Origin of the sequence: Rathayibacter sp. AY1A5 (genome assembly GCF_002930875.1) — a bacterium.
Classification (GTDB): domain Bacteria; phylum Actinomycetota; class Actinomycetes; order Actinomycetales; family Microbacteriaceae; genus Rathayibacter.
Map to the genome: position 1 here is coordinate 112,200 of NZ_PSTM01000008.1, position 56,853 is coordinate 169,052.

The following is a 56,853-nucleotide window of genomic DNA, read 5'->3' on the forward strand; positions in this document are numbered from 1 at the left end:
GGATCCACGGCCGATTCAGGACCGCCAAGCAGATGCGTTCTTGTCGGGTCCGGTGGAAATCGAATTTTCTCTCGCAATGAAGGAGGAGCTGGTTTCCGACAAAGAAGTGTTCAACTTACATGTGGCGTTAGATGCGCTCGCAATTGACATCGACTGGTAGTCTCAGCACAGGTCTTCATCTTACCCCTCGTTGTCCCCCTATAAAGTCAGCCGAGTCGGGTCGCGAGGCTCAGTCGACCTCGACAGGTGTTGGAGCTGGTTGCTACGCCAGGGATTGAGGGCTTCAACTGGATGACGCGCAACGTGTCGAAGACATAAAACTGACATAATCACGGTTATCGGATATTCACGAGAGCGCTTGGATGCGATGGTTACCTCCGCACGTTCGCACAGCAAAGCCCCCATCGGGCTGCCGATGGACATCCCTATGGCGCCAACTCGCGACGACGAGAGTTGTGAGTGAAGGCTTGTTCGGGCATGCTAAGCGACACCGAAGTAGACCGCAGTTTCAAACTCGCGCTCATCGCGCACTCCCCCGGACACCTCACGTAGTGACAGGAGAATATGTCATCCGCCAGCGAGACTCCTGCTTCGGTGAGAAACCCTTCGCATATTGCGATAATTATGGACGGGAATCGTCGTTGGGCTAAACAACGCCAGATACCGCCAGAAGATGCGCATTTTTATACAGCCCCGGCGATGATTGCTGCGATTCGCTCGGCTGTAGCGCTCGAGATACCCCACATCACATTCTTTTGCTTATCGGACTCGAATCTTCTTCGACCGGATATCGAGGCAGAGGCATTACGCAAACTGCGCTCCTGGCTGTGGACTAAGGAGGTTGTAGACACGCTCGCCGACGTCCGAGCACGAGCGGTCGTGTTCGGCGACGGCATGAGCCCATTTGATGCTCAACATCACTTAAACGTAACTGATCATCAGCCATCATCGCCCGCTATTACAGTAGGCTTTGCCGTCAACTACAACGCGCGCCATGAACTCGAACGTGCAGCCAACCTTGTAGTTCGGGATCGATATCGATCACTAGAAGAGTACTACCACTCGTCTGAAATACCGGAGGTTGATCTCCTGATTCGAACGTCCGGTGAACACCGGACCTCCGGTTTTCTTCTCTGGCAAGCTGCATTCGCAGAAATATATTTCACGAAGACTCTGTGGCCAGACTTCAACGAGCGCGACTTTCGTCAAGCGGTCGGAGACTACGCGATGAGGGAGCGACGTTTTGGCCGCTGAACTGCTACTACAACTTTGTTGTGCTGTGAGATGCGTAGATTCTGAAGGCCGCATCCTGCTGATTCAAAGAAGCAAGGAGCCGCGTAAAGGTGCGTGGTCGCTTCCTGGTGGTCGTGTTGAGCCAGGGGAGCTAGCACATACTGCCGCGGCGAGGGAGCTGCTTGAAGAAACGGGTATTGCCTCGTCTGGTCTCGAATTTGTTGGTATCAGCGAATACATTGACGAGAGATACCATCTTGTTATCTTGATCTATCACGTAGTCTCATGGTCAGGAGTGGCGGCCCCAGGCGACGACGCACTTCTGACGAAGTGGGTTCAACTCGAAGAGTTAAGCCGTTTAGATCATACGGAAGTCCTGTTGCGAGACGCTCTTATGCGTTGATGTGAAAACCACGCCGGCGAAGAGACATTTCGGCCACAACTCGTGTAGTCGGAGCGCCATTCTCACGAAGTTGTTCTAATGTGTTCTTATCGGCCGCCTGGTCGCTCATACCTAAAGCCCAAGCCGCTGCTAACCGCACACCTTCGTCCTTCGGAGGTCGGCGGCGTGTAATGTTTGCAACTTCACGGAGCCCGTCGGACGAACCTGCTTTCGCCATGAGTCGAATGATCGACCGCTGAACACCTGCATCAGGATCCTGCCAGAGTGCCGTTGCAGTCACCTTGAGGGCGGGGTGGAAGGTCGCGGAAATTCCAAGGAGAGCTCCTACACTGAGTCGTTCAACTCGATCCGTGACGTAGATTGCGTCTTCGACAATTGCCCTTAGTCCGGATGTTCGCGATAGTGCATCATCTGCACTTGAATCAATGTGATTCAGTAGCTCGCGTCGAGTGTGTGACACTTCTCTCATTGTAAGTTGCTCTATATCGGACCGCATCTCCTTTTCCTTATATATCTGCTTATCAGATTTTGATACCTTCAACAATTGCAGCAGATGGAGGTTTTCTTCTCGCGATGTGTAGGCATCGTGCATGTCGATCACGCTAGCCATCGCGTCCGTTTTTAGCTTCTCCAACGACTTGTAATCGAGGTGCATCAACTCGGGTCGACGAATGAGCCATTTCCTGATCGGCTGCACGATTGTCTGCGTGCGAATTGAGTCGTAATCGGAGTTCGCGAAACCGAGCAAAGCCTGCCACGACGCGGGGGTGTCGATATGCGCTAGCGATTCAATAGCATTGAAGTACTGAATTGGGGATGCCGTTACACGCTCTTGAATGAGAGGAACGACGCGGTCGCCGAGCTGAATGAGCGCTTCACCCAAGATGCGTTCATCTCGCTCAAAGCTGATGCCGTAAGAATCGAGGACCGCTTCTGTAATTAGGATTCCAGCGCGGCTTCTCAATGCGCCGGGGTGGTCCCGCTTCGCCATTACTGCAAGTGCGAGCAACTCGGAGGGTGGCAGGGTTTGGCCTTCCGCAAGCGCGATGACTCCGTCATGAAATCTTGCTTCGAGGTCAGTGTTCGCTTCACGCTGCCAGTCGACTTTGCCGCCCGCTACACGGCTCGAAAATATGAAAAGATCTACGAGCGATAAATAGTCAAGATCTAGAACGCGCTCATACGCGCGAACTTTATCGACACTGAACTGCATCTCAGTACCGCGCTCCAACTTATTGATGGATGTTGAAGTCAGAGGGCGGGTTAAGTGACTGTTGAGTTGAAGGGCAAACTTTTCGGGAGAGTTAATGTCCGGATCTTCGGCATTAGCGCGTAGCACTCGAACGAGCCACGCAAAGCGCTCTAGGGGTAGTCGCGGTTGTTCTATCGGGTTTCGGGGACGTCCCGCCGGAGCCATGGAGAAATCCTAGCGAGCAAACTCTTGTTCAGGAACCGGAAAAATAGAGCACGATTGCGCCGAGCGTCCCGCTCCCGACGAGCGACGTGGCGACCGTCCAGCTCACCGGTACCCACGTCGGGTACGTCTTACGTGTCGGCTGTCGATGCCTGGCCTTCGCGTTACGGATCGTTCGACGGGACTGGAAGTTGCTGTTGTTCATGGAACCCCCTCGGTAGGTCCCTCCATCGTCTAGGCGAAGTTGCCGATCCACTGCCTTCCGTCAATTTGCTCCCACGCGAATGACGAATCTCCTTCGGGCTGAACGTGCCGCAGCACGGCGCCTCGAGCGGGCTGGGCAATGCCGGAAGCTTCGGGGCGGGTGGGGGGCAGCGTGTGTCTGTCAGGCGTCTTCGGGCGGCTGGTTGTCGAGCGGGAAGAACGAGGCGGGGGGTGGGGTGTAGGGCAGCGGTTCACCGGCCTTGTTCTCATCGAGGGAGAGCGCGTAGGGGCTGGCGGCGGAGAGCAGCATCGCCATCTGCCGATCGCAGTGCCTGATCCGCCAGTCAGTCATCCCGGACCCGCCGTCCAGGCGAGCTTTCTCCCAGGAACGCCACAGCGCCTCGATCCGCGAGGCCGCCTCCTCGCTCTTCCACCACGCGACCTGCCACCGGAAGTTGGCCCGGTTGGGCCGACCGACCTGGCGCCGGTAGTGGTAGCGCAGATGCTTCCGAACGAACTCATCCTCCGACGCATAGAACAGCGTCGATTATTCCTCCTCGGCGGCTCCTACTTCGCCGGTCTCGACGTTGACGGTGCCGGCCTCGTCGTCATCGAAGTCATAGCTGGCGGAGGTCACGATCGCCCTACCGGCTCGTGGGCCTTGATCGACGCCTTGATGGCCGCGACGGTCTCTTTCGCGCCCTGATACCACGGCACCGTGCGTAGCAGCACGGCGCGGTTACCGGAGGAGAACATCACCGCCCGCCCGCGGGGCATATCCGCCAGCTCCTGCACTTCAAGGATCTTCTCTCGCGTCAATGACGAGGACGTGGAGCGCACGCCCTTGTTCATGCTGACGGAGGTCGTCTCGCGGTCGTAGGTGCCGATCAGATCGGACATCTCACCCAGGAACGCCGGCTCGGAGACGCCGCCCGCGTAGACCTTCACGTTGGAGGCGGACCAAAGCTTGCGCATCCCGTCCTGCCCGAACACGGCAATGCCTTGGCTGTAGGACTGGAAGACTCTCATGATCGGGATCCCCCTCGAACCAAAGTGGCTTTAGAGGTCGGGGAGGTCGGTCCACCGGCTTAGGTTCGCCGCTTCATCCAGCAGGCCCAGCAGCGGAGTTTGCAACCGGCCGCCGGACGAGTTCGCGGCCAGGTCCTCCGCCGCCTCGATCGTAGCCGCGGCGCCGCCCGCCTCGCCGATAAGGCTCTCTTCGGCCGGTAGATGCGGAGAGGAAGGAGTCACCATCTCGCCGGGAGGCCGTTGCTGGTCGACCTCGCGACGGAGGCCGTTGCCGTGATCGAACGAGGGCGAGAGCGTCCGATGACCGCCCAGTTCTCGTTGTGCCGATCCCGTCCCGCGACCCAGGCATCGAACAGCAGGTAGCCCGCCCACACGTCGAAACCGCTCAGTCCGGCGACGGCGTCGAAGCCTGCAGGAGCGTCGACGCCGTCGAGAGCACGTCTCACCGCATCGACGGTGTAGCGGTCGTCGGGCCGCCTCCGAGCGTGGTCGTAGTCGCGATCGGAGTGGCGCAGCAGGCTGTTCCCGATCTCGAGGCTCTGGATCTGCTCGCGCTCGATGACGTTCCTCGACATGATTCCGCGCCGACCGCCCACGGTCGCAGGTCGGATCTCCGCGCAGGGGACGTCGAGCATCCCCGCGAGATGGAACGACACCCACTCCGCCCAGTCCTCACCCCGGGTCTCGTCTCCTCGCTGGCGGGCGAACTTGAAGAGCCACAGATCGCCGTCGGCGACGAGCCAGAACTTCTCCTTCGTCCCCATCGGCTCGTCCGACCACCCCTCGTCGAAGGCGCGCTCGATGGTCGTCGACTCCCACTTCGGCTGCATCCGGCCACGGTAGCCCGCGTATTGCCGGCGGCGGCGGACCTGTCGCGTCTCGCGGCCACCCCCCTTCGCCCGCGCACTGTTACGCCCGGCGACGAAGGGTTACGCCGGGCGACGCGGGCCGGGACGGGCGGGCCCGCGGTGCTCCATCATCGTGTCCGGGACGACGCGGAGAGGCCGCGGCCGCCCGACCCGTCCGAAGGAACGCGATGATCCGGCTCGAGCAGCTCAGCAAGTCGTACGGTCCGGCGACCGTGCTCGACCGCCTCGACTTCTCGGTCGCGACCGGCGAGATCTTCGCCGTCGTCGGCCCGAGCGGTGCGGGCAAGAGCACGCTCGCCGCCTGCGTGAACCTCCTCGAGCGGCCCACCTCGGGCACGGTCGTCGTCAACGGAGAGGCGCTCTCGCAGCTCTCGGAGGAGCGGCTGCGCGTCGCCCGCCGTCGCATCGGCACCGTCTTCCAGTCCGACGGACTCTTCAGCCGCCGCACGGCCGAGCAGAACGTGGCCCTTCCGCTGGAGTACCTCGGCGTCACCGCCGCCGAGACGAAGCGCCGCGTCGCGGAGCTGCTCGAGCGCGTCGGCCTCTCGGACCGCGCGCGCTACTACCCGCACCAGCTCTCCGGTGGTCAGCGCCAGCGTGTCGGCATCGCCCGCGCGCTCGCCCTCCGCCCCTCGGTGCTGCTCTCCGACGAGGCGACCTCGGGCCTCGACCCCGCCTCGACCACCGCGATCACCACGCTCCTGAAGGAGCTGCGCGACGACCTGGGCCTCTCGATCCTCTTCATCACCCACGAGATGGAGACGGTGCGCCAGGTGGCCGACTCCGTCGCCCGCCTCGACCACGGCCGCATCGTGGAGTCGGGGCGCCTCGTCGACCTGCTGCGCGACCCCGCGTCCCCGCTCGGCCTCGCCCTCAACCCGGTGCGCCCCTCCGTCGCGCCCGGCCCGGGTCTGGGCGAATGGGTGGTGGGCTACTCCCGCTCCGGAGTGCCGACCGACTGGGTCACCCGGCTCGCGGAGGCGGTCGGCCCGGTCGCGCTGCTCGGCGCGGCGATCGAGACGGTGGACGGGCAGGCGGTCGGCCACGCGACGATCGGGCTCGGCCCGGTCGACGAGGCGCGGCTCACCCGTGCGGCGGCCGAGCTCGGCCTGTCGGTCCGGCCCGCCGGCGTGCGCGTCCTCGCCGAGGAGGTGGCGGCATGATCCTCCACCTCGACAACAAGGTCCCGCTCGAGCAGATCCCCGCGCTGGTGCTGCCGGCGCTCGGCGAGACGCTGATCATGGTCGGCATCGTCATGGCGATCGTGGTGCTGGTCGGCGTGCCGCTGGGCGCTCTCGTGCACAACCTCGCTCCGGGCGGGCTGGCCGAGAACCGGGCCGCCCACCAGGTGCTCAGCGCCGTCATCAGCGTCGGCCGCTCGCTGCCGTTCCTCATCCTGATGGCGTCGATCATGCCGTTCACGCGCCTGATCACCGGCACCAACATCGGGATCGCGGCCGCCGTCGTGCCGATGTCGATCGCGGGGATCGCCTTCTTCACCCGGATCGTCGAGAACGCGCTGCGCAGCGTGCCGCTCTCGCTCACCCGCGTCGCCCGCGCCTCCGGAGCGTCGCGGCTGCAGGTGGTGCGGACCGCCCAGCTGAGCGAGGCGGTGCCGCAGATCATCGGCGGCCTGACGATCAACACGATCGCGATGATCGAGTACTCGGCGATCGCCGGCACGATCGGCGCCGGCGGCATCGGCTACGTCGCGGTGACCTACGGCTACCAGCGCTTCGACACCACCGTCATGCTCGCCACCATCGTGATCCTGGTCGCCACCGTCGCGACCGTGCAGCTCACCGGCGACGCCCTCGTCCGCGCGACCACGCCCGGCGCCTCCCGCTCGCGGCGAGCGCCCCGGGTCGCGGCCGCCGTCTAGAACCACTCCTCCTCCTCCTGCGCCCTCGGGCGTCCCTCCCGCGCGCCCCCTCTTCGAAAGGCACCGCCATGTCCACTCCCGACGACCTCGGATTCGATCTCAAGAAGAAGCGCCGCTGGCCCTGGATCGCCGGAGCGGCCGTCGTCGTGGTCGGCGTCGCCTCCGCGATCGCCGTCCCGCTCCTCTCCCCCGCCGTCTCGGCCAACGAGCAGGAGGGCGCGACGCTCTACGTCGCGACCGCCGAGGGCAACGCCTCCGAGCAGGCCCTGGTCGACTTCGTCGCGGAGGAGGTGGCGCCGCGCTACGGCATCACCGTCGCCTTCAAGGGGCTCTCGGACAGCAACACCATCAACCGCGCGGTGAGCGAGGGCGAGGTCGCGGCCACGGTGTACCAGCACAAGCTCTGGCTGGGACAGGTGCTCGAGGCCAACCCCGACTTCGAGGAGGAGGCGGCCACCCCCGTCTTCCGCTGGGGCTTCGGGCTCTGGAGCGACAAGTACTCCGACGTCTCCCAGATCCCCGACGGCGGCACGGTCTCGCTCTACTCCGACCCCGCCAACGAGGCGCAGGGCCTCTGGCTGCTGCAGAACGCCGGCCTGATCACGCTGAAGCCGGGCACGGAGCCGGGCACCGCGACCCAGGACGACATCGCCGAGAACCCGAAGAACCTGCAGTTCACCCTGCTCGACTTCGCCGCCCAGTCGCGCGCGCTGCCGGACCTCGACGCAGCCGTCGGCTACACCGAGTACTACCTCGCCGCCGGCATCCCGATCGAGCAGCAGATCTTCGCCCCGCAGGCCCCCGACGACTTCGCCGGGCAGCTCACCATCGGCTCGAAGTACCGCGACACCGAGAACGTGAAGAAGCTCGTCCAGGCCTTCCAGGACCCGGCCGTGCAGGAGTTCCTCGCCACGGACGAGACGGTGAAGGGGATCCTGCTGCCGATCGACGGCTGAGCAGGGCCGGAGCGACGGGGTCGCCTGAGGAGTCGCGCACGGCTTCTCGGGCGACTCGGCGTCTGCGGACGTAGCGTGGGCCCATGAACACGTTCACTCTCCACAACGGTGTCGAGATCCCCGCCCTCGGACTCGGCGTCTTCCAGACTCCGCCCGACGAGACCCGCGCCGCCGTCGCCGCCGCGCTCGACGCGGGGTACCGGCACATCGACACGGCGGCGGCCTACGGCAACGAGCGCGAGGTGGGCGAGGCGATCGCCGGCCGCGACGACGTCTTCCTCGAGACGAAGGTGTGGATCAGCGACTACGGCTACGACGAGACGCTGCACGCCTTCGACAAGAGCGCGGGCAAGCTCGGCGTCGAGCGGATCGACCTGCTGATCCTGCACCAGGCCCTGCCCGAGGCCTTCGACCGCACCCTCGACGCCTACCGGGCGCTCGAGCGGCTGCTCGCCGACGGGAGGGTGCGGGCGATCGGCGTGAGCAACTTCATGGTCGAGCACCTCACCCGCCTGCTGGCCGAGACCGACGTCGTCCCCGCGGTGAACCAGCTCGAGGTGCACCCGTACTTCCAGCAGCGGCGGGTCGAGCGCTTCGGCTGCGAGAACGACATCCTCACCCAGGCCTGGTCGCCGATCGGCGGCATCACCGCCTACCGCGACTCCCCGCGCCGCAGCTTCGACGACCCGGTGCTCCTCGAGCTCGGCGCCAAGTACGGGAAGACGGCCGCGCAGGTGATGCTGCGCTGGCACCTGCAGGAGGGCCGCCAGGTCATCCCGAAGTCGACCCGCCCCGAGCGCATCGCCGAGAACATCGACGTGTTCGACTTCGCGCTCTCCGGCTCGGAGCTCGCCCGGATCGACGCCCTCGAGGCCGGCGTGCGCGGCGGACCGGAGCCCGAGGCCGTGACGCTGGAGGCGTACGGCCGCGACATCCCCGAGGCCTGAGGAAGGCGCCCGCGACGGGAACACCGGAGCCGTCGCGGGCGTTGCCCTCACCATGAGCGTTCCCCTCTCCATCCTCGACCTCGCCCCCATCGCCCCCGGTGAGACCGCTCGCGACAGCTTCGCCGCCTCCGTCGCCCTGGCCCAGGAGGCCGAGCGCAACGGCTACCGCCGCGTCTGGTACGCCGAGCACCACAACATGGCGAGCATCGCCTCCAGCGCGACCTCTGTGCTCATCGCGCACGTCGCCTCGCAGACCTCCACGATCCGCCTCGGCTCCGGCGGCGTCATGCTGCCGAACCACTCCCCGCTCACCATCGCCGAGCAGTTCGGCACCCTCGAGACGCTGCACCCGGGCCGGATCGACCTCGGACTCGGCCGCGCCCCCGGCAGCGATCAGGCGACCTTCCGCGCGCTCCGCCGCGACCCCGACTCCTCCGAGCGCTTCCCGCAGGACGTGCTGGAGCTGCAGGCGTTCCTCGCCGGCGAGTCCCGCATCCCCGGAGTGAGCGCGACGCCGGGCGCCGGCACCCGCGTCCCCCTCTACATCCTCGGCTCCTCGCTCTTCGGCGCGCAGCTCGCGGCCGCTCTGGGCCTGCCGTACGCGTTCGCCTCGCACTTCGCTCCGGACGCGCTGCACCAGGCCGTCGCGGAGTACCGCCGCGGCTTCCGCCCCTCCGAGCAGCTCGACGCGCCCTACGTGATCGCCGGGATGAACGCCATCGCCTCCGACACCGAGGAGGACGCGCAGGAGCAGTTCGCGCAGATGAAGCGCGCCCGCCTGATGATGCTGCTGCGCCAGAGCGGGCAGATCCCCGTCGGCCAGACCTTCGACGACGAGGAGCTCGACGCCCTGCTCAGCGCCCCGATCGGCGCCCACGTCGCGAGCATGACCACCTACACCGGTGTCGGCACCGGCGACCAGGTGGCCGACTACGCCGCCGACTTCGCCCGCTCCGCCGACGCCGACGAGGTCATCGTCGCCCACGCGTCGCTGCAGACGGAGGCGCGCCTGCGCTCGGTCGCTCTCCTCGCGCAGTCGAACGCGCGCGTCGCCGCCTGACCTGCGGCCCAGTCCGTCGACGCCGCCGCACGGGCCCCGCGCGCGACCGGGGCCGCGCATCGGCGGGCGTGCGGCGCGCATCGGCGGACTCCTGTGAAAGTGAGCCTCTAACGGGGGCCACCTCACAGGGGGCGACCTCGGGAGGAGCGCGTCCGCGGTGCCAGGCTGAGCCCTGTGTCGACGATGACGGGCAAGCGGCGTGAGCCCGGGGACGGCCCTGCGCGGTCGGCGGCCCTGCTGCTGCGGGTCTGCGCGGGCGACCGGACCGCCTTCCGGCAGCTCTACTCGCTCACCGCGGGCCGGGTCGTCTCCGTCGCGGACGCCGTGCTCGACGACCGCGCCGCCGCCGAGGAGGTCGCGCAGGAGGTCTACCTCGAGCTCTGGCGCACTGCGCGCTCGCTCGACCCGGGACGTCCCGTCCTCGCCTTCCTGGCCCAGGTCGCGCACCGCCGGGCCGTGGACCGCGCCCGGGCGGACCGGTCGGCGCGGCGCCGGGAGCTGCAGTACACGGTCGTCGACCGGCCGCGCGATCACGAGTGGGAGCGCTCGGACGTCCGGCTCGCCCTGGCGCCCGCGGCCGGCGCGATCCGGCAGCTCGCCGCCATCCACCACGACGTCCTCTACCTCGCCTACGTCCGCGGGTACAGCCACTCCGAGATCGCGGAGGAGCTGTCGATCCCGCTCGGCACCGTCAAGACCCGGCTGCGCGACACCCTCATCCGCCTGCACACCCACCTGCAGTCCGCCGGCCCGGCGGACCCGGACGGCGGACCGGGACGGCGCATCCGGCGCTGACCGATGGCGCGGACGCCTCTGCGCCATCGGGGTCGCACGCTTCAGGACCGTGTCCGGCCCGCTCAGCCCGCCTGCGTCGCGCCCGAGACCGCGAGCCCGACGATCACCGTCAGCACCGTCGTCCACAGCGCGATCGCGACGCCCTGCCAGAGCAGGATCCGCCCGCGGCCGACTCCGGCGCCCGCCAGCATCACCGCGGTGAAGTGCGTCGGGAGCAGCAGCGGCCCCAGCAGGCTCACGCCCGGGACGCCGTAGCGGGTGAAGGCCCGCTGGAACTTCTCGCGCCGCGGAGACGTCCGCTTCGCCTCCGAGCGGCCCGTGATCGCCGAGCGGACGCCGGTGCCCAGCAGCACGAGCAGCGCCACGCAGACGAAGTTGCCGATCGCCCCGGCGAGCCCGGCGACGACCGGGTGGATGCCGCCGATGATCCCGATGCTCGCCGCTCCCTCGCCCTCGATGAAGGGGACGGCCCCGGCCGCGGCGACGACGAGGGGCTGCACGAGCTCGGGAACGCGGCCGATCAGGTCCTGGAATCCGAGGATCGCGTCGCTGATGATCGTCATGGTCGTGCCTTCCGGTACGTGGCCCCGGCTCTCGGGACTCCTCCATCCGACCGTGTCCGCGCCCGCTGCGGCAGTGCCGCCGGGTCACCGCGTCCCGGGAGGATCGACGGCCCGAGGGGTGACAAGTGTCATGGTCGTAGCCTGGGCCGCATGGTGAACTCGACCGAGGCGGATCCGCCCGTGCGCGCGGGCCGCGGCGTCGCCGTGACCTGGTGGTACACGCTCGCGTCGGCCGCCTCCTTCGTGGTGATCGTCCTGGCCGTCTGGTCCGTGGCGGTGCTGAGCGCCGAGGCCGAGGAGTGGCGGAAGGGGGCCTACTTCCTGGGCGCGGCCGCCTGGGTCGCGGTGTTCTCGCCGACCGCGCTCGCGTACCGGCGCGCCGACCGCGAGGGCCCGGTGCGCCTCCGGGCCGCGCCGACCCTGGTCTTCTGCCTCGGAGTGGCGGCCGCCGCGCTCACCGGCACGGCCGCCGGGAGCCTCGCGCTCGGGCTCTCGCTCGCCGCGACCCTGGTCGCCGTGCTGCCCTGGCAGAGCGGGGTGCGGCTCCGGGTGATGGTGCTCTGCACGATCGTCCTCGCGGTCGCGGCGGTGCTCGAGCAGACGCGCGCGGCGCCGGACGCGTCGGCCGCGCTCTCGACCCTCCTGCTGTTCGCGACGCTGCTGCCCCTGACGGTCGTCAGCGCGCTGTGGTGGTGGGACATCGTCCGCGAGCTCGACCGGGCGCGCGCCGCCGAGGGCCGGCTCGCCGCCGCCCAGGAGCGCCTGCTGCTCGCCGGCGACGTGCACGACCTCCAGGGGCACCACCTCCAGGTGATCGCGCTGCAGCTCGAGCTCGCCGAGCGCCTTCTCGGCAGCGACCCGGAGGCCGCTCTCGAGCAGCTGCGCGCCGCCCAGCGCTCGGTCGACGGCGCCCGCACCGGCACCCGTGAGCTCGCCACGCGCTTCCGCAGCGTCCCGCTCGCCGACGAGCTGGCCAACGCCGCCGACCTGCTCCGCTCGGCCGGGCTCCGCGTCGAGCTCGAGGTCGACCCGGCGGCGGCTCACGCGCCTGCCGAGACGCTCGGGCCGGTGGTCCGCGAGACGACGACGAACATCCTCAAGCACGGCGGCGGCTCCAGCGCGCGGCTGCGGCTCGCGCGGGAGCAGGACGAGTGGCGGTTCGAGGCGGTGAACGACCTGGCACCGGACGCGGAGGAGGCGGACGGGACCGGCTCGGGCGTCCTCGGCATGGCGGAGCGGGTCGAGCGGGCAGGGGGGACGCTGCGCGCCGGGGCGGTCCGCCGCTCCTTCGAGCTGGACGCGCGCCTGCCGGTGGGGAGCGACTCGTGATCCGGGTGCTGATCGCCGACGACGAGGACATGATCCGCACGGCGCTGGCCGCGCTCCTCCGCCTCGAGGAGGACCTCGAGATCGTGGGCGAGTGCCGCGACGGCGAGCAGGCGGTCGCGGAGGCGCTGCGCCTGCAGCCCGACGTGTGCCTGTTCGACGTCGAGATGCCCGGGCTCGACGGGATCGAGGCGGCGGAGCGGCTGCGCCGGGTCTCGGCGACGCGGGTCGTGGTCGTCACCCGGCACGCGCGGCCGGGGGTCCTGCGGCGAGCGCTCGGAGCGGGCGTCAGCGGCTTCCTGCCGAAGTCGCGCCGGGTCGAGGACGTCGCCGAGGTGATCCGTCAGGTCGCAAGCGGACGCCGCTACGTCGATCCGGAGATCGCCGCCGACGCCCTGGCGAACACGCGCAGCCCGCTGACCGACCGGGAGCTCGACGTGCTCAGCGCCGGCTCCCGCGGCGAGACGATCGGCGAGATCGGCGCGGCGCTGCACCTCTCCTCCGGCACCGTCCGCAACCACGTCTCGTCGATCCTCCGCAAGCTCGACGTCGACACCCGCCAGCGCGCGGTCATCGAGGCCCGCGAGCGCGGCTGGATCTGAGCGCAGGCGCCGCGACGGCAGCCACTCCGCAGAAGTCGTCGCACTCGCGCTCGAGTGCGACGACTTCTGCGTTCTCGCGAGCGCCGCTGGGTCAGGCCGTCGGCGTCCAGATCCGCATCGTCGACGGTCCGCGGTTCGCCCAGCGGTGGTACGGCCGGAACTCCGCCTCGAAGCGGCGCCCCTCCTCCACCGGCACGGAACCGTAGGGCCAGCCGGGAGCCGCCTCCCGCGCCACCAGGGACACGCGCGCTCCCTCCGCCGTCACGACGGGCGGCACCGAGGCGTCGACCGCGATGTGCTCGGTGTCCAGGCCCTCGGGCAGGTCGAGCGACTCGATCGCCAGCACGAACGGCCCGCGCTCGAGGGCGACCTGGCCGCGCACCGCGTCGATCCGGGGGTGCGGGGCGACGAAGCGGGCCGTCATCGGCAGCGAGAGCCGCACGGTGTCGCCGGCGGAGAACGCCCGGCGGACGGTGACGGTCGGCGTCGAGACCGGCTCGCCGTCGAGCAGCGCCGAGCCCCGCGCGAACGGCGGCACCCGCAGCGTCAGCGCGAACTCCGCGTCCTCGAGGATCCGCACGACGATCTCGCCGTCGGCCGGGTACTCCGTCTCGACGCGCAGCGCGACGCCTCCCGTGCGCACCTCGTACGCGCCGTACTGGTGGAGTTGCACCCCGTCGTCGGTGGCGGTCGCGAAGCCGAGCTCGACGCTCGCGAGGGTGCGGGCGGTGTTGGTCGGGCAGCACGAGACCCAGAACCAGGGCGCGCGGAGGCTGGACTGCGCGCGGTCGGTCTCGCGCGACTCGTCCGGCGCCACTCCGTCGACGCGCTGCTGCAGCGTGTTCGTGTAGAAGAAGGCGCGGCCGTCGTCGCGGGTGGCGGGGAGCACCGCGTTCAGCAGCGTCCGCTCCATCAGGTCCGCGTAGCGGTGCTCGTTCGAGCCGAGCAGGAGCCGCCAGCTGAGCATCGTGGAGCCGATCGCCGCGCAGGTCTCGGCATAGGCGCGATCCGGCGGCAGCTCGTAGTCGGCGCCGAACGCCTCGTCCTGGTGGTGCGAGCCCATCCCGCCCGTGACGTAGGTGCGCCGCTCGACGGTCGCCTCCCACTGGCGGCGGACCGCCTCCTCCAGCTCGGCGTCGCCGGTCTCGACCGCGACATCGAGAGCCCCGGAGGCGAGGTAGAGGGCCCGCACCGCGTGGCCGCGCAGCACCTCCGCGTCGCGCACGGGCACGTCGTCCTGGAAGTACTCGGCGCCGAACGCGATCGGCTTCAGCGTCCCCGTCCCGCGCCGCTCCACGAAGAGGCGGGCCAGCTCGAGGTAGCGCTCCTCCCCCGTCGCCCGCGCCAGCTCGGCGAGCGCCGGCTCGATCTCGGGGTGGCCGCACACGGCGACCCTCCCCTCGGGCCCGAACTCGCGATGCACGTGGTCGGCGAGGCGCCGGGCGACCTGCGGCAGGAGGTCGTCTTGACCGGTGCGCAGCCGCGCCACGGCGGCCTGGATCAGGTGCCCGAAGCTGTACAGCTCGTGGCCCCACTCCAGGTCGGAGTAGCGCGCACGCTGGCCGGGCCGGCCGAAGCTCGTGTGCAGGTAGCCGTCCGGGTCCTGGGCGGAGGCGACCCGCGAGACGAGGTCGTCGTACCGCTCCTGCAGCCCGGCGTCGTCGCTCCGGCCGAGCTCCCAGGCCATGGCCTCGAGGAGCTTGTAGACCTCGGAGTCCACGAACTCGATGCCCGCGTGCGCGTCGCCGCCCTCGGCGGACGAGATCGAGCCGTCGGCCGCGCGGTCGAAGTTGCCGGCCCAGCCGACGCGCTCGATCCACGAGCGGCAGTGCTCGATGACGGCGGAGGAGTTGAGGTCCTGGTAGTGCTTCCAGAAGCCGCCGGTGAGGCGGATCTCGTCCTGGCGCAGCGGCCGGAGCACGCTCCGCGAGGGGGCGACCGGGCCGCCGAGGGCGGTGGCGGTGGGGGCGGTGAGGGTCACGGTGTCTCCTTGGAGGGACGGGTCAGTCCTTGACGGCGCCGGCGGTGACTCCCGCCGAGACGTACCGCTGGGCGACGACGAGGAGGACGGCGGCCGGGAGCGAGGCGACCACGGCGGTCGCCATGATCGAGTTCCACTCCTGGTTGTTGTTGCCGATGTACTTGTAGATGCCGAGGGTGATCGGCTGGAGCTTCCCGCCGCTGTCGAGCGTCGAGGCGAAGATGAAGTCCGACCAGGCCCAGAGGAACGCGAACAGCGAGACGGTGACCACGGAGTTGCGGCTGATCGGCATGATCACCGAGGTGAAGGTGCGCCAGGCGCTCGCTCCGTCCATCCGGGCGGCCTGGGTGAGCTCGTCGGGGATCCCCGACATGAAGGCCGTGAAGATCAGCACGCCGAACGGCACCGCGATGGTGGAGTCGGCCACGATCAGGCCCGGGATCGAGTTGAGCAGCCCCAGGTTGAGGTAGATGGCGTAGAAGCCCATCGCCATGATGATCGCCGGGATCATCTGCGCGATCAGCAGCACGAACGAGAGGGCCTGCCCGCCGCGGGGCCGCAGCTTCGCCAGCGAGTAGGCGGCGGGAGCGGCGATCACCACGGTCAGCAGCACCGTGCCGAGGCCGACGACGAGGCTGGTGCCCAGGTAGGGCAGCTGCTCGCTCAGCACCGCCTGGTAGCCGGTGAACGTGGGCGCGAACGGGAACCAGTCCGGCGGATCCTTCCGCATCGAGCCGGTCGGAGTGAGGGAGACGTTGATCATCCAGTAGACGGGGAACAGCATGACCGCCGTGAGGGCGATCCCGACCACCGTCAGGTACCAGGGGCGTCGGGCGGTCACGAGTCGGCCTGCTTCCGCTGGACCCGGATGTACACGAGACCGAAGACGAGGGCCAGGATGATCAGCAGGTTGCCGACGGCCGCGGCCGGTCCGAAGTCGGGCAGCATCGAGCCGAAGCCGAGCTGGTACGTCCAGGTGGCGAGCGTGGTCGAGGAGTCGGCGGGGCCGCCCTTCGTCATGATCCAGATGATGTCGAACACCTTCAGCGTGTAGACGAGGCCGAGCAGGATCGTGATCGCCGACACCGGCCGCAGCAGCGGCAGCGTGATCCGCCAGAACTGCTGGGCGCCGGTCGCGCCGTCGAGCGAGGCCGCCTCGTAGAGGTCCTGCGAGATGTTCTGCAGGCCGGAGTAGAGGATCACCAGGTTGAACGGGATGCCGATCCAGATGTTCGCGATCAGGACCGCGATCAGCGAGGTGGTCGGCGAAGTGAGCCAGTTGATCTGGCCGATCCCGAACGACTCCAGGAACGCGTTCACGATGCCGGAGTCGCTGTTGAGCATCCACGACCAGGTCGACGCCGAGACGATCAGCGGCAGGAGCCACGGCACCAGGAACAGCGCCCGGAGCGTGCTCGCCAGCGGGAAGCGGCGGTAGAAGAACACGGCGAGCGCCAGCCCCAGCGTGAACTGGAAGAGGAGCGAGACGCCGGTGAAGACCGCCGTGTGCAGCAGCGCCGGGCCGAAGGTCGCGTCCTGGAACACCTGGACGTAGTTGTCGAACCAGACGAAGGGCGCGTTCCCCTGCACGAACGAGCGGACCGTGTAGTCCTTCAGGCTCAGCTCGAGGTTGCGGTAGAGCGGGAACGCGTAGAAGACGAGCAGGTAGGCGACGAGCGGGGCGAGGAACGCCCACGCGACCAGACGGCCGCCCTCGGGGCGCCGGCGGCGCCGACGGCTCTCGGCGGCCGGGGCGGGCGGGGCCGGCGGCTCGGTGCCGCGCCGCAGGAGGCGGGCGGTCTCGGTGGCAGTGGTCATGGTCTCTCCCGTCCCCCCGGCCGGTGCGCGGAGCACCGGCCGGGGGGACCTCGTTCGGGGAGCGGGAGCCCCCGGTCGTCCTACTTCGTGGCGGATTCGGCGGCCGACTGGGCGGCCTTCAGGGCGTCCTCGGGAGACTGCGAGCCGCTGAGCACGGTCTGCACCGCGCCCCACAGCTGCTCCGAGATCTTCGGGTACTTCGTGCCGAGGTCGTCCGAGGTGCGGCCCTTCGCGGCCTGCACGGCGGTGACCCACGGCTCGAGGTCGGCGTTGCCGGCGACCTGCTCCTGCTGCGCCTCGGCCGTCGGCGCGATGTACGAGAGCGTGTTGTCGGTCGTGACCAGGCTGCTCGTCGAGGTCAGGCACTCGGCGATCTTCTTCGAGGTCTCGTAGCGCGCCGTGTCCGACTGCACCGGGAGGGTGAGGAACTCGCCTCCCGTCGGTGCGGGGGCCGCTCCGCCGTCCTTCGACGGGATGGTCAGGACGCCGTAGTCGATGCCCGAGGCCTTCGCGTTGGCCAGCTGCCAGGTGCCGTTCTCGCCGAACGCGTACTCGCCGGTCTCGAACTCCTGCCAGCTCGTGGTCTGCGTGTTGCCGATCACGGAGTTGGGCGCGTAGCCCTTCTCCAGCCAGTCGCTCCAGAGCGAGACGGCGTCGACCGCGGCGGGCGAGTCGAGGTCGGTCAGCTCGGCGCCGGAGCCCCAGAACCACGGCAGGAACTGGAAGGTCCCCTCCTCCGTGCCGATGCCGGAGAACGTGATGCCCTTGCCGCCGGAGGCGGTGACCTTCTCGAGCGCGTCGGTCAGTCCGGCCCAGTCGGTGATGGAGGCGGCGTCCACGCCGGCCTTCTCGAGCACGGCCTTGTTGTAGTACAGCGCGAGCGTGTTGGCACCGATCGGCACGCCGAAGGTGTCGCTGCCGGTCTGGCCGGCCGCGAGGATGTTCGCGTCGATACCCTCGGTGGAGAGCCCGGACTCGGCGGTCGTGGTCAGGATGCCCGACTCCGCGAGCGTCGAGACCACGGGGTTGTCGACGAGCAGGAGGTCGGGCGAGTTGCCCTGCTGGCCGGCGAGCAGCGCCTTGTTGGTCAGGTCGGTGGTGTCGTAGCCGGTGCGCTCGACGGTGACGCCGGCCTCGGTCCCGCAGGAGTCGATGAGCTTCGCCCAGTCGGACGACTCGTCGAACTGGGGGTACGGGTCCCAGAACGTGTAGCTGCCTCCCGCGGCGGAGCCGGAGTCTCCCCCGGAGCCGCTCGCGCAGCCGGTCAGTGCGGCGGCGGCCGTCCCCAGCAGGACGGCGGCGGCGAGGCCCCGAGCGTGCTTCCTCGTCTTCACGGATGATCCCTTCGTCGTTGATGGATTCCTCGGCAGTCGTCCCGATCGTCTGCGCCGGGCCGAAACTACTTTCTGTCGGGTAAACCTAGGCAGGGGCGGTCAGCGCGTCAAGAGATGCGACCTTTTCGGTCTTTTCGGTTTTTCGCCGCAGTCGTGCGAGGATCGACGCGGCGGCCCGCCGGGCCCGGAACGGAGGCGCGGTGCCACCACGCAAGCCCACCGGCACCATCACGCTCACCGACGTGGCGGCCGCCGCCGGCGTCTCGATCGCCACAGCCTCCAAGGCGCTCAACGGCCGCGACCAGGTGCGCGCCGAGACCCGCCAGCGCGTGCTGGACGCCGCCGAGGCCCTCTCCTTCACCCCGAACCCGTTCGCGCAGGCCCTCAACTCCCGGCGCACGGGCACCATCGGGATGCTCACGAACGACCTCGACAACCGCTTCGTGCTCCCCGTGCTGCTCGGCGCCGAGGACGCGTTCGGCGCAGGATCGACGTCGGTGCTCCTCTGCGACGCCCGCGGCGACTCGATCCGCGAGCAGCACCACATCAAGAACCTGCTCGCCAAGCGCGTCGACGGGATCGTGGTGCTCGGCCGGACGACGAACCCGCGCCCCTCGATCACCCGCACCATCCCGGTGCCGGTCGTCTACGCCTACGCGCCCTCGGAGGATCCGCGCGACTCCTCCTTCACGCCCGACAACGTGCAGGCCGGCGTCCTCGCCGCCCGCCACCTGATCGAGCGCGGACGGACGAGGATCGCCCTCGTCAACGGCGAGCCGAGCTACACCGCCGCACACGACCGTGCCCGGGGCGTCGAACAGGCGCTGACGGAGGCGGGGCTGCCGCTGGTCGGCGGCGGCATCCTCTTCGGGCAGTGGTCCGAGAGCTGGGGTCGCCAGTGCGCCGAGACGCTGCTGCGCGCGCATCCGGACCTCGACGCGATCATCTGCGCGAGCGACCAGATCGCCCGCGGCACGCTCGACCACCTGCGCGAGACCGGCCGGCGGGTGCCGCAGGACGTGGCCGTCGTCGGCTTCGACAACTGGGACCTCCTCGTCGAGGCCGCCCGCCCGCCGCTCTCGAGCATCGACATGATGCTCGACACGCTCGGCCGCGCCGCCGCGGAGGAGCTCTCGAACGCGATCCACGGACGTCCGACCGCGGGCGTGCAGGCCATGCCCGTCCGCTTCGTACCGCGGGAGTCCTCCGGCTGACGCCCCCGCCCTCCGCGAGAACGCGGAGGACACCGCCTGCTCAGCGGTGTCCCGACGCTCGGAGCGGCGTCTCGACGCACGAGCGGGCCAGCGCGCATCAGCGAGGACACCCGAGAGACGGGCGGAGCGCGATCGTGGGCGCAGACGTGCGCCGGACCCCTCGGGAGTCCGGCGCACGGCCTGGCGGTGATCAGCTTCCGGTGATCAGCCGGGATCAGCTCCCGGTGCGCTCACCGCGGCGTCGGAGGGTGAGGAGCATCAGACCGCCGCCGAGCAGGGCGAGCAGGCCCAGCACTCCGGCGGTCGCCGTCGCTGCGGCGTCCACTCCGGTCGAGGCCAGAGCCGGACCGCGGGGACCGTTCGACCCGGACACGGGAACGACCGCGGCGTGGGAGGGCGCCGGTCGCGGCGCTGTGGTCGCGGTCGGAGTGGGCGAGGCCGTGGGCGTCGCGGTCGGCGTGGGGGTGGGGGTCGCCGTCGGAGCCACGGTCGGGGTCGCCGTCGGCGTGGTCGTCGGCGTGACCGTCGGAGCCACGGTGGGCGCGATCGTCGGAGTCACCGTCGGCACGACGGTGGGAGTCACCGTCGGGGTGACGGTGGGAGTCACGGTCGGCGTGACAGTGGGTGTGACCGTCGGCGTCACGGTCGGCGTGACGGTGGGGGTCACGGTCGGCGTGACGGTGGGGGTCACGGTCGGCGTGACGGTGGGGGTCACCGTCGGGGTCACGGTCGGAGTGATGGTCGGGGTCACCGTCGGCGTGACCGTGGGCGTCACGGTCGGCGTGACCGTGGGGGTCACGGTCGGCGTGACTGTCGGCGTGACCGTCGGCGTCACGGTGGGCGTGACCGTCGGGGTCACGGTCGGGGTCACGGTCGGCGTGACCGTCGGGGTCACGGTCGGCGTCACGGTGGGCGTGACCGTCGGGGTCACGGTCGGCGTGACCGTCGGGGTCACGGTCGGCGTCACGGTGGGCGTGACCGTCGGGGTCACGGTCGGCGTGACCGTCGGCGTCACGGTCGGCGTCACGGTCGGCGTCACGGTCGGCGTCACGGTCGGAGTGACCGTCGGCGTCACGGTTGGCGTCACGGTCGGCGTCACGGTCGGCGTGATCGTCGGCGTCACGGTCGGCGTGATGGTCGGAGTCGCCGTCGGCGACGATCCGCCGTCGGAGGGCTCGCAGCCCGGCTCGGTGAAGTCGTTGGAATCGAGCGTGACCGCTCCCGTGCGGGCCAGTGCGCGGCCCTCGACGGAGACGCCCGTCGTCACCGTGATCGAGACCGAGGCGAGCACGGAGCCCACGAAGTCCGAGTCGGTGCCGAGAGTCGCGGAGCTGCCGATCTGCCAGTAGACGTTGCAGGCCTGCGCTCCGTTGATCAGGGCCACCGTGCTCGACGACGCCGTCGTCAGCGTCGACGCGGCGCGGATCACGAAGACCGCCTCGTTGACGCCCTCGGCGTCGAGCGTGAGCGTCCCCGTCACTCCGACCGGTCCGGCCGCGGTGTAGACCCCGGGCTTCAGCGTGCTGCCGCCGATCTCGGCGTCGATCTGCGCGGTCGTCGCCTGCGAGGCGAGCTGTCCGTAGGCGGTGCCCACGTCGGCCTGGGCCTGAGCCGCCTCCGCGTCTCCGCGGTGGATCACTCCGTCCGTCCGTCCGGGCGGGAACCCGGTGACGGCGGTCAGCGGGCTGACCCCGACGCTCTGGTCCAGGACGCTCGACCCCGTGTTCGTCACGGTCGACGCGGCCAGGACCGAGTAGTCCTCCGCCGTGCCGAGGTCGGGAGCAGTGGCCGCCTGCGCCGAGACGCCGGCGAAGAGCGCGGCGCCGACGACGGCGAGGACGACACCCGTCCCGATCGCCCCTCTTCTGCGGTTCTGCCGATGACGGCGGAGCGAGGTACGAGAGGACACGTGCGGCATGAGGCCAGCGATCTGCCCACGTCAGCGTGAGCTCAATACCCCGAGGTGGGAGGCTCGAACCGTGGGTCGCGCTCCTCGCCCGCGTCTACGCCGCGACCCTGACGGGGGGCAGGATCCGCCGACGGCGTCCCCCGACCCGGGACATGGCCGCCACAGGAGTCCTCGCGCCGGTGACGGCGGACCCGGCCGGCGGAGCGGATCAGCGGTGACGCCCGCGGCACCCGAACCGGTCGGAGTGCCGCGCGGCTGCCCGGGAGCCCTCAGCCGAGAGCCGCCACCCGCTCGATCACGCCCTCGCCCAGCCGGGCGACGTACCCCTCCGGATCCGCCCCGGCCGGGGCCAGCTGCACGTGGTCGATCCCCAGCGCCGCGTACTCCTCCATCGCGCGGACGAAGCCGTCGGGGTCGCCGATCGGATCGCCGCCCCCGGTGATGGTCTTCGTGATCGTCGCGTAGTCGCGCCCGAGGTCGTCGCAGTGCCGCTTCAGCACGTCGAGCTTGTGCGCCACGTCGTCCGCGCCGGTGCCGAACAGGTTGCAGGCGTCGCCGTACTGCGCGACCAGCCGCAGCGTCTTCCTCTCGCCGCCGCCGCCGATGAGGATGGGCGGGCCGGGCTGCTGGATCGGCGCCGGGTGGTTCAGCGTCTCGGCGAGCCGGTAGTGCGTCCCCTCGAACGGCCCGTCGTCGTCGCTCCACATCTGACGGCAGATCCGCAGCGTCTCCTCCAGCCGCTCGAACCGCTCCTTCAGCGGCGGGTACGGCACGCCGAGCCCGAGGTGCTCGCGCTCGTACCAGGCGGCCCCGATGCCGAGCATCGCGCGTCCGGCGGAGAGCACGTCGAGGGTGGTGACGATCTTCGCGAGCAGTCCCGGATGGCGGTACGTCACGCCGGTGACGAGGAGACCCAGCCGCATCCGCTCCGTCCGGCCGGCGACGAAGCCGAGCGAGGTGTAGCCCTCGAGCATCGGATCCTCGCTCGTCGCGAAGTGCTCCATCTGGAAGTAGTGGTCCATCAGCGTGAACCAGGCGCAGCCGACGTCCTCGGCCGTCTGCGCGGTCGCTCCGAGGATCGGCGCGATCTGCGCGCTCCCCCCAGGCAGAGTGAAGTTCATGAAGTGAATGCCGAGCTGCACGCGCGTCTCCTGTCGTCCCGGGATGTCCAGGAGCCAGTGTGCGCCGAGCCACCACTCAACACGCCGACGCGCCCGCCTCTGAGCGGCGTCTCATCCGTTCCGCGGCGTCTCGGCCGATCGCACCCGCCGAGGCGCGGCCGCGCTCACTCGCAGACGCGGAAGCGGTTCCGGTCGAACCCGACGACGTCGCCGACGACGAGCTGGCGCCCGCGGCGCAGATCCACTTCGCCATTGACGGTCACCATCCCCTCGGCGACCGCCTCCTTGGCCTCGCCGCCCGAGAGAATCCCAGCGAACTTGAGGAACTGGCCCAGGCGGATCGACCCACCGCCCAGCGGGACGTCGACGGGCTCGGGGACGGCAGCGGCGCCCTTCACGTCTGTGAACGCGCCCGCGAAATATCGCCGCAGGCCCCCTGGATCAGCGGGTTTCCCACGTAAGTGTCGCCGCAGTTTCCAGCACAACGTGTCGCTCCGAACATGCCCGCGTGATTCCGCGGATCTGAGGCCTCGATGGGGTCATTCGGTGGCCCCTCGCCGCGCAGGAAGTGCCCGGCGGCCATACGAGGTCGGGTTGGCACAGACTTCGGGTTCAGTCTCCACGAAGCCTTCCTCGGCGTCGCGGTCGGCGTCGGAGCTGCCGCCCTGCGCGGCCTGCTCGAACGGGCTGGCTGCCGGAAAAGCCGCAACAAGCGAGGCGTCAGGGCGATGTCGGTGCGGCTGTTTCGCATGCATGCCTGCGGGCGAAGCACTAGAGGGCGTTCTTCGTGGTCGCCAGGTACTCCGGCGTGGCGAGCGCTTGCATGGAGAACCAATGTGTCGCCTCGAGGCTCGCCTCCAGGTGTCGCCAACCGTTCGAGACGAACGAGCTCGTCTGCGCGCCGGTGAACATATAGACGACGGCTCGAGCGGCAGTCGGGATATCGACCTCGGCGCGAAGATTGCCTTCAGCTCGTGCCTGTTCGAGAAACAACGCTATCGCGTCGAGCCAGACTTGATCCGGCAACTTCGCAACGCCGGGGAATTCAGATGAGGCTTGTGCGACGAGACGCAGGCCTGCTTGCGCCGTTGGATCGTGCTGCAGTGCTCTCGCGAGGGACCGGGACAGCGTGAGCAGTGAAGCGAGGCCGTCGTCGCCCGACTCCAGAATCGAATCCCGGAGGAGGATGAAGCCCTGGTCCTGGCGGCGGATGATCTCCTCCGCCACCTCGATCTTGCCCCTGCGGAAATGAAAGTAGAAACCACCCTGCGTGACGGATGCTGCTTCTAGGATATCGGCGACGCGAGCGGTCGAGTAGTGCAGGCGCGCAAACACCTTCGCCCCACCGAGAACAATCGCCTCTCGTGTGGCGATCCCGCGTTCCTGTTGTGCCACGCGCACCTCCGACTGATCCCAAAGCCACTCTATCGGCCCATGGTTCAGCGTCTCTGCCGTCTGGTCCCCGTTCGGGAGGGTTCACGCTGAGTAGCCGAACGCCGCGCTGGCGTTCGCACCGTGCTCGGATGTCGAGACCAACCTCACGTCGCGGAGGGTTCGGCCGCCGATGACGACCTCGGCGTTCCTGCGCACGGACGTGCGAGCGGAGAATCGAGCCTGGCCGCCGGACGGAGCGGGCGTCCGAGAGACGGAGGCGCGCCTGAGCCAGAGGTTCGGTACAGCGGAGCGGCTGGTGTCATTGACGGCGTCGATGAGGACTTGCGCCAACTGACCGAACATGACGAGTTCATCGACGGCGTCAAGGCGGGGCGGGGCGGCTGAGTACCCTGCCTGGGATGATGTGACGGAATGGGACGTCTCGAGGTGTCCGTCGACGAGGTCCACGCGATCGACGTGGGACGACATCTGGATCGAGTCGCCTGCTGCCGCATGGGTGAGGCCGGGTGCCGCCTCGGCTGCGCCCGGTCGGGCTCGGCTCGGGGCGCACTCCAAGTCGACGTTCAGTCCGCCGATACGAGCCCGCAATGACTTGGTGCTGACGAGCGGTCCGCCGTGATCGGTCGTGATGCCGATGGGGACAGAGCCCACATCAGTCGTCGCCACACGTCCGGCGACGACTGAGAACCCTGTGACATCGAACGGCCCTTCCCACCAAGCGCCGCGATTCGTGTTCTCACACAGGCTGATGGTCTTCAGCGCCAGGCTGATCGCATCGATAGAACTGAGATGCACCTCGCGGGGATCTCCTGCCGCGTCCAGCGACCAGCGGGGCGGATAGATCGCCTGCTTAACCGCCGAAAGTCGGATCCTGTCACCGTCGACGTGTTCGGCCACCTGGCTGACGGTATGCCTGATGTGTCGATGACCCGAACCGAAGTATCGGCCGGACTCCTTGCCGAGTATCTCCTTTAAAGGCCGCCCATCAAAGTGGTGCATCTCGTCCCTTCGGATCTTCTGATCGGTCTGGTGATGTGTGCACGCCTGGAAGGTGTCTCGCCGGATTCGATCCCAGGATCTCGAGCGGCGTCATGCACCCGGACCGTGCCTCGGCTGCGAGGGCTGCCGGTACTTCCAGGCAGATCGCAGCCGCAAAGGCTGTTCCAGACCCAGCAGTCAGAACGAACGATGCACAATCGCCGGCGCTGCCTTCCACGGTGACTCGGAGACGAGGCTTGATGATGGTGCTCGCGGTCGACGTGAGCATCCGAGGCCGCGTTCGCCGATGTGATGGAAGCCTGAGAGGGCGAACTCGGTGCAGCGAAGACAGCACTCGCAGGAGCGGGAGTAGCAGGAGGAGCTGGCCGCGAGGCAACCCGAGCTCGGCGAACACCTGGATGTCGGTCGCCGCCGTCGTCCTCCGCAGAGCGAACAGGTCGCCGGTGTGCAGTGTCAGGTGAGAGCTCGTCTCAGAGGTCTCAACTGCTCTTCCACCTCTCAGCCTGACCAGCGTCCCGGACCGGAAGCGCCAGCTTCCTGAAGCGAGAACTGCCTGCGACGAAGCTGTGACGCCTGGTGACTTCGAAGTCCTGCCACTCGCGAGGCTCGTCAGGCTGACCTTCTGCGGCTGGTCTATCGTTCGGAGCGCATGCTCGGCGAGCACTTCGGCCAGATACGTGCCGAACCCCGCGCCGGGTACCACGGCGATGCCGCATTCTCGCCAGTGGGCATCCCGTTTCCACGCGTACTCGTGTGTGCGGCCCTCATTCGACAGGTCAGCGTAGGAGACGCAACCTTCCGCGCTGGCCTCCATGAGCGGCTGCGCGGTGGAGGACTATGGTCCGACTGCGTTGATCACCCCGCTGACGCCGTCGAGGTGTTGCGTCAGGGAGCTCGCACGCTGCCGGAGGTCGAGCTGCATCCTCGCGACGCCGTACCGGTCAGCCAGCATGTCGAGACTCGCGCCGTCGCGCCCGGCGAGGAGGAACGGCATGCCCCGGCGCCTTGCCTGCATCGCGAGTTCCGCTGCAACCGAGCCCGTGCCGTAGATCAGCCAAGGTGTCACCGGATCGACAGGGATGGTGCTCTCCCGGAGTGCATCGTGCTGGACGCTAGGGGAGGGGCGCTGCTCGCCGGTCGTCGTCGACGCCCGGCGGGGGGACCTGGCGTGCCGCGCGCACGGCGATCGCGCTTCCGAGCAGCACGAAGATCAGAAACGCCGACAGGCCTGCGAGCACGAACGCGTTCGAGTGCGTGGGGTCGACCACGAGGCTGAGCGAGCCCCCCGTGACTGCCAAGAATGTGCCGATCCACACGCAGGGTCGGGCTGCCTGATGGCCCCGCTGCCAGGCTTCATCGGAAGCCATGACCGAGGCTGCTCTGATCCCGACCAGGTTGTTCGGGCCGAGTCGCCCTCGGGCGGCGCATTCGACGGCTGCGACGACGGCAGCAGCAGCGAACACGAGGACGAGCACTCCGAAGACCATGAACCAAACATACATGCACGGTTGTATGTCGTCGTTCGCGCCGCGGTCGTCGCGCCAATTTTCGCGCCAAGAAACAAAGCACCGTACATGTTTGGTTTGATTCGACGAGTCTGCGAAGTGCAGCTCGCGATGTGGCGCTGGCAACTCGCCTCCGCTCCACTGGTCCACGAGCCCGTCCCTGGCGCTCGAGGCCATCACTCTTGGGGGAACATTGGCTATCAGGATGAAGTCGGCTGTCTCGGTGCTGTGTGCGGCAGCGTTGGTACTCGCGGGGAACCTGCCTGCGGTTGCGGCGCCCTCCGGCGCGAGCCTTGTTGCACAGCACGAGGCGGCGACGACGACGTCGTACACGGACCACGACATCATCAGCTTCCTGGTGCTCGGCTCGGGTCCGGTCTACGAGGACCACAAGGCACTCTCGCCGTATGCGCCGGAAGTGGATAGCGTCACCGTCGAAGCACGAGACGAGATGTACGCCCTGTTCATGGGTGTCGAACCGAACTTCAACGAGCTCGTTACCGTGCCGCTGCAGTCCGGTGATCCTCGTCTCGTCGACGTTGCTCTCGAGAACTTCTCCGAGATCTCCTACGGCGTAGCGGAGGTCATGGGGCTCAACGTGCCCGACAAGGAGGAGTTCGTCTCGGCGCGATCGATCGCCTTCGTCGTCGTCGTGGCTGCTGTCGCCGGAGCGGCTGTGGCGACGGTCGCCGCGGCGGGGAACGTGCGATGGGTCTGGAACACCATCGATTTCTGGGGGACGAGCACTGAGCAGAGCCCGATCTCGCATGAGAAGCGCGCGGCCCAGTTCGCTGCGGCTCTCGGCAAGTAGGTGAGGCTGCCTCCGCGCTCGAGGGAGAGGGGAGTGATCGCGGACAAGGCTGTCTGGTTCTTCGGGGCAGCCTTGGCCGTGCTCGCTGTTTGGATCGGGGCAAGCGTGTACTTCGTGCTCCCGCCCAATGTCCTGTCAAGTGAGTCGGACGTGCACAAGAACCTGCAGCTGGCATTCACAACGGTCTCCCCACAGGGGTGGGGGTTCTTCACGAACGCACCACAGGCTACTGAGATCGCCGCATATGACGCGGAGACGATGGCGTCGTTGATGCTTGCACCTCAAGGGCGGGTGGAGAATCTCTTCGGCCTCAGCAGGGCGCAGCGGGCGCAGGGGCCCGAGCTCGCACAGCTCTCCGAAGCCGTCGGGCAGTGGCACGAGTGTGAAACTGGCCAGACCCGCGAACACTGCCTCGCCGAGGCCAGTTCATTGCAGCCACAGAAGATCACCGTGAACCTCGCTCACCGTACGCTTTGCGGCCCGATCATTCTGACCACAGAGACGTTCACGCCCTTCGAATACCGAGAATTCGATCTCCCCATGCACTCCATCGAGACCTTCACGACCGTGGACGCGGTGTGCTGATGCACGAGCGACCCGGGCCAGCGCTACGGCTCCAGATCGCCTTGCAATCGTTGGAGGTTCGGCAGCGTGCCTTCACGCTCGGCCGCGGCGCTCTGGCGGCCGCCCAGATCTCCATCCTCGTTTTCACGCCGTTCAGCGCACTGATGCAAACGGTCGGAGGAGCCGAACCGGCGCCTTACTGTGCTGGGGCGCGGATCATCTCCGCCTTCTGCATCGGTGGTCCAGAGGTGCCCTCGAGCGTGCGGGTCATCGTCATGATTGTTTTGCTGGGCCTCGTGCTCGTCGGGTTCCTGCCGAGGGTGATGGCGTTCGTTCATGCCTGGATCGCCATCTCCATCTCCACCGGAATCTCATTGCCCGATGGCGGCGATTCTGTGGCCGCGATCGTCTCGGTGATCATCATCTTCATCATGGCTGCGGATGATCGGAGATGGGCATGGTCCAACGAGCGCCGGCCCGTCGGACCAGTCGGTCGAGGTGTTGCACTCGCTGGGATCTATGCCCTGCGACTCCAGGTGACCTTGATCTATCTCAATAGTGCATTTGAGAAGTTCAACGTCGATGACTGGTCCAACGGATCGGCCGAGTACTACATCTCTCGCGGGTACATGTTCGGCGCAAGCGGCCTCATCGCAGATGTGCTGCACTGGGCGACGTCAGTCCCACTCCTCTTAGCCGTCATCACCTGGGGTGTCATCGTCGCAGAGATCTGCATCGGAATTCTCGTTGTGACCATTGACTTCGGTCGACGGATCGCGTTCATTCTGGCGGTCGCATTGCACGTCGGGATCATCCTCAGCATCGGGCTGTGGAGTTTCGGGATCATCATGATCGCAACAGTCGGGATCGCGACGATGAAGCTCGTCCCGTCCTCGGCTTCGCCCGGTTCTGCGAGTGACGAGGACGACTCTCCATCGATCCTCGGAGACGACGATGCCGCTCGGCGATCGGAGGTGTTGTGATGCTGCGATTCCTCCGGTCGGCCAGGCCGCGGCAAAGGCGTGAGGCGCCGAGCACGGGTGGTTGCGTCCGGCGCGCAGTCCGCACGGATCACGCCTACTGGCGCAAGCTCGCCGTTCCGCTCCTCCTGTGCTCGGTGCTGGTCGGATGCAGCCTGAATCTGGCAGAAACTGTTCCGACAGCGGGCACAGACCTGACCGCTGAGGAACTCCGGACCCAAGATCTGATGCTGTGGGCGGTCGAACGGCTGAACGCAGAGGAGGACTTGACCACTGAGGCTGTCGAGTCGAAATCGGACGCGGGTGCGTTCGACTCGGAGTCCACCGCGCATCTGGTCACCATGGTGAATTCGAGCCTTCGGCCCCTGGGCCCATACACGGTGAAGTCCTTCGAACTTCGACCCGAGGGAGCTCTTGCTGTCGTCCGCAATCGGCTTGGCATTCTCCTCGATCTGCAGATCACCGCGAACGCGAACGGAGAGCTCAGAGCGCTCGTCGTGAACGCGGCGGTTGCCACTGCATCACCATCGATTGCATCCTTTGCCGAAGCAGCGGCTCGTCTCGAAGCGCTCGTTCCTGCGACATCACTGCTCATGCAGGTGACACGCGGGTCGCACACGGAGTCGGTTCACGAGCGGGCGCACGACGTTCTCCGTCCGGTTGGATCGGTGATGAAGCTGTACGTTCTGGCAGCTGTAGTGGAAGCGATCAAAGAAGGGGATCTCTCCTGGGAGGACGTGCTCATGATCGACGATGGGAAGAAGAGTCTCCCAACCGGTCGGCTGCACCTCGAGCCGGACGGAACAGAAATTAGCGTGTTCGAGCTCTCACGTTTGATGATGCAGATCAGCGACAACACAGCAGCCGACGTTCTCATGGACGCTGTCGGAGCCCAGCGGTTGTCGGCCGCGGTGCGCGATCTCGGGCATCACCAACCTGACCTCCTCGAACCGTTCCCGACGACGAGGAAAATGTTCCAGTTGACGCTCGGCGGCGACACGTCGCTCGCGAACGACTGGAACGAGGCATCCAGCGCGGCTCGCCATGGCATTCTTGAGAAGTTGAGCAGTCAGCCGCTGACAGTGGACCCGGCATGGATCGAGCGCGCGCCGTTCTGGCCACGCGACATCGATTGGTTCGCGAACGCTGAAGACGTGGCGAGTGCGCACCGGGCGGTCGTGGAGCTGGGACGCGACGATCCGCGCATGTCGCAGATCCTCCGGTCACCCGAGATCGCGTCTTCTTCGCCGCTTGTAGAACGCGGGTTGGTGACACTCTCGGAGAAGATCGGAAGCTCGCCGGGCGTCGTGGCGGTCACGCTGGTTGCCGTGGGGAGCGACGGTGCCGTCTATTCCGTGGTTGCCCTGGGCGTATCCGAACAACCCGGTGACCCACTGGAGCTCTATCGATCGAAGTTCATCGATGTTGCCAGGAGCGCCCTTGACCTATTGATCGAGTGACGCGACATCTCGGATTCTCGACAACCGGTTCGGATCCGTTCAGAGCACGGCGCGGCTGGCGTTCACCTGCTGTTCCGGTGAGGCGGCGTGTCCGATGATGGCATTCCCGCTGAGGAGCGCCGACAATTTCGATGCAAGGAGAGCGCTTCGGCAATTGGCTCACCGGCAAGTGTGGGGATTGGCCGAGATCGATCCGACGCCGATTGTATTCGGACGCGATCGGAAGCAGTCTGCCGTCATCGATGCTATTGCACGGAACGCTGAACAGTACGGTTCCAGCCGCAGTTCGGTCTTGCCTCGGTGCCCTTACATGCACCTCGCACTGAGTAGGTCAAATTGGGAAGATCATGACCGGGATTCGCCCCTGTCGGTAGCACACGTCAGACCGCCGGGATGTCGGCGAAGCGCGAGAAGTGGCCGTGGAAGCCCACGGTCACCGTGCGGGTCGGGCCGTTGCGGTGCTTGGCGACGATGAGGTCGGCCTCGCCCGCGCGCGGGTTGTCCTTCTCGTAGGCGCTCTCGCGGTGCAGGAGGATCACCATGTCGGCGTCCTGCTCGATCGAGCCGGACTCGCGGAGGTCCGAGATGGCGGGGAGCTTGTCGGCGCGCTGCTCGGGGCCTCGGTTCAGCTGCGAGAGCGCGATGACCGGCACCTGCAGCTCCTTCGCGAGGAGCTTGAGGGCACGCGAGAACTCCGAGACCTCCTGCTGGCGGCTCTCGACCTTCTTGCCGGAGGTCATCAGCTGCAGGTAGTCGATGACGACCATCTTGAGCCCGACCCGCTGCTTGAGTCGGCGGCACTTCGCCCGGATCTCGACGAGGGTCATGTTGGGCGAGTCGTCGATGTAGAGCGGCGCGTCGTTGATCCGGCCACGGGTGGAGGCGATGGTCGTCCAGTCGCGCTGGTCGACCGTGCCCTTGCGCATGTGCTGCAGCGGCACGGACGCCTCGGCCGAGAGGAGGCGCATCGCGATCTCGCTGCGCCCCATCTCGAGGGAGAAGAAGATCGTGGCCATGTTGTGCTTGATCGCGGCGGCGCGGGCGAAGTCGAGCGCCAGCGTCGACTTTCCGAGCGCGGGGCGCGCGGCGACGATGATCATCTGCCCGGCGTGGAAGCCGTTGGTCAGGTCGTCGAGGTCGGCGAAGCCGGTGGGGACGCCGGTGAAGCTGCCGTCCTTGTGAGCGGCCGCCTCGATCTCGTCGATCGCGACGGTCACTGCGTCGGTCAGCGGGACGTAGTCCTCCGCCGTCTCGGAGCCGGTGACGTTGTAGATCTCGGCCTGCGCCGTGTTGACCAGGTCGAGCACCTCGCCCTCGCCCTGGTAGCCCATCTGCGCGATGCGGGTGCCCGCCTCGACGAGGCGGCGCAGCAGAGCGCGCTCGGCGACGATGGAGGCGTAGTACCCGGCGTTGGCCGCGGTGGGGACCATCGAGGTGAGCGTGTGCAGGTAGTCGGCGCCGCCGGCCCGCTGCAGCTCGCCCTGCTTCGTGAGCTCGTCGGTGACCGCGATGACGTCGGTCGGCTCGCCGTGCGAGTAGAGGGCGAGGATTGCGTCGAAGACGATCTCGTGCTTGGGGATGTAGAAGTCGGTGCCCTTGACGCTCTCGACGACGTCGGCGACCGCGTCCTTCGAGAGCAGCATGCCGCCCAGCGCCGACTGCTCGGCGAGGAGGTCGTGCGGAGGGGTCCGCTCGTTCCCGCGTGACTCGCCGCGGTCTCCGCGACCGTCCCGTCCGTCCGAGCCGGGTACCGCCAGGTGCGCGATCGTCATGCCTTCGCCTCCTCCTGTCGGGTGCTGCGCGTCCGGTCGAGCCGGTGCCGGGATCCGGTCTACCAGCGACCTCCGACAGCGGCGCACGGGCGCCTGCCCGCACCCCTCGCGGGGCGCTGCGCCACCCTACGGACCGCCGCCCGCGGCACGCAAACCGCCCTGTGGAGAGAGCTGTGCAGAACCGAGGGGAAACGCCGGGCCCACTGTGGGCAACATGTGCACAACCCTGTGGGAACAGCGGCCGTCGGCAAGTTTTTTCTGGGCCCTGACCAGGCATTCACCGCTTTCCACAGGTGTGTGGGGAAAAGAGTCTCAAGACCACAGTGAAGGTTGGTCCCGCCGGAGGGTGTATGTGGATGGAGCTGTGGAGAACGGGAACGACGAAGGGCGGTGCGAGGGGACTCGGAAGCCCCGTCGCACCGCCCTCCGCGGCGTTCTCGCGGCCTTACTTGGCCGCGACCACCTGCAGCTTCACAGTGGCCTGGATGTCGTCGCGCAGACGCACCACGGCCTCGTGCTCGCCGACGTGCTTGATCGCGTTCGAGATGACGATCTTGCGCTTGTCGAGCTCGCCGAATCCGGCCGCCGCCACCGCGTTCGCGATGTCGGAGGTCTTCACCGAGCCGAACAGGCGGCCGTCCTTGCCGGCCTTGACCGTCAGCTTCACGCGGTTGGCCTCGAGGACCTGCTTGGTGTGCTGGGCCTCTTCGATGGTCTTGTGCTCACGAGCGGCTCGCGCCGACTTGATCTGCTCGACCTGCTTCTCGCCACCGCGGGTCCACGCGACGCCGAAGCCCTGCGGGATGAGGTAGTTGCGGGCGAACCCGTTCTTCACGTCGACGACGTCGCCGGCCGAGCCGAGTCCGTCGACCTCGTGGGTCAGGATGACCTTGGACATACCGTTACCTACCTTCCGCTGCCGGCGTAGGGCAGGAGCGCCATCTCGCGGGCGTTCTTGACGGCACGGGCGATGAGGCGCTGCTCCTGAACGGAGACGCCGGTGATACGACGGGCGCGGATCTTCCCGCGCTCCGAGATGAACTTGCGGAGGGTCGCGACGTCCTTGTAGTCGATGACACCCACGCGGACCGACTTCGCGGGGGCCGCGTTCTTCGCGCCCTTGCCGCGGATCGGCTTGCGGCGGTCGCCGCTGCTCTTTCCAGCCATAGTGGTTTCCTTAGATTCTGGTTCGCCCCTGCCCCGCCGCGAGTGATCGCGGTGCGGGGGAGGCGTGATTCAGGTGAGGAGAGCGTCCGAGCCGAGGCTCAGAACGGCGTCTCGTCGTTGTAGCTGCCCGGCGTGCTCCACACGTCGCCACCGGCGGGAGCGCTCGGCGCCCACGGCTCCTCGGCCTGACCGCCACGGTTGCCGCCGGCGTTGCCGGAGCCCCCCTGACCGCCGCCGCCGAAGCCGCCCTGGCCGCCGCCGATCTGACCGCCGTTGCCCTGGCCGCCACCGGCCTGGCCGCGTCCGCCTCCACCGGAGGCGCGCGTGACCTGCGCGGTCGCGTAGCGCAGCGAGGGCCCGATCTCGTCGATCTCGAGCTCGATGCTGGTGCGCTTCTCGCCTTCCTTCGTCTCGTAGGAGCGCTGCTTCAGGCGGCCGGTCGCGATGACGCGGCTGCCCTTGGTCAGCGTTCCTGCGACGTTCTCGGCGAACTCGCGCCAGACGGAGGCGCGGAGGAACAGCGCTTCGCCGTCCTTCCAGTCGTTCGCCTGACGGTCGAAGGTGCGCGGCGTGGAGGCGATGGTGAAGTTCGCGACCGCGAGCCCGCCCTGCGTGTAGCGCAGCTCGGGGTCGGCGGTGAGGTTCCCCACCACGGTGATGATCGTCTCGCCGGCCATGAGCGCTACGCCTTGGGAGCGGCCGAGGCCTTGGCAGCCTTGCGGGCGGCCTTCTCGTCGGCGAGCTTCGCGGCGGCCGCGACCTGGGCGATGCCCTCTTCGGCCCGCAGCACCTTGGTGCGCATGACGGCCTCGGACAGCTTCAGCTGACGGTCGAGCTCGTTCGCTGCGGCGGAGGTCGACGTGAAGTCGACGACGGCGTAGATGCCCTCGGACTTCTTGTTGATCTCGTACGCCAGACGACGGCGGCCCCAGACGTCGACCTTGTCGATGGATCCACCATCGGTGCGGATGACGTTGAGGAACTTGTCGAGACTCGGAGCGACGGTGCGCTCATCGATCTCGGGGTCCAGGATGACCATGATCTCGTACTGATGCGTCACTAACCCACCTCCTTCGGACTGAACGGCCACGGTATTTCCGTGACAGGAGGGTATGTAGCATCTGCCCACTCCCGCGGACGCGAGTGCGTCTGGTCGTGGACAACCTGTACAGACTACAACAGGACCGCCGCGACGCGCCGGACGGATCCGCTCGAGGCGCACCACCCCGGGTGCAGGGCGAGGCGAGCACGGGGCCCGGCTCAGCGCCTCAGCGCGACGCCCACCACTCGCGGAGCCGCTGCGTCGCGACCTCCTCGCCGAGCGGACCCTCCTCGAGCCGCAGCTCCAGCAGGAACCGGTACGCCTGCCCGACCTCGGGGCCCGGGGCGAGGCCGAGGATCTCCATGATCCGCGTGCCGTCGAGGTCGGGGCGCTTGGAGGCGAGCTCCTCCTTCTCGGCGAGCTCCGCGATGCGCGCCTCGAGGTCGTCGTAGGCGTGCGCGAGCCGGTCGGCCTTGCGGCGGTTGCGCGTGGTCACGTCGGCGCGGGTGAGGATGTGCAGCCGCTCGAGCAGCGGCCCCGCGTCGGTCACGTAGCGGCGCACCGCGGAGTCGGTCCACGCGCCGTCCGTGTACCCGAAGAAGCGCAGGTGCAGCTCGATGAGGCGGGCCACGTCCTTCGTCGTCTGGTTGTCGAACTTCAGCGCGCGCATCCGCTTGATCGCGAGCTTGGAGCCGACCAGGTCGTGGTGGTGGAAGCTCACCGCTCCGGCCGGCTCGAGACGCCGCGTGGCCGGCTTGCCGATGTCGTGCAGGAGGGCGGCGAGCCGCAGCACGACGTCGGGGGCGGCTCCGGGGCGCCGCGACTCCTCCAGCGCGATCGCCTGCTCCAGCACGGTGAGGCTGTGGGTGTAGACGTCCTTGTGGTGGTGGTGCTCGTCCTGCTCCAGGCGCAGCGCGGGCAGCTCCGGGAGGAAGCGACCGGCCAGACCGGTGTCGACCAGCAGCTCCAGGCCGGCTCGGGGCGAGGCGGTCGCGAGGAGCTTCCGCAGCTCCTCCTGCACGCGCTCCGCCGAGACGTCGTCGATCCGGCCGGCGAGCTCGGCCATCGCCCACTCGACCTCGTCGGTGGTGCGGAAGCCGAGCTGCGAGGTGAAGCGCGCGCCGCGGAGCATCCGGAGCGGATCGTCGCCGAAGGAGAGGTCGGCGGGGGAGGGGGTGCGCAGCCGGCCGGCGAGCAGGTCCTCCACTCCTCCCGAGGGATCGACGAGGACGACCTCCGGGAGCCGCAGCGCCATCGCGTTGACCGTGAAGTCGCGCCGCACCAGGTCGCCCTCGAGCGAGTCGCCGAACTCGACCTCGGGCTTGCGGCTCACCCCGTCGTAGCTGTCGCTGCGGTAGGTCGTGATCTCGACCGTCTCGCCGGCCACGCGAGCGCCGATCGTGCCGAAGGCCCGGCCGATGTCCCAGTGCGCCTCGGCGATCGGAGCGACGATCCGCACGATGTCGTCGGGGCGTGCGGAGGTGGTGAAGTCGAGGTCGTGCACGCCGTGGCCGAGGAAGGCGTCGCGGACCGGGCCGCCGACCAGCGCGAGCTCGTGGCCCTGGGCTGCGAACGCCTCCGCCAGCCGCGCCACCGTGGGCGTCCCCGCGAGCGCGCGGAGGGTCTCGAGAGCGGTCTGGACGCTGTGCATTCGCACGATCCTAGTGGCGGGGGGTGTCCCGGCAGCGGGTGACCGTGCCAGGGGGTTACGCGGGGGAACCGCGTGCACAGCGGACGCACCGCCTGCCCCGAGGAGGGCTGCCCGTAGAATCACCCGCATGGAGGCCGAGTGAGTCCGATGCATCGGCGCGACCCCTCCCTCCGCTCCCGCCGCTCGCGGGCGGCCCTCCTCCTGCTCCGCTCGGCAGGTGCTGCCGCCCTCGCGCTCGGCCTGACCGGCGTGGCCTCCCCCGCCCTCGCGGCCCCGGTCACCGCCGCGACGGCGACCTCGACGCCCGCTCCCGGCACCGTCACCACGACCGCCGGGGCCGGCAGTGACGGCGTCCTGCGGCCCGGCCAGGACCTCGAGCTCTCGATCGCCGTGCGCAACGGCACCACCGAGGCGATCGACAGCGCCGACGTGACGGTCGCCCTCTCCTACGCCACCCTCGACACCCGCGCGGAGCTGCACGACTGGCTCGACGCCGAGGCCGACAACGACACCGACCCGGTCCGTGCGACCGCCCAGCTGCGCCTGCTGCCCTCCAGCACCGCCGAGGCCGGCCTCACCGTGCCGGTCGACCAGATCCCCTTCTCCAACGACCGGACCGCACTCGGCACCCACGCCGTCCTCGTCACGGTCACCGGTCCGGGTGGTGTCGTCTCGACCGCCCGCACGGCCGTCGAGCTGACCGACGACGCGGCGGTCCCGGAGAGAGAGACCGGGGTCAGCGTCCTCGTCCCGCTCACCGTCCCGGACACGGCCGACGGCCTGCTCTCGGCCGAGGCCCTCGCCGACTACACCGACGGCACGGGGACCCTCACCCAACAGCTCGACGCGGTCGCGGGGAAGGGCGTCACGATCGGGGTCGACCCGCGCATCCTCGCCTCGATCCGCATTCTCGGCAGCGCCGCTCCGGAGTCCGCCCTCGACTGGCTCGACCGGCTGCAGTCCGTGCCGAACGAGCGCTTCGCCCTGCCGTACGCCGACGCCGACGTCTCGGCCCAGGCGCAGGCCGGGCTCTCCGCACTCCTCTCTCCCACCTCCTTCGAGTACGCGATCGACGACACCCGCTTCGCCGCGGTCCCCGGCACCGCCAGCCCGGCGCCCACGGTCGCCGTCGACTCCGATCAGCCGGCCGAGGACCTGCCGGCGCGTCCGAGCACCGAGTCGCTGCTCGCCTCCGACTGGAGCACCTCCCTCGGCAGCGTCGCGTGGCCCGACGAGGGCACCCTCCGGGGGTCGGACCTCGACGTCTACGCGGCCAGCGGAGTGAACCGCACGGTCGTCCCCTCCTCGGGTCTCCTGCTGCCGGAGGAGGTGACCACGACCTCGCGCGCCACCGTCGGCGACTCGGACCTGGTCGTGGCCGACTCGCGCCTCACCGAGGCGTTCGACGCGGCCGCCACCGCCACCGACGACACCGAGTGGCGCGCCCGCATGTCCGAGATCGCCACCGATCTCGCCGAGGTGCAGGAGGAGGGGACCGCGCCGGACGTCGTCCTCACCCTCGGCCGCGGCTCGGCGATCGGCGCCGCGCGCCTCTCCGAGACCCTCGACGCGATCGAGTCGCTGCCCTGGGCCCGCGGAGTCGCCCTCTCCACCGCCCTCGCCGTCCCCGCGACCGAGGGCGCGAGCGTCGTCGACTCGCCGGAGTCGGAGTCGCGGCTCGACCGGGTGCGCGACCTGCTCGACGCCGGCTCCGAGGTCGAGGCGTTCTCCTCCGTGCTGCAGGAGCCGGAGCTGCTCTCGGGCAAGAGCCGCAACGACGTGCTGGCGCTGCTCTCGGTGACCTGGCGCGGAGACGGCAGCGGCTGGGGCGACGCCGTCGGCGCGGCCATGACCGAGGCCGACCGGACGCTCTCGCTGGTGTCGATCGACGCGACCGGCAGCATCCTGCAGGTCTCCCGCGACTCGAGCATCCCCGTGTACGTCCGCAACGAGCTCCCCTGGCCGATCGCCGTCCGCATCCAGGCCTCGCCCTCGAACGCCGTCCTCGACATCGACGAGGAGGCGATCGAGACCACCGAGATCGACGCCCGCTCGCAGGGCCGCGTCCTCATCCCCGTGAAGGCCCGGGTCGGCAACGGCGAGACGAGCCTCGGCCTGCAGCTGACCTCGGCGCAGGGCGTCCCCATCGGCACCCCCACGGGCATGACGACCAGCGTCCGCGCCGACTGGGAGACCGTCGGCACCCTGGTCATCGGGATCGCGCTCGTCGTCGTCTTCGGAGCCGGCATCCTCCGCAACATCCGCCGTCGCCGTCGAGGCGACACCCCAGAGGACGAGGAGGACCCGAACGCCGTGCTCGAGGTCCAGCCCGACCTCGACGACCAGCGATCGGACCCGCGTGGCTAGCTTCTCCCTCGGACGCGCGAGCGCCGTCCTCGCCTCCGGCACGATGGTCTCGCGGATCCTCGGCTTCATCATGTCGATCGTCATGGCGAACACGATCGGAGCCGCGGTCGCGCCGGGCGCGGACGCCTTCACGACGGCGAACCTGCTCCCCAACACGATCTACTCGATCATCGCGGGCGGCGCTCTGAACGCCGTCCTCGTCCCGCAGATCGTGCGGGCGGGCCTCGACGCCGACGGCGGCCGCGGCTACATCAACCGCCTGCTGACCCTGGCGCTCGGCCTGCTCCTGGTGACCACGATCGCCGCCACGGTCCTCGCTCCCCTGCTCGTGCGCCTCTACGCGCCCGGCTACGGACCGGAGCAGTACCAGCTGGCCGTCGCCTTCGCGTTCTGGTGCCTGCCGCAGGTCTTCTTCTACGGCCTGTTCACGATCCTCGGCGAGGTGCTCAACGCCCGCGGCTCGTTCGGCCCCTTCACCTGGGCGCCCGTGCTGAACAACGTCGTGGTGATCGCCGGGCTCGTCGCCTTCATGGTGCTGTTCGGCGCCGATCCGGAGGGGAACCGTCCGGTCGACTCGTGGTCCCCGGCGATGGTCACCCTCCTCGGCGGGAGCGCGACACTGGGCATCGTCGTCCAGTCGCTGTTCCTGATGCTCTTCTGGCGGAGGGTCGGCCTCAGCTACCGCCCCGACTTCCGCTTCCGGGGCGTCGGCCTCGGCACGGCCGGGCGGATGTCGCTGTGGTCGTTCGCCACGGTGCTGCTGACCATCGTCGCCGGCATCGTCGAGAGCCAGGTCTCCTCCACCGCGTCCGGCGAGGGGCCCTCGGCCGCGGCGCTGCAGAAGGCGTGGCTGATCTTCATGCTGCCCCACTCGGTCATCGCGATCTCGATCGCCATGGCGTACTTCACCAAGATGAGCGGCCACACCGCGCGGGGGGAGATGAAGGAGTTCCGCTCGGACGTCTCCACCTCGCTCCGCCTGGTGCTGATGATGCTCGTCTTCGCCGCCGCCGCGATCGTCGTGGTCGCGGTGCCGTTCGGCTCCGTCTTCACCGACTCGTTCGCGGACGCGCAGGCCATCGGAGCGATCGCCATGGCCTACGTGATCGCCCTGCCGCTGTTCTCCTCGATCGCCATCATGCAGCGCGCGTTCTACGCCCTGAGCGACGGAGCGCGGCCGTTCCTGTTCACCCTGGTGCAGGTCGTCGTGGCGGTCGCCGGGTACCTGATCGTGCTCCGGCTCCCCGCCGACCGCACCGCCGTCGGCATCGCCGCTGCGACCTCGCTCGGCATCTGCGTGCAGGCCCTCGTGGCGGCCCTCCTCCTGCGCCGCCGGCTCGGCGGCCGCGGAGGCAGGCGGATCCTCGTCAGGCTCGCGCAGTTCGTCCTCGCCGCGGTGCCCTCCGCCGCCGCCGGCTACGGCGTCCTGGTCGCCCTCGGCGGCACGCGCGCGGGCGGTTTCGCCGTCTCGAACTACGTGGAGCCGCTGCTCTCGATCGCCGCGATCGGCACCGTGATGGCGCTCGTCTACTTCGCGGTCCTCTGGTTCCTCCGGGTGCCGGAGCTGCGCGCCGTCCTCGCTCCGGTGGTCCGCCGACTCGGCCGCTGATGCTGCTCCGGTAAAAGCCCGGTCAGAGGATCTTTCTGGTTCTGCTGAGTCGACCGGACCGTAGCGCTGCCCACGCTCCCCGGCCCGCGGAATAGTGCCCGCCTAGGATGTGTTGTAGCCCACGGAGCCGCGGAACGATTCGAGCGACCGGCTCCGGGTGCTCGGCTCCCGCCCCACCCGTCACCGCTCGTACAGACCCCGAGGAGTTGCCGTGCGCGACATCGTCATCATCGGATCCGGCCCCGCCGGCTGGACCGCCGCCATCTACGCGGCGCGCGCCGAGCTGCACCCGGTGGTCGTGGCCTCGTCGGTCGAGATCGGCGGCGACCTGATGAACACGACGGAAGTCGAGAACTTCCCCGGCTTCCCCGACGGCGTCCTCGGCCCCGAGCTGATGACCTCGATGCAGGCGCAGGCCGAGAAGTTCGGCGCCGAGACCTTCTACGACGACGTCACCTCCCTCGATCTCGAGGGTGAGATCAAGACCGTCCACCTCGGCTCCGGCGAGAGCATCGAGGCGAAGACCGTCGTCGTCGCGACCGGATCCGCTTACCGCAAGCTGGGCCTCCACGATGAGGACCGCCTGTCGGGACATGGTGTCTCGTGGTGCGCCACCTGCGACGGATTCTTCTTCAAGGGCAAGACCATCGCCGTCGTCGGCGGGGGCGACTCCGCCATGGAGGAGGCGACCTTCCTCACCAAGCACGCCGCGAAGGTCTATGTGATCCACCGCAAGGACTCGCTCCGCGCCTCGAAGGTCATGCAGAAGCGCGCCTTCGACAACGACAGGATCGAGTTCATCTGGAACGCCGAGGTCACCGGCATCACCGGCGAGAACCACGTCGACGGCGTGAAGCTGCGCGACACGGTCGACGGCACCGAGTCCCACCTCGACCTCGACGGCCTGTTCATCGCGATCGGCAACGACCCGCGCACGCACGTCGTGCACGGCAAGCTCGACCTCACCACCGAGGGCACCATCTCGGTGGTCGGCCGCTCCTCCCAGACCTCCGTTCCCGGCGTGTTCGCCGCCGGCGACGTGATCGACCCGACCTACCGTCAGGCCGTCACCGCCGCGGCATCCGGAACGGTCGCCGCCCTCGACGCGGAGCACTACCTCGCTTCGCTCGCCGATGGCACCGCCCACACCGAAGGCTCACCCCGGGCCGAGCTCATCACCCGCTGACCGTCCGGTCATCGCACATCGGAGCCGGCAGCCCGCCGACTCGTGAAGGAGAGAACACCATGTCCACCGCGAAGAGCGTCACCGACGCATCGTTCCAGTCCGACGTCCTCGACTCCGAGAAGACCGTCCTGGTCGACTTCTGGGCCGAGTGGTGCGGCCCCTGCCGCATGGTCGCGCCGATCCTCGACCAGATCTCGGCCGAGCACGGCGACAAGATCGAGATCGTCAAGCTGAACGTCGACGAGAACCCGCAGACCGCCGCGAAGTACCAGATCACGTCGATCCCGGCGATGAAGGTGTACCAGAAGGGTGAGGTCGTGAAGACCGTCATCGGCGCCAAGCCGAAGCCGGCCCTCGAGGCCGACCTGGCCGCGTTCCTCTGAGTTCGCACTCCTGACCGCCCTGCGGTCTCCGAGAGCCCCTGTCACGTCGTGACGGGGGCTCTCCTCGTGCAGGGCTGTTTCACGTGAAACAGCCCTGCTGCGGCGCAGGCCACGATCCCTGCAGTGGCGCCCGACCGCCCCGCCGCAGCACAGGACCGGCCGGTACTGTGGATCCACCCGGCTCCGGCCGGAGAGACCCCGTCCACCGAGCGAAGCGGAACCATCGTGACCAACCGCGGCACCAACCTCGACCCCTGGTACAACTCCTACGCGGAGCGCACGGCCGGCCTGGCCGCCAGCGAGGTCCGAGCCCTGTTCGCCGTCGCGTCACGCCCCGAAGTGGTCTCGCTCGCCGGCGGCATGCCGTTCGTGTCCGCGCTCCCCCAGGACCTGGTGACCGGCGCCATCGACACCGTGATGCGGGAGCAGGGGCCCGTCGCGCTGCAGTACGGGTCGGGCCAGGGCGTCCCCGTCCTGCGCGAGCAGATCCTCGACGTCATGGCCCTCGAGGGCATCTCCGCCAGCGCGGACGACATCGTGGTCACCACGGGCTCCCAGCACGCCCTGGAGCTCGTTTCGAAGCTGTTCCTGGACCCGGGGGACGTCGTCCTCTCCGAGGGCCCCAGCTACGTCACGGCGATGGTCATCTTCCGGTCGTACCAGGCCGAGGTCGAGCACGTCCCGATGGACGAGCACGGGCTCATCCCCGCCGCCCTCCGCGAGCACATCGCCCGCGTGCGCGCCGCCGGCAAGACGATCAAGTTCCTGTACACGATCCCCACCTTCCACAATCCCGCGGGCGTGACCCTCAGCTGGGAGCGCCGCGTCGAGATCCTCGAGATCTGCAAGTCCGAGGGAATCCTCGTGCTCGAGGACAACCCGTACGGCCTCCTCTACTTCGAGGACGTCCCGCCGAAGGCGATGCGCTCGCTGGAGGAGGACGGAGTGATCTACCTCGGCACGTTCTCGAAGACGCTCGCTCCCGGCTTCCGGGTGGGCTGGGCTCTCGCTCCGCACGCGATCCGCGAGCGGCTGATCCTCGCCAACGAGGCGGCCGTCCTCAGTCCGTCGTCCTTCAGCCAGCTGGTCATCTCGAAGTACCTCGAGACGGCCGACTGGCGCGGACAGATCGACACCTTCCGCGGCGTCTACCGTGAGCGGAAGGAAGCGATGCTGAAGGGCCTGCAGACCCATCTGCCCGGCCTCAGCTGGACGAACCCGAACGGCGGCTTCTACGTCTGGGTCACGCTGCCCGAGGAGCTCGACTCCAAGGCGATGCTGCCGCGCGCGGTGAAGGAGCTCGTCGCGTACACGCCGGGCACCGCGTTCTACGGCAACGGAGACGGACGTCAGAACATCCGCCTCTCGTTCTGCTACCCGACGCCGGAGCGCATCGGTGACGGCATCCGCCGCCTCGCCACGGTCATCAACGGAGAGCTCGATCTGCTGTCGACCTTCGCGGGCACGGGCCGGCTGAGCAACGCCGACGCGAGCAAGCGTGACGCCGTCCTGCCGCCGAACGTCTCCTGACACCGCTCCTTCGATAAGAAAGCCCTGGTCATGACCGATTTCTCTGTGCTCGACCGTACACTCGACATCGTCGTCATCAGCGGTGGCATCAGCCACGAGCGCGACGTCTCCCTGCGGTCGGGCCGTCGCGTGGCGGACCGTCTGTCCGCCATGGGCCACCGCGTCTCCCTGCACGAACCGGACGCCGCCCTCCTCTCGACGCTCCTGCAGAAGCGTCCCGACGTCGTCTGGCCCGCGGTGCACGGAGCGAGCGGCGAGGACGGTGCACTCCTCGGGCTCCTCGAGGCGGCGGGGTTCGCCTACGTCGGCTCGCAGACGGACGCGGCGCGCCTGGCCTGGTTCAAGCCGACCGCGAAGACGCTCGTCGCTCGCGCCGGCTTCTCGACCCCGCGCTCCGTCACCCTCCCCCGCGAGACCTTCCGCGAGCTCGGAGCCGCCGGGATCCTGGAGCAGGTCGAGGCGCACCTGCCGGGCTCCCTCGTGGTGAAGCCCGCTCAGGGCGGTTCGGCCCAGGGCGTCAGCATCGTGACGGAGTCGTCGCAGCTCCCGCGAGCGATGGTCGAGGCGTACACCTACGGCGACGTCGTGCTCATCGAACAGCAGATCCAGGGAACCGAGGTCTCCGTCGGTGTTCTCGACCTCGGTGACGGACCTTTCGCACTGCCGCCCGTCGAGATCGCCCCTGTCGCGGGCCAGTACACCTTCGAGGCGCGCTACAACGCGGGGGAGACGCACTTCTACACGCCGGCCCGGATCTCGCCGGAGATCACGGAGGAAGTGTCTCGCGTGGCCGTCGCGATCCACGAGCTGCTGGGGCTCCGCCACCTGTCGCGACTCGACTTCATCATCGACAAGGCCGGACTCCCCTGGTTCTTCGACGCGAACGTCCTTCCGGGAATGACCGAGACCTCACTCGTTCCCCAGGCCATCGAGGCATCCGGCCGCTACCTCGGCGACGTCTACTCCACCCTCGCGAAGCTCGCAGCCTCCTGACCTCCACCGTTTCACGTGAAACGGTCCGCTGCGCGTACGCTCCTGGTCGAGTGGCTGCGACGTCGTTCTGATCAGCTGATCCAAATCAAACCCGACGAGTAGACGCATCTCGGCCGATCGAGACCCGCAACCGCTCCCTTCTCTTATGACGCGGGTCGATTAGCCGCGCAACTACGTGTCCTGGTCTTCATCTGCAGACCGTCAGTGCCAACTCGGTGGATCGCCCACGGCCGCGTATCGACTCCGACCAACGCCAGACGTCAGTCGCCGTGCCGGTCGACTAACCGCAGATCAGCGCGGGGATCCCGCCTTCCACCGCGCTAAGCCCGCCAAGAATCGACCTGGCCCACGGGCATCAATCGCCACCTGGTCCTCGTCGTCATGCTGGTCGAGTAGACGCATTGCCGCCTATCGAGACTCGGCCACCCCCAGTGGGTACCTGGTGGGCGTTGCCTGGAGCGATGTATCCACGCCCACTGTCTGGCCATATCCGCAGACATACCGGTGAAGAGCAGTACTGCATCGAATCGAGGCTCACCACGATTGCCACCCGCGCCATCTCTGGGGAGACACAACACGGTCGATCGACGCTGATCGACACCAGGCACCCGTCGTCATGCTGGTCGAGTAGCCACAACGCGACGTACCGAGACCCACGGGCCGAAGGGACCCCTTTAGCTTGGTTCTCCGACCTCAACTTCGCCTCGGGGGGGTGGTGTCTCTATTCCGCTGGTCAGGCGAGCAATCTCTTTCGAGCACTGCGATCGAAGTCGGTCCCACGATGATCCGCATGGGCGTCCAATGTTCTCGGCAGGGGCGTTTCACGTGAAACGCTTCCGCCGCCGTTGAGCAACTTCGATCCGAAATGTTGCGCCCGTTGGAGCGAGTCGAGCCGACGAGGGCCTCCTCTCCTACCTGACAAGCTCGTAGCTCTTCAATGGCTAGGCCGCCCTAGGGCGGACCGTTTCACGTGAAACGGCCCTTCCATCGTCTCTTTCAGTGCACTCTGGGGGCGACCGCCGACGGAGTCCTCCGTCAAACCTCGGCGAACCCAGTCATCACATCTGCATTGATCCGCGAAAACGAAGCAATACTGCAATTCGTCTAAGGTTGCCCCCCGCCGGCCAATTTCTGGAGGCCGAGGAAGCGCTCCTCACCGGCGACTTGGGATGCACGGACAGCCGAGGTGATCCTCATCTCAGCGGACAACGTAGGAATGTTTCACGTAAAACATTGCGCACGCGACTATGGGCGACCATGACGTCGCCCTGGGCAGCGGAGAGCGCCACCGAGTACGACCCGCCCAGGCACCCGTCCTGAGCCCACCAGCGAGTCACTGAAAGCGACATGAACTCCGGAGGTCAGGAGGTCTGAACTCAGCCAACCCTAGATCCGGCGCTCCACGCCTACTCAACCGCCATATAGGCGCATAGTGAGATACTCCATCCAGAGATCAATGCCCCAGATACCCGGCGATCGTCACCGTTCGGCAATACCAGCCGTATTCTCGACCAGGACCGGAGTCAGCAGGGCCCCGCAGAACCTGGAACCACTTCATCGGACTGTACCGGTCAGAAGGGCCTATCAATCAGAAAGAGGACGACAACCGAGAATCCTCAGCTCACAAGGCATCTCGAAGATCGCCCCAAGCGTGCTGATCTGCGATCGCGGTGCCGACGAGGGGAGCGGATACCGCCACATCGGCGATTGCTGCCAAGAACACAGCGCGAGCACGCGCACGCCAGCCGCACGGCGAATCAGTGGCGGCCGCTAGGCCGGCCACTACGGAGCGAGCGACACCTCGGTCGGCTCCCCGATCTCGGCGAGGATGCGGTTCAAGTCCTGGATGGTGGCGAAGTCGATGACCATCTGGCCCTTACGTGCGCCCAGGGTGACCTTGACGCGCGTGTTCAACCGGTCGCCGAGGTGATCCGCGATCGACGAGAGGTGTCCGGAGTGCCCGCCCTGCTCCTCCACCACGGGACGCGTGGTCGTCCGCGGCGCCTTCATCTGCGCCGCGGCGGCCTCGGCGGCGCGGACGGACAGGTCCTCGTTGACGATCTTGTCGGCCAGGCGGCGCATCATCTCGACGTCGTCGAGGGACAGAACCGCACGCGCGTGTCCCGCGGTCAGGACGCCTGCAGCGACGCGGGCCTGCACATCGGCCGGGAGCCGCAGGAGACGGAGCGTGTTCGAGATCTGCGGCCGCGAACGTCCGAGCCGCGTCGCCAGCGCCTCCTGGGTGATCCCGAAGTCGCTGAGGAGCTGCTGGTAGGCGGACGCCTCCTCGAGCGGGTTGAGGTCGGCGCGGTGCAGGTTCTCCAGCAACGCGTCGCGGAGCATGTTCTCGTCGGCCGTGTCCTTGACGACCGCGGGGATGGTGGTCAGTCCCGCGGCCTTCGAGGCGCGGAACCGGCGCTCACCCATGACGAGCTCGTACTTCGCTCCGCCGCGAGCCGTCACGGGCCGGACGACGATCGGCTGCAGCACTCCGAACTCGCGGATGCTGTGGACGAGTTCCGCGAGGTCGTCCTCGTCGAACACCGACCGCGGCTGCGCCGTGTTGGGGGTGATGTCGGCGAGGGGGAGTCGCGCCAAGCGCGCTCCGGGGACCTCGAGGAGCTCCTCGGCACGGGCCGAATCGCCGACCTGATCAGGGAAGAAGACGTCGACGGGCCGGGAGCGCGACTCGTCGCTGGTCGGGATGAGCGAGCCGATCCCCCGGCCGAGTCCCGTGCGCTTGGTCGCCATCAGCGTGCCTCTCCTTCGTGTGCCGTCTCGGGTGTCTTCCGGGCTCCGCGTCGTGCGATCTCCGCGGCCGCCTCCAGATACGCCAGCGAACCGGACGACTGCGGGTCGTAGCTGATCACGCTCTGTCCGTAGCTCGGCGCCTCCGAGATCCTCACGTTGCGAGGGATCACCGCGCGCAGCACCTCCTTCGGGAAGTGCTCACGGACATCCGCTGCCACCTGCTGGGAGAGGTTCGTGCGGCCGTCGTACATCGTCAGGAGGATCGTCGAGACACCGAGGTTCGGATTGAGGTGCCGCTCGATCAGGTCGATGTTCTTGAGCAGCTGGCTGAGCCCCTCGAGCGCGTAGTACTCGCACTGGATCGGGATGAGCACCTCGCGAGCGGCGACGAACGCGTTGATGGTCAGCAGACCGAGCGACGGCGGGCAGTCGATGAAGACGTAGTCGAACGGCTCGTCCATGGTGTCGAGCATGCGGTCGAGCGCACGGCGGAGACGCTGCTCGCGTGCGACGAGCGAGACCAGCTCGATCTCGGCGCCGGCCAGGTGGATGGTCGCCGGCACACCGTAGAGCGAGGCGAACTCCGGGCTCTTCTGCACGACGTCCGCGAGGGGAGTGTCGTTGACGATCACGTCGTACACGCTGGCCGTCTCGGCGCGGTGCTCGATTCCCAGGGCCGTCGACGCGTTGCCCTGCGGATCGAGGTCGATGACGAGCACCTTCGCCTCACCGCGGGCGAGCCCGGCGGCGAGGTTGACGGTCGTCGTCGTCTTGCCGACGCCGCCCTTCTGGTTCGAGATCGTGATGACGCGCGTCGACTCGGGCTTGGGCAGCGGCTGGGCGTTCAACAGTGCGCGCCGACGGGTCATGTCCGCGATCTCCCGGGCCAGGGGAGTCGAGGAATCGAAGCCTCCGGTCAGACCGGCGGAATCGGTTTGTTTCACGTGAAACCTTCGCTCAGCGAGTGGGACGGACATCAGCACCGAGGAGTCGACGGACGAGGAGTCGGGGGCTCACTGCGGCGTCGTGGCGATCAACCCACTGTAGCCCGGACGACCCTCGTCACCTCGGAGAGCACGCCGTCGCCGAGCACGACGACCTCGGGCGGGGAGAGCCGGAAACGACGGATCTGCTTGGCCGCCGCCTCGATCTCCTTCTCGGCGTTGATGCCCTTCAGCAGGACCAGCTCGCCTCCGGGCCGCAGCAGCGGCGCGGTCAGCGGGATCAGCTTCGAGAGGGCGCTGACCGCCCGAGCGGTCACCTGGTCGAGAGGCTCCGCGAGCTCCGCCTCTTCAGCACGGGCTCGAAGAACTGAGACATTCTCGAGTCCGAGTCCGTCCACCTGCTCCTGAAGCCAGACGACGCGACGCTCCATCGGCTCGATGAGCACGAAGCGGACGTCGGGCCGCACGATGGCCAGGACGAGCCCGGGAAGGCCCGCGCCACTGCCGACATCACCCACCAGTCCCGGACGCAGGAGAGGGGCCACCAGGGCGCTGTTGAGGACGTGCCGCGTCCAGAGCCGGGGGAGCTCCAGGGGCCCGATCAGGCCGCGCTCCTCACCCTGATCGGCGAGAGCCTCTGTGAAGCGCCGCAGGAGGGGCAGGCGGTCGCCGGCGATCGCCGCAGCGGCTGAGGGCTCGGCCTCGAGGGTCGACTCCACGCCGCTCAGCCGCGGGTGATGACGGTGTGGCGCTCGCGCGCTTCGCCGCGCGACTCCGACACGAAGCCGCGCTCGCCCACCATGTCGTGGACCAGCTTGCGCTCGTACGACGACATGGGCGGGAGGGAGGCCGACGTCGCGCCGTCCTCGATCCGCTCGATCGCGCGGTCGACCAGCTGGGCCAGCTCCGCCTCGCGGGCGTCGCGGGAGCCGCCGATGTCGAGGATGAGGCGGGAGAACGCGCCGGTCTTCGTCTGGACCGCCAGTCGCGTCAGCTCCTGCAGCGCCTGGACGGCGTCGGGACGGGAGAGCACCCGGAGGTTCGTGTCGCCGGAGGCGGTGACCGAGAGGTAGGCGCGGCCGTTGCGGACCTCGATGTCGATGTCGCCGTCGAGATCGCAGATGTCGAGGAACTCCTCGATGTAGTCGGCGGCGACGTCCCCCTCGTCCTCGAGCTGAGAGAGCGTGGACTCGGGCGCCTCGTCGACGGCGGGCGCGTCCAGGTCCACAGGTGCGGACGCGTCGTCGGTGATGGTCTGCATCGGATCGGTCATGGCGGCTCTACTTCTTTCCGGCTTGCTTCTTGGAGCGGTTCTTGCTCACGGGCTGCGTGCGCTGCACGGCCTTCTTCTCGACGAGGGTGACGTCGCCGGCGGCCGTGGTCTCCTCGACCAGCTTGCCCTTGCGGCGCAGGCGCTCCTCGCGGGCCTTGGCGGCCTCGCTGCCCGGGGTCGGCATGTTCCGGATGACGATGAACTGCTGGATCATCGTCCAGATGTTCGAGGTCAGCCAGTAGAACATGACGCCGAGGGGGAACGCGAAGCCCGAGAAGGCGAAGACGAGGGGGAGGATGTAGAGCAGGATCCGCTGCTGCTTGAACGTCGGCGAGGCCTTCGCCTCGGGCGACATGTTCTTCGACACGATCTGCAGCTGCGTGATGAACTGCGACGCGGTCATCAGGACCACCATGATCACCGCGATGATGATGACCGGCTCCTGGCCGCCCTCGGCGAGTGCGCCCTGGATCGACTGGTGCAGCGGTGCGACGCCGAAGAGGTTCGCCTCGCCGAACTGGCGGGCGAGCGTCTCGTCGAGCGGGCCCACGCCCTTCTGGCTGTGCTGCGCCGCGTTCAGCACCGAGAACAGGCTGAAGAAGATCGGCATCTGGATCAGCAGGGGCAGGCAGGAGGCGAGCGGGTTGGTGCCCGTCTTCTTGTAGAGCTCCATGGTCTCGCGGGACATCGCCTCGCGGGACAGCTGGTCGCGCTTGCCCTTGTACTTGTCCTGGATCTTCTTGAGCTGGGGCGCGACCTCGAGCATCCGGCGCTGGCTCTTGATCTGCTTGACGAAGATCGGGATGAGCGCGGCGCGGATGACGATGACCAGGCCGACGATCGAGAGGACCCAGGTGATTCCCGCGGCCGCCTCCATGCCGGTGAAGGTCAGCAGCTGGTGGAAGGCGACGAGGAGCAGCTCGACCACCCACTTGAGGGGCCAGAGGATCGTGCCGAGGAGGTCCATGGAGTGGGGTCAGTCCTTTCGAGGGCCCACGACGAACCCGGCTCGCGTCACGGCGAAGCGGGTCCGGCCGGAAGCCGGTCGGTGCAGGGGGATCGAGGTCGGGACGTCGTCGATGCCGCCGGCCGCCCACGGGTGGCAGCGGAGCAGACGGCGGGCCGCGAGGACGGAGCCGAGGACGAGCCCGTGGAGCTGGACCGCCTGGAGCGCGTACGCGGAGCACGAGGGGTAGTAGCGGCAGACGTCCCCGTAGAGAGGGGACAGGACCGCCCGGTAGACGATCAGGAGCAGGACGCCGATGTTCCGCGGCAGCAGGAGGGTCGCCCACCCGAGCCGGGCGAACGGCGCCTCGCGGCGGGGGAGCACGGCGGTCACGAGGACGCCCCGCTCTTCCGCGCGGCTCGCGCCATCGCGGACCACACCTCGGAGCGCAGCTCCGACCAGGGGGCGTCGGCGCTGCCGGGCAGCGCGCGGACGACGACCTGGGTGCCGGGGTCGATCTCGGGGACGAGCTCGAACGCCACGGCCTTGAGCCGGCGGCGGACGGTGTTGCGCGTCACCGCGGTGCCGACCGTCTTGGCGACGATGAACCCGAACCGCGCCGGATCGCCCGCGGAGGACCGGCGGACATACGTGACGGTGTGCGGTCCTGTGGACCGCACACCGCGACGGACGACTGTCCGGTACTCGCCTCCGTGGACGATGCGATTGGCTCTGGCCAGCACCGCTGGTCGGTACCGCTCGCTGCTAAGCGGAGAGCTCGGTGCGCCCCTTGGCGCGGCGCGCGCTGAGGATGCCGCGGCCGGCACGGGTGCGCATGCGCAGACGGAAGCCGTGCACCTTGGCGCGACGACGGTTGTTCGGCTGGAAGGTTCGCTTGCTCATAATCAGATCTCCACGTACGTGTTCCGCGGCGCGAACCGGCACCACCCGCTCGGGCGGAGACTCGGATCCTCCGGGAAGAAGGGGTGCCCGGCTGCGGAATCCGCTCGGCCTGCGAGGGCCGCACGGACAACACCGGGCAGGCGTCAACTGATTTAAACTACGGCCTGTTCCGCCACCGGTCAAATGTGGACGGCGCGAAACCTCGATCATGCACACGGGACACGGGGTTCCGCGCATTGACACGCGGCTGTCGCTGTGGTGGATTTGTCTCCCGTCGGCTCCGTTCGTTACGGTGTTGAGCCGCAGTTATCCACAGGTGGGATCCGCGTCCTCCCGCGCCCGCACAGGCATCGCTCGAGGCCGGTGGACAACCCTGTGGAGAGAGCGGCACTCGAGACCCGGCTCCGCGCCCGGTCCGCGACGCCCCTGCAGCGGGCGGCGACGGGGCTGGCGGAGACGGCGATCCCGCAGCGACTTCACAGCGACAGCACCCAGGACCGGAGACAGATGGCAGACGACACGTCGATGGTCGACGCGTGGAACGTGATCCTCGGCGCACTGTCCCAGGACGAGCGGATCACCGCTCCCCTCTACGGGTTCGTCTCGCTCGTGGAGCCCAAGGGCATCATGGCGGGCACCTTCTACCTGGAGGTCCCGAACGAGTTCACCCGCGGGATGCTCGAGCAGCGCGTGCGCGTGCCCCTGCTCAGCGCGATCGGGACGCTCGACGACTCCTTCGGCGTCACGACGTTCGCCTTCGTGGTGAACCCCGACATCGAGCACGAGCCCCTCAGCTCCCCGTCGTCGCAGGAGTCGATGAACCCGTTCGAGCCGATCACCGCCTCCTCGGCGACGGTCGCGCCGACCCGCGGGGTCGAGGAGCTGCGGACCGTGCCGGCGACCGACACCCGGCTGAACCCGAAGTACAGCTTCGACAACTTCGTCATCGGAGGCTCCAACCGGTTCGCGCACGCCGCGGCCGTCGCCGTCGCCGAGGCTCCCGCCAAGGCCTACAACCCGCTCTTCGTCTACGGCGACTCCGGGCTCGGCAAGACGCACCTCCTCCACGCCATCGGCCACTACGCGATGAGCCTCTACCCGGGGATCCGCGTGCGGTACGTCTCGAGCGAGGAGTTCACGAACGACTTCATCAACTCGATCGCGAACAACCGGGGCAACGCCTTCCACGGCCGCTACCGCAACGTCGACATCCTCCTGATCGACGACATCCAGTTCCTGCAGGGGAAGGCGGAGACGCAGGAGGCGTTCTTCCACACCTTCAACCAGCTGCACGACCACAACAAGCAGGTCGTGATCACGTCCGATCTGCCGCCGAAGGCACTGACGGGCTTCGAGGACCGGATGCGCTCGCGCTTCGAGTGGGGCCTCATCACCGATGTGCAGGCTCCCGACCTCGAGACCCGCATCGCGATCCTCCGCAAGAAGGCGGTCAGCGAGAAGCTGCTCGTGCCCGACGACATCCTCGAGTTCATGGCGTCGAAGGTGTCGAGCAACATCCGCGAGCTCGAGGGGACGCTCATCCGCGTCACCGCGTTCGCGAGCCTGAACCGCACGCCGGTCGACATGTCGCTCGTGCAGACCGTGCTGAAGGACCTGATCACGCTCGACGAGGACAACGTCATCTCGCCGGTCGACATCATCAACCACACCGCGGACTACTTCAAGCTCACGGTCGACGACCTCTACGGCTCGTCGCGCTCGCAGGCCGTCGCCACCGCGCGCCAGATCGCCATGTACCTGTGCCGCGAGCTGACGAACCTCTCGCTGCCCAAGATCGGCCAGCTGTTCGGCAACCGCGACCACACCACGGTCATGTACGCGAACAAGAAGATCTCGGAGCTCATGAAGGAGCGCCGCAGCATCTACAACCAGGTCACCGAGCTGACCACCCGCATCAAGACGAACCGCTAGCCGGCAGTCGTACGGTCCCCGGGACCGCCTGTCCCGGGTGGCGTGCCCCGGGGTCCATCGGCGTCCGTGCGCGGTGGTCGGGTAGTCGCTCCCCTCTCCTCGTGTGAGGGGAGGCGGAGGCGACGGGGATCGCGGCGCGAGCAGCAGGACGTCGGTGTCGGCGCGCGTGGAGGTCAGGCGAAGGCGCTGGCGGGGGTCTCGATACGGCTCGCTGGGGCTACTCGACCAGCATGAACCGCACGTGCTCAAGGGGTCCGGGTGAGCGGCTGAGCGACCGGCGTGCGATCGGACGGTGTCGATCCGCCGTGCGACGGCCAGGAGAGCAGCGCAGGGGAGAGGGAGCGCGCATCGTCTTCCGCGCCGCTCGGACGGCGCGAGCCGCGTTCGACGGTCTCCGTCGTGACCCGGAGACGTCGTCGACGGACTCCTCGACCCACCAGGCGGGCCTCGGACACGCCGCCTCGCGCGCCTCGGAGGGCCGATTTCCACAGTGTGAGGAACCTGTGGATAACTGTGGACAACCGCCTCGGGACTGTGCGCCGGGAGAGCCCGCCTGTGGAGGGCGACAGGTCGGCCCGGATCGCTCCACAGGGCGTCCACGGGCCCGCTCACACTCCCTCCACAGGGGCGGGTCCCTCCGATCCCACCCAGGAGTAGGGGTCCGAAGCGTTTTCCACAGTTTCCACACGTGTTAACACTGTTAACGCAGTTCTCTCTTTAATGAAGCCTCGACCGGCAACCTCTCCACAGCGGCTCGGGAGTGCTCGGCGGTCCACCCCCTTCCGAGCTCGTCGAGCCCGGCGGGTACGATGGGCGACGGTCTTCGTCCGCGACTCGTCAGGGGTGTACTCGTGAGGTTCCAAGCCAACCGCGATGTCTTCAGCGAGGCGGTGTCCTTCGCGGTCAAGCTGCTTCCGCAGCGCACGACCCTGCCGATCCTCTCCGGAGTCCTCATCGAGGCGACCTCCGAGGGTCTGACGCTGTCCTCCTTCGACTACGAGGTGTCCGCGCAGACGCAGATCGCGGCCGACGTGGAGGAGACGGGGACCGTGCTCGTCTCGGGCCGTCTGCTCGCCGACATCGCGAACCGCCTCCCCAACGCTCCCGTGCGCATCGCCACGGAGGAGTCGCGCGTCTCGGTCTCGGCCGGCTCGGCGCACTTCACGCTCCTGCAGATGCCCGTGGAGGAGTACCCGAGCATCCCCGAGATCGACGCCTCCACCGGCCTCGTCCCGGCCGACGCCTTCGCGGCCGCCGTCTCGCAGGTGGCGGTCGCCGCCTCCCGCGACGACGTGACCCCCGTCATCACCGGCGTGCAGCTCGAGATCACCGAGAACACGATCGGCCTCGTCGCGACGGACCGCTACCGCGTCGCCGTCCGCGAGATCGACTGGGACAACGGGGACAACCCCGCGCCCACCCAGCCGCTCACCGCCCTCGTACCCGCGCGCACGCTGCAGGAGGTCGGAAAGACCTTCGGCCACTCCGGCACCGTCTCCGTCGCGATCACCAACCGCGACGAGCGCGAGCTGATCGCCTTCACCGCGGACCGCAAGACCGTCACCTCGCTGCTGATCAAGGGCAACTTCCCGCCCGTGAAGCGCCTCTTCCCCGCCTCCGTCGAGAACTACGCGGTCATGTCGACCAGCGACCTCATCGAGGCCACCCGCCGCGTCTCGCTCGTGCTCGAGCGAGAGGCGGCCCTCCGCTTCAGCTTCAGCAGCGACGGCCTCACCCTCGAGGCCATCGGCTCCGAGCAGGCGCAGGCGTCCGAGAGCATCGACGCGATCGTGACCGGCGACGACGTGGTCGTCTCGCTCAAGCCGCAGTTCCTGCTCGACGGCCTCGCCGCCGTCCACTCGGAGTTCGTGCGCATCGCGTTCACGAAGACCGAGAACCCCAACAAGCCCGGCCCCGTCCTGATCACCGCGCAGACCTCGCGGGAGCAGCCCGGCAGCGACAGCTACCGCTACCTGCTCCAGCCCAACCTGCTGCTGCGCTGACCACTCCCCGGATCGCAGAGCCGCGACCGCCCCGCTCCCGACGAGCGCCCGCCCGCCGGACAACGAATCCAGGAAGGTTCACCATGCACATCGGACTCGTCGGCCTCGGCAAGATGGGCGACAACATGCGCTCCCGCCTCCGCTCCAAGGGGCTCGAGGTCACCGGCTACGACCGCAATCCCGACGTCTCGGACGCGGCCTCTCTCGACGAGATGATCGCCGCACTCCCCTCGCCCCGCATCGTCTGGGTGATGGTGCCGGCCGGCGAGATCACCGACGCGGTCGTCAAGGATCTGTCGGAGAAGCTCAGCGAGGGCGACCTCGTCATCGACGGCGGCAACTCCCGCTTCACCGAGGACTTCAAGCACGACGCGCTGCTGAAGCCCAAGGGCATCCTCTACATCGACGCGGGCGTCTCCGGCGGCGTCTGGGGACTCCAGAACGGCTACGGCCTGATGGTCGGCGGCCCGAAGGAGCTCGTCGAGTACGCCATGCCCGTCTTCGACGCGCTGCGCCCCGAGGGCCCCCGCGAGGAGGGCTTCGTCCACGTCGGCGAGGTCGGCGCCGGCCACTACGCGAAGATGGTCCACAACGGCATCGAGTACGCCCTGATGCAGGCGTTCGCCGAGGGCTACGAGCTGCTCGAGACCCGCAGCGACATCATCAAGGACGTCACCGGCACCTTCAAGGCCTGGCAGCGCGGCACGGTCGTGCGCTCCTGGCTGCTCGAGCTCCTCGTCCGCGCCCTCGAGCAGGACCCGGACTTCAAGAACATCGAGGGCTACGTGCAGGACTCGGGCGAGGGCCGCTGGACCATCGAGGAGGCCATCAACAACGCCGTCCCGGTGCCCACGATCAGCGCCTCGATCTTCGCCCGCTTCGTCTCCCGCCAGGAGGACTCCCCCGCGATGAAGGCCGTCGCAGCGCTCCGCAACCAGTTCGGCGGGCACTCCGTCAAGGCCGTCGACTGAGTCGGCTGGTGAGGACTGCCTCCGGCAGTCCTCACGGCGGTCGGCTTCCGGAGGGGGGCGCGTTCCGCAGGGCCGGTGACGGACGGCGGACTGCGGCCCGCCGCCCCCGTGAGGCAGGGATGCTCTCACGGGGGCGGCGGGCCTCCGGCCGCCTCCACCTCGCTACCGACGTCGGGCGGCGAGCCTGCGGCCGCCTTCACGGGCGGGGACGGGGCTCGGCCGATCATGGTGAGCGAGTAGTGGCCCCGGAGGGGCGTATCGGGATCCGCGTCCCGGACGGTTCCGCCGCCGTGCCGGTCGAGTAGCCCGCAGGGGTGTGTCGAGACCGGGGGCGCAGGCCAGGCCGGCAGGGGGAGAGCGGACCGCAGGCGCCGGGGCGGGTGGACCGGCCGAGCGAGACGGGCGAGGAGCCCGCAGGGGTGCAGGGAAGGCCCGCGACGACGGGTGGAGGAGAGGAGCGCGACGTGCAGGTGACGCAGCTGGCGCTCAGCGACTTCCGGAACTACGAGTCGGTCGACGTCGAGCTCGTGCCCGGACCGAACCTCTTCGTCGGCCGCAACGGCCAGGGCAAGACGAACCTCGTCGAATCTCTCGGCTACCTCTCCACCCTGGGCTCGCACCGCGTGTCGAGCGACCAGGCGCTGATCCGCGCCGGCCGGGACAGCGCCGTGGTGCGCGCCCGCCTCCGCAACGGCGAGCGCGACCTGCTGGCCGAGGTGCAGATCAACCGCTCCTCCCCCAACCGCGCGCAGATCAACCGCGGCGGGATCAAGCCGCGCGAGCTCCCCCGCTTCTTCTCCAGCGTCCTCTTCGCCCCGGAGGACCTCCTCCTCATCCGCGGCGACCCGTCGGCCCGCCGCCGCTTCCTCGACCAGCTGGTGATCCTCCGCTCCCCGCGGATGAGCGCCGTCCAGGCCGACTACGAGCGGGTGCTGCGTCAGCGCAACTCGCTGCTCAAGTCCGCACGGGCGAGCGGCGTCCGCGACCCCTCGAAGCTCGGGACCCTCGACATCTGGGACGAGCGCCTGATCGCGCTCGGGACCGAGATCATGCAGT

The 56,853-nt window shown here is 68.5% G+C and carries 54 protein-coding genes and 2 pseudogenes (2 of these 56 running past the window's edge); 26 read left to right on the forward strand and 30 right to left on the reverse strand.

Features of this window, described 5'->3' with window-relative positions:
* From C5B98_RS16605 to C5B98_RS07730, 3 genes are all read left to right on the forward strand, one after another.
* On the forward strand, positions 1-160 hold the end of the coding sequence (locus C5B98_RS16605) for an HNH endonuclease (protein WP_146076906.1). Its footprint begins 893 nt before the window's first position; the window shows 160 of its 1,053 coding nt (coding positions 894-1,053); its start codon lies beyond the left edge, outside the window; the stop codon is at positions 158-160.
* A gap of 404 nt (positions 161-564) precedes the next feature.
* On the forward strand, positions 565-1,254 hold the full coding sequence (gene uppS, locus C5B98_RS07725; protein WP_104327582.1) for a polyprenyl diphosphate synthase: 690 nt from the start codon (positions 565-567) through the stop codon (positions 1,252-1,254).
* Between the two features lie 25 nt (positions 1,255-1,279).
* Positions 1,280-1,636, forward strand: coding sequence for an NUDIX hydrolase (locus C5B98_RS07730; RefSeq protein ID WP_258063470.1), 357 nt, complete (start codon positions 1,280-1,282; stop codon positions 1,634-1,636).
* On the opposite strand, the gene C5B98_RS16610 is transcribed toward C5B98_RS07730, so the two are convergent.
* The 4 genes and pseudogenes from C5B98_RS16610 to C5B98_RS07745 form a co-directional block, all read right to left on the reverse strand.
* Positions 1,626-3,053 carry a HEAT repeat domain-containing protein gene (locus C5B98_RS16610; protein WP_146076908.1) on the reverse strand — a complete coding sequence of 476 codons (1,428 nt, stop codon included), beginning with the start codon at positions 3,051-3,053 and terminating at the stop codon, positions 1,626-1,628. The two genes, C5B98_RS07730 and C5B98_RS16610, sit on opposite strands and share 11 nt — an antisense overlap.
* Before the next feature lie 382 nt (positions 3,054-3,435).
* Positions 3,436-3,795, reverse strand: a complete 360-nt coding sequence (locus C5B98_RS07735) for a DUF4913 domain-containing protein (RefSeq protein ID WP_104327583.1) — start codon at positions 3,793-3,795, stop codon at positions 3,436-3,438.
* A 92-nt stretch (positions 3,796-3,887) separates the two neighbouring features.
* Positions 3,888-4,301, reverse strand: a pseudogene (locus tag C5B98_RS17125) (TraM recognition domain-containing protein); the annotation flags it as partial.
* Positions 4,302-4,501: 200 nt separating this feature from the next.
* The gene (locus C5B98_RS07745) at positions 4,502-5,113 is read right to left on the reverse strand and encodes a hypothetical protein (RefSeq protein WP_104327584.1); all 612 of its coding nucleotides are present in this window, start codon (positions 5,111-5,113) and stop codon (positions 4,502-4,504) included.
* A gap of 206 nt (positions 5,114-5,319) precedes the next feature.
* Between C5B98_RS07745 and C5B98_RS07750 the strand changes: the two genes are divergently transcribed.
* The 6 genes from C5B98_RS07750 (at position 5,320) to C5B98_RS07775 (ending at position 10,792) form a co-directional block, all read left to right on the forward strand.
* Positions 5,320-6,315: a methionine ABC transporter ATP-binding protein gene (locus tag C5B98_RS07750; protein ID WP_104256583.1), complete on the forward strand. Its 996-nt coding sequence runs from the start codon at positions 5,320-5,322 to the stop codon at positions 6,313-6,315.
* The gene (locus tag C5B98_RS07755) at positions 6,312-7,034 is read left to right on the forward strand and encodes a methionine ABC transporter permease (RefSeq protein ID WP_104222708.1); all 723 of its coding nucleotides are present in this window, start codon (positions 6,312-6,314) and stop codon (positions 7,032-7,034) included. The genes C5B98_RS07750 and C5B98_RS07755 overlap by 4 nt, the downstream gene beginning before the upstream one ends.
* Before the next feature lie 68 nt (positions 7,035-7,102).
* On the forward strand, positions 7,103-7,990 hold the full coding sequence (locus tag C5B98_RS07760) for a MetQ/NlpA family ABC transporter substrate-binding protein (RefSeq protein ID WP_104225807.1): 888 nt from the start codon (positions 7,103-7,105) through the stop codon (positions 7,988-7,990).
* Positions 7,991-8,073: 83 nt separating this feature from the next.
* Positions 8,074-8,937 carry an aldo/keto reductase gene (locus tag C5B98_RS07765; protein ID WP_104222706.1) on the forward strand — a complete coding sequence of 288 codons (864 nt, stop codon included), beginning with the start codon at positions 8,074-8,076 and terminating at the stop codon, positions 8,935-8,937.
* A 52-nt stretch (positions 8,938-8,989) separates the two neighbouring features.
* Positions 8,990-9,997, forward strand: a complete 1,008-nt coding sequence (locus C5B98_RS07770; RefSeq protein ID WP_104222705.1) for an LLM class flavin-dependent oxidoreductase — start codon at positions 8,990-8,992, stop codon at positions 9,995-9,997.
* A 183-nt stretch (positions 9,998-10,180) separates the two neighbouring features.
* The gene (locus C5B98_RS07775; RefSeq protein WP_258063471.1) at positions 10,181-10,792 is read left to right on the forward strand and encodes a sigma-70 family RNA polymerase sigma factor; all 612 of its coding nucleotides are present in this window, start codon (positions 10,181-10,183) and stop codon (positions 10,790-10,792) included.
* 62 nt (positions 10,793-10,854) lie between these two features.
* Here C5B98_RS07775 and C5B98_RS07780 read toward each other — a convergent pair whose 3' ends face one another.
* Positions 10,855-11,355, reverse strand: a complete 501-nt coding sequence (locus C5B98_RS07780; RefSeq protein ID WP_104222703.1) for a small multidrug efflux protein — start codon at positions 11,353-11,355, stop codon at positions 10,855-10,857.
* 150 nt (positions 11,356-11,505) lie between these two features.
* On the opposite strand from C5B98_RS07780, the gene C5B98_RS07785 reads away from it, so the two are divergent.
* Together C5B98_RS07785 and C5B98_RS07790 are read left to right on the forward strand one after the other, a co-directional pair.
* Positions 11,506-12,684 carry a sensor histidine kinase gene (locus tag C5B98_RS07785; protein WP_104327586.1) on the forward strand — a complete coding sequence of 393 codons (1,179 nt, stop codon included), beginning with the start codon at positions 11,506-11,508 and terminating at the stop codon, positions 12,682-12,684.
* Positions 12,681-13,283 carry a response regulator transcription factor gene (locus C5B98_RS07790; protein WP_104237744.1) on the forward strand — a complete coding sequence of 201 codons (603 nt, stop codon included), beginning with the start codon at positions 12,681-12,683 and terminating at the stop codon, positions 13,281-13,283. The genes C5B98_RS07785 and C5B98_RS07790 overlap by 4 nt, the downstream gene beginning before the upstream one ends.
* Before the next feature lie 91 nt (positions 13,284-13,374).
* Here C5B98_RS07790 and C5B98_RS07795 read toward each other — a convergent pair whose 3' ends face one another.
* The 4 genes from C5B98_RS07795 to C5B98_RS07810 all read right to left on the reverse strand — a co-directional run bounded on the left by C5B98_RS07795 (position 13,375) and on the right by C5B98_RS07810 (position 18,416).
* Positions 13,375-15,264, reverse strand: coding sequence for a glycoside hydrolase family 127 protein (locus C5B98_RS07795; protein WP_104327587.1), 1,890 nt, complete (start codon positions 15,262-15,264; stop codon positions 13,375-13,377).
* Between the two features lie 22 nt (positions 15,265-15,286).
* Entirely contained in the window at positions 15,287-16,105 is an 819-nt protein-coding gene (locus C5B98_RS07800) for a carbohydrate ABC transporter permease (RefSeq protein WP_104327588.1), read from the reverse strand.
* The gene (locus C5B98_RS07805; protein ID WP_104247032.1) at positions 16,102-17,082 is read right to left on the reverse strand and encodes a carbohydrate ABC transporter permease; all 981 of its coding nucleotides are present in this window, start codon (positions 17,080-17,082) and stop codon (positions 16,102-16,104) included. The genes C5B98_RS07800 and C5B98_RS07805 overlap by 4 nt, the downstream gene beginning before the upstream one ends.
* 80 nt (positions 17,083-17,162) lie before the next feature.
* Complete coding sequence (locus tag C5B98_RS07810) at positions 17,163-18,416, reverse strand: extracellular solute-binding protein (protein ID WP_104260884.1); 1,254 nt, start codon at positions 18,414-18,416, stop codon at positions 17,163-17,165.
* Positions 18,417-18,616: 200 nt separating this feature from the next.
* On the opposite strand from C5B98_RS07810, the gene C5B98_RS07815 reads away from it, so the two are divergent.
* A complete protein-coding gene (locus tag C5B98_RS07815; RefSeq protein WP_104327589.1) occupies positions 18,617-19,630 on the forward strand; it encodes a LacI family DNA-binding transcriptional regulator in 1,014 nt (337 codons plus the stop codon).
* Between the two features lie 214 nt (positions 19,631-19,844).
* Here C5B98_RS07815 and C5B98_RS17250 read toward each other — a convergent pair whose 3' ends face one another.
* The 7 genes from C5B98_RS17250 to C5B98_RS16895 form a co-directional block, all read right to left on the reverse strand.
* Positions 19,845-21,539 carry an ice-binding family protein gene (locus C5B98_RS17250; RefSeq protein ID WP_258063467.1) on the reverse strand — a complete coding sequence of 565 codons (1,695 nt, stop codon included), beginning with the start codon at positions 21,537-21,539 and terminating at the stop codon, positions 19,845-19,847.
* A 269-nt stretch (positions 21,540-21,808) separates the two neighbouring features.
* A complete protein-coding gene (locus C5B98_RS07825) occupies positions 21,809-22,681 on the reverse strand; it encodes an LLM class F420-dependent oxidoreductase (protein WP_258063468.1) in 873 nt (290 codons plus the stop codon).
* A gap of 143 nt (positions 22,682-22,824) precedes the next feature.
* Positions 22,825-23,058 (reverse strand): RNA-binding S4 domain-containing protein, encoded by a 234-nt coding sequence (locus C5B98_RS07830; RefSeq protein ID WP_104281893.1) that lies wholly within the window; start codon positions 23,056-23,058, stop codon positions 22,825-22,827.
* 373 nt (positions 23,059-23,431) lie between these two features.
* Positions 23,432-24,055, reverse strand: a complete 624-nt coding sequence (locus C5B98_RS07835) for a TetR family transcriptional regulator (RefSeq protein ID WP_104327591.1) — start codon at positions 24,053-24,055, stop codon at positions 23,432-23,434.
* Between the two features lie 81 nt (positions 24,056-24,136).
* Complete coding sequence (locus C5B98_RS07840) at positions 24,137-25,054, reverse strand: AvrD family protein (protein ID WP_104327592.1); 918 nt, start codon at positions 25,052-25,054, stop codon at positions 24,137-24,139.
* 835 nt (positions 25,055-25,889) lie between these two features.
* Positions 25,890-26,048, reverse strand: coding sequence for a hypothetical protein (locus C5B98_RS16890; protein WP_181065485.1), 159 nt, complete (start codon positions 26,046-26,048; stop codon positions 25,890-25,892).
* A 118-nt stretch (positions 26,049-26,166) separates the two neighbouring features.
* Positions 26,167-26,541 carry an SdpI family protein gene (locus tag C5B98_RS16895; RefSeq protein ID WP_181065486.1) on the reverse strand — a complete coding sequence of 125 codons (375 nt, stop codon included), beginning with the start codon at positions 26,539-26,541 and terminating at the stop codon, positions 26,167-26,169.
* A 223-nt stretch (positions 26,542-26,764) separates the two neighbouring features.
* Here C5B98_RS16895 and C5B98_RS07855 point away from each other — a divergent pair, with 223 nt between their 5' ends.
* From C5B98_RS07855 to C5B98_RS07870, 4 genes are read left to right on the forward strand one after another with little or no spacing between them, the layout of a single operon-like run.
* Positions 26,765-27,370: a hypothetical protein gene (locus C5B98_RS07855; RefSeq protein ID WP_181065487.1), complete on the forward strand. Its 606-nt coding sequence runs from the start codon at positions 26,765-26,767 to the stop codon at positions 27,368-27,370.
* Between the two features lie 33 nt (positions 27,371-27,403).
* Positions 27,404-27,955 carry an SdpA family antimicrobial peptide system protein gene (locus tag C5B98_RS07860; protein ID WP_181065488.1) on the forward strand — a complete coding sequence of 184 codons (552 nt, stop codon included), beginning with the start codon at positions 27,404-27,406 and terminating at the stop codon, positions 27,953-27,955.
* Positions 27,955-28,917: a sporulation-delaying protein SdpB family protein gene (locus tag C5B98_RS07865; protein WP_258063472.1), complete on the forward strand. Its 963-nt coding sequence runs from the start codon at positions 27,955-27,957 to the stop codon at positions 28,915-28,917. Before C5B98_RS07860 ends, C5B98_RS07865 begins: the two co-directional genes overlap by 1 nt.
* On the forward strand, positions 28,917-30,374 hold the full coding sequence (locus tag C5B98_RS07870; RefSeq protein ID WP_146076911.1) for a serine hydrolase: 1,458 nt from the start codon (positions 28,917-28,919) through the stop codon (positions 30,372-30,374). Before C5B98_RS07865 ends, C5B98_RS07870 begins: the two co-directional genes overlap by 1 nt.
* Before the next feature lie 380 nt (positions 30,375-30,754).
* On the opposite strand, the gene dnaB is transcribed toward C5B98_RS07870, so the two are convergent.
* The 6 genes from dnaB to C5B98_RS07900 all read right to left on the reverse strand — a co-directional run bounded on the left by dnaB (position 30,755) and on the right by C5B98_RS07900 (position 36,006).
* A complete protein-coding gene (gene dnaB, locus C5B98_RS07875) occupies positions 30,755-32,146 on the reverse strand; it encodes a replicative DNA helicase (protein WP_104225797.1) in 1,392 nt (463 codons plus the stop codon).
* A gap of 445 nt (positions 32,147-32,591) precedes the next feature.
* Positions 32,592-33,044 carry a 50S ribosomal protein L9 gene (gene rplI / locus C5B98_RS07880; protein ID WP_104222692.1) on the reverse strand — a complete coding sequence of 151 codons (453 nt, stop codon included), beginning with the start codon at positions 33,042-33,044 and terminating at the stop codon, positions 32,592-32,594.
* 8 nt (positions 33,045-33,052) lie between these two features.
* Positions 33,053-33,313 (reverse strand): 30S ribosomal protein S18, encoded by a 261-nt coding sequence (rpsR, locus tag C5B98_RS07885; RefSeq protein ID WP_055784551.1) that lies wholly within the window; start codon positions 33,311-33,313, stop codon positions 33,053-33,055.
* A 98-nt stretch (positions 33,314-33,411) separates the two neighbouring features.
* Positions 33,412-33,990, reverse strand: coding sequence for a single-stranded DNA-binding protein (locus tag C5B98_RS07890; RefSeq protein WP_104222691.1), 579 nt, complete (start codon positions 33,988-33,990; stop codon positions 33,412-33,414).
* Positions 33,991-33,995: 5 nt separating this feature from the next.
* Positions 33,996-34,373, reverse strand: coding sequence for a 30S ribosomal protein S6 (rpsF, locus tag C5B98_RS07895; RefSeq protein ID WP_068207796.1), 378 nt, complete (start codon positions 34,371-34,373; stop codon positions 33,996-33,998).
* A 208-nt stretch (positions 34,374-34,581) separates the two neighbouring features.
* Positions 34,582-36,006, reverse strand: a complete 1,425-nt coding sequence (locus tag C5B98_RS07900) for a CCA tRNA nucleotidyltransferase (protein ID WP_104327598.1) — start codon at positions 36,004-36,006, stop codon at positions 34,582-34,584.
* Between the two features lie 147 nt (positions 36,007-36,153).
* Here C5B98_RS07900 and C5B98_RS07905 point away from each other — a divergent pair, with 147 nt between their 5' ends.
* From C5B98_RS07905 to C5B98_RS07930, 6 genes are all read left to right on the forward strand, one after another.
* Entirely contained in the window at positions 36,154-38,373 is a 2,220-nt protein-coding gene (locus C5B98_RS07905) for a DUF6049 family protein (protein WP_104327599.1), read from the forward strand.
* Positions 38,366-39,982 carry a murein biosynthesis integral membrane protein MurJ gene (gene murJ, locus C5B98_RS07910; protein ID WP_104327600.1) on the forward strand — a complete coding sequence of 539 codons (1,617 nt, stop codon included), beginning with the start codon at positions 38,366-38,368 and terminating at the stop codon, positions 39,980-39,982. Before C5B98_RS07905 ends, murJ begins: the two co-directional genes overlap by 8 nt.
* A 211-nt stretch (positions 39,983-40,193) precedes the next feature.
* The gene (gene trxB / locus C5B98_RS07915) at positions 40,194-41,168 is read left to right on the forward strand and encodes a thioredoxin-disulfide reductase (protein ID WP_104327601.1); all 975 of its coding nucleotides are present in this window, start codon (positions 40,194-40,196) and stop codon (positions 41,166-41,168) included.
* 59 nt (positions 41,169-41,227) lie between these two features.
* Entirely contained in the window at positions 41,228-41,551 is a 324-nt protein-coding gene (gene trxA, locus C5B98_RS07920) for a thioredoxin (protein ID WP_104222687.1), read from the forward strand.
* Positions 41,552-41,776: 225 nt separating this feature from the next.
* Positions 41,777-43,081: a PLP-dependent aminotransferase family protein gene (locus tag C5B98_RS07925; protein WP_104233029.1), complete on the forward strand. Its 1,305-nt coding sequence runs from the start codon at positions 41,777-41,779 to the stop codon at positions 43,079-43,081.
* 30 nt (positions 43,082-43,111) lie between these two features.
* Positions 43,112-44,074 carry an ATP-grasp domain-containing protein gene (locus tag C5B98_RS07930; protein WP_104327602.1) on the forward strand — a complete coding sequence of 321 codons (963 nt, stop codon included), beginning with the start codon at positions 43,112-43,114 and terminating at the stop codon, positions 44,072-44,074.
* Between the two features lie 1,782 nt (positions 44,075-45,856).
* On the opposite strand, the gene C5B98_RS07935 is transcribed toward C5B98_RS07930, so the two are convergent.
* The 8 genes from C5B98_RS07935 to rpmH all read right to left on the reverse strand — a co-directional run bounded on the left by C5B98_RS07935 (position 45,857) and on the right by rpmH (position 50,891).
* On the reverse strand, positions 45,857-46,825 hold the full coding sequence (locus tag C5B98_RS07935) for a ParB/RepB/Spo0J family partition protein (RefSeq protein ID WP_104222684.1): 969 nt from the start codon (positions 46,823-46,825) through the stop codon (positions 45,857-45,859).
* Complete coding sequence (locus C5B98_RS07940; RefSeq protein WP_104247021.1) at positions 46,825-47,694, reverse strand: ParA family protein; 870 nt, start codon at positions 47,692-47,694, stop codon at positions 46,825-46,827. The genes C5B98_RS07935 and C5B98_RS07940 overlap by 1 nt, the downstream gene beginning before the upstream one ends.
* 164 nt (positions 47,695-47,858) lie before the next feature.
* Positions 47,859-48,488 (reverse strand): 16S rRNA (guanine(527)-N(7))-methyltransferase RsmG, encoded by a 630-nt coding sequence (gene rsmG / locus C5B98_RS07945; RefSeq protein ID WP_104323842.1) that lies wholly within the window; start codon positions 48,486-48,488, stop codon positions 47,859-47,861.
* 5 nt (positions 48,489-48,493) lie between these two features.
* Positions 48,494-49,042: a R3H domain-containing nucleic acid-binding protein gene (locus C5B98_RS07950; RefSeq protein ID WP_258063469.1), complete on the reverse strand. Its 549-nt coding sequence runs from the start codon at positions 49,040-49,042 to the stop codon at positions 48,494-48,496.
* Positions 49,043-49,049: 7 nt separating this feature from the next.
* Positions 49,050-50,009: a membrane protein insertase YidC gene (gene yidC / locus C5B98_RS07955; protein WP_104222681.1), complete on the reverse strand. Its 960-nt coding sequence runs from the start codon at positions 50,007-50,009 to the stop codon at positions 49,050-49,052.
* A 9-nt stretch (positions 50,010-50,018) separates the two neighbouring features.
* On the reverse strand, positions 50,019-50,372 hold the full coding sequence (gene yidD, locus C5B98_RS07960) for a membrane protein insertion efficiency factor YidD (RefSeq protein ID WP_258063473.1): 354 nt from the start codon (positions 50,370-50,372) through the stop codon (positions 50,019-50,021).
* A gap of 5 nt (positions 50,373-50,377) precedes the next feature.
* Positions 50,378-50,731 (reverse strand): ribonuclease P protein component, encoded by a 354-nt coding sequence (gene rnpA, locus C5B98_RS07965; RefSeq protein ID WP_104222680.1) that lies wholly within the window; start codon positions 50,729-50,731, stop codon positions 50,378-50,380.
* A gap of 22 nt (positions 50,732-50,753) precedes the next feature.
* Positions 50,754-50,891, reverse strand: coding sequence for a 50S ribosomal protein L34 (rpmH, locus tag C5B98_RS07970; RefSeq protein WP_055784512.1), 138 nt, complete (start codon positions 50,889-50,891; stop codon positions 50,754-50,756).
* Between the two features lie 627 nt (positions 50,892-51,518).
* Between rpmH and dnaA the strand changes: the two genes are divergently transcribed.
* The 4 genes and pseudogenes from dnaA to recF all read left to right on the forward strand — a co-directional run.
* On the forward strand, positions 51,519-52,823 hold the full coding sequence (dnaA, locus tag C5B98_RS07975; protein ID WP_374952921.1) for a chromosomal replication initiator protein DnaA: 1,305 nt from the start codon (positions 51,519-51,521) through the stop codon (positions 52,821-52,823).
* 851 nt (positions 52,824-53,674) lie between these two features.
* A complete protein-coding gene (gene dnaN, locus C5B98_RS07980) occupies positions 53,675-54,826 on the forward strand; it encodes a DNA polymerase III subunit beta (RefSeq protein WP_104222678.1) in 1,152 nt (383 codons plus the stop codon).
* Positions 54,827-54,909: 83 nt separating this feature from the next.
* Complete coding sequence (gene gnd / locus C5B98_RS07985; protein ID WP_104327603.1) at positions 54,910-55,797, forward strand: phosphogluconate dehydrogenase (NAD(+)-dependent, decarboxylating); 888 nt, start codon at positions 54,910-54,912, stop codon at positions 55,795-55,797.
* Positions 55,798-56,261: 464 nt separating this feature from the next.
* Positions 56,262-56,853 (forward strand): annotated as a pseudogene (recF, locus tag C5B98_RS07990) (DNA replication/repair protein RecF); its annotated part runs 569 nt beyond the window's last position; the annotation flags it as partial.

Bases quoted from the DNA above. Each gene is read 5' to 3' on its own strand.
- C5B98_RS07745 (WP_104327584.1), bottom strand. From the start codon at position 5,113: ATGCAGCCGAAGTGGGAGTCGACGACCATCGAGCGCGCCTTCGACGAG.
- trxA (WP_104222687.1), top strand. From the start codon at position 41,228: ATGTCCACCGCGAAGAGCGTCACCGACGCATCGTTCCAGTCCGACGTC.
- C5B98_RS07755 (WP_104222708.1), top strand. From the start codon at position 6,312: ATGATCCTCCACCTCGACAACAAGGTCCCGCTCGAGCAGATCCCCGCG.
- C5B98_RS07865 (WP_258063472.1), top strand. From the start codon at position 27,955: ATGCACGAGCGACCCGGGCCAGCGCTACGGCTCCAGATCGCCTTGCAA.
- rplI (WP_104222692.1), bottom strand. From the start codon at position 33,044: ATGTCCAAGGTCATCCTGACCCACGAGGTCGACGGACTCGGCTCGGCC.
- C5B98_RS07870 (WP_146076911.1), top strand. From the start codon at position 28,917: ATGCTGCGATTCCTCCGGTCGGCCAGGCCGCGGCAAAGGCGTGAGGCG.
- C5B98_RS16895 (WP_181065486.1), bottom strand. From the start codon at position 26,541: ATGGTCTTCGGAGTGCTCGTCCTCGTGTTCGCTGCTGCTGCCGTCGTC.
- C5B98_RS07770 (WP_104222705.1), top strand. From the start codon at position 8,990: ATGAGCGTTCCCCTCTCCATCCTCGACCTCGCCCCCATCGCCCCCGGT.
- dnaA (WP_374952921.1), top strand. From the start codon at position 51,519: ATGGCGGGCACCTTCTACCTGGAGGTCCCGAACGAGTTCACCCGCGGG.
- gnd (WP_104327603.1), top strand. From the start codon at position 54,910: ATGCACATCGGACTCGTCGGCCTCGGCAAGATGGGCGACAACATGCGC.
- C5B98_RS07890 (WP_104222691.1), bottom strand. From the start codon at position 33,990: ATGGCCGGCGAGACGATCATCACCGTGGTGGGGAACCTCACCGCCGAC.
- yidC (WP_104222681.1), bottom strand. From the start codon at position 50,009: ATGGACCTCCTCGGCACGATCCTCTGGCCCCTCAAGTGGGTGGTCGAG.
- C5B98_RS16610 (WP_146076908.1), bottom strand. From the start codon at position 3,053: ATGGCTCCGGCGGGACGTCCCCGAAACCCGATAGAACAACCGCGACTA.
- C5B98_RS07935 (WP_104222684.1), bottom strand. From the start codon at position 46,825: ATGGCGACCAAGCGCACGGGACTCGGCCGGGGGATCGGCTCGCTCATC.
- C5B98_RS07760 (WP_104225807.1), top strand. From the start codon at position 7,103: ATGTCCACTCCCGACGACCTCGGATTCGATCTCAAGAAGAAGCGCCGC.
- uppS (WP_104327582.1), top strand. From the start codon at position 565: ATGTCATCCGCCAGCGAGACTCCTGCTTCGGTGAGAAACCCTTCGCAT.
- C5B98_RS07780 (WP_104222703.1), bottom strand. From the start codon at position 11,355: ATGACGATCATCAGCGACGCGATCCTCGGATTCCAGGACCTGATCGGC.
- C5B98_RS07785 (WP_104327586.1), top strand. From the start codon at position 11,506: ATGGTGAACTCGACCGAGGCGGATCCGCCCGTGCGCGCGGGCCGCGGC.
- C5B98_RS07750 (WP_104256583.1), top strand. From the start codon at position 5,320: ATGATCCGGCTCGAGCAGCTCAGCAAGTCGTACGGTCCGGCGACCGTG.
- C5B98_RS07950 (WP_258063469.1), bottom strand. From the start codon at position 49,042: ATGACCGATCCGATGCAGACCATCACCGACGACGCGTCCGCACCTGTG.
- dnaB (WP_104225797.1), bottom strand. From the start codon at position 32,146: ATGACGATCGCGCACCTGGCGGTACCCGGCTCGGACGGACGGGACGGT.
- rpmH (WP_055784512.1), bottom strand. From the start codon at position 50,891: ATGAGCAAGCGAACCTTCCAGCCGAACAACCGTCGTCGCGCCAAGGTG.
- C5B98_RS07855 (WP_181065487.1), top strand. From the start codon at position 26,765: ATGAAGTCGGCTGTCTCGGTGCTGTGTGCGGCAGCGTTGGTACTCGCG.
- C5B98_RS07940 (WP_104247021.1), bottom strand. From the start codon at position 47,694: ATGACCCGTCGGCGCGCACTGTTGAACGCCCAGCCGCTGCCCAAGCCC.
- C5B98_RS07930 (WP_104327602.1), top strand. From the start codon at position 43,112: ATGACCGATTTCTCTGTGCTCGACCGTACACTCGACATCGTCGTCATC.
- rpsR (WP_055784551.1), bottom strand. From the start codon at position 33,313: ATGGCTGGAAAGAGCAGCGGCGACCGCCGCAAGCCGATCCGCGGCAAG.
- C5B98_RS07805 (WP_104247032.1), bottom strand. From the start codon at position 17,082: ATGACCACTGCCACCGAGACCGCCCGCCTCCTGCGGCGCGGCACCGAG.
- C5B98_RS16890 (WP_181065485.1), bottom strand. From the start codon at position 26,048: ATGCCGTTCCTCCTCGCCGGGCGCGACGGCGCGAGTCTCGACATGCTG.
- C5B98_RS07765 (WP_104222706.1), top strand. From the start codon at position 8,074: ATGAACACGTTCACTCTCCACAACGGTGTCGAGATCCCCGCCCTCGGA.
- C5B98_RS07775 (WP_258063471.1), top strand. From the start codon at position 10,181: ATGACGGGCAAGCGGCGTGAGCCCGGGGACGGCCCTGCGCGGTCGGCG.
- C5B98_RS07905 (WP_104327599.1), top strand. From the start codon at position 36,154: ATGCATCGGCGCGACCCCTCCCTCCGCTCCCGCCGCTCGCGGGCGGCC.
- C5B98_RS07900 (WP_104327598.1), bottom strand. From the start codon at position 36,006: ATGCACAGCGTCCAGACCGCTCTCGAGACCCTCCGCGCGCTCGCGGGG.
- C5B98_RS07840 (WP_104327592.1), bottom strand. From the start codon at position 25,054: ATGCACCACTTTGATGGGCGGCCTTTAAAGGAGATACTCGGCAAGGAG.